Below are 57,671 nucleotides of genomic sequence, written 5' to 3' on the forward strand. Positions count from 1 at the left end.
GCGATCATCAGAGACAAGCCAATCGGCCCCCACATGGAATAGCGCCCGCCAACCCAGTCCTCAAAGCCAAAGACACGCTCGGCGGCGATGCCCCATTCGGCCGTTTTCTCCAAATTCGAGGACAGCGCGGCAAAATGCAGACCCACCGCATCCGCAGTCACGTCACGCAGTAACCAATCGCGGGCCGTGGCGGCATTGGTCATGGTTTCAATGGTCGTGAAGGTTTTTGAGGCCACCATGATCAGCGTTTCCGCCGGGTTTAGCCCACGCAAAACATCCGCAATCTGCGCCCCGTCCACGTTCGAGACGAAATGCACCCGCGGCCCATCGTGATAGGGCGACAGCGCCTGCGTGGCCATCGCGGGTCCAAGATCCGAGCCGCCAATGCCGATATTCACCACATCCCGAAAGCGCCCGCCCCCGGGCGCGCGGATCTGACCCGCGCGCAGGCGCGTCGCGAAATCCCGCATCCGGGCAAGCGTGTCGCGGACGCCGTGCATGACATCTTCCCCGTCCACGTACACCTCGGCCTCGGGTCCCGCGCGCAGGGCCGTGTGCAGCACCGCACGGCCTTCGGTCACATTGATCTTGTCGCCACCGAGCATCTGATCGCGTCGCTCCGCCACCTCTGCGTCATCCGCAAAGGACAACAAAAGCTCTACCGCCCGATCATCCAGCCCCGTTTTCGACCAGTCGAAATACAGGCCTGCACCATCAGAACTATATCTCGTCGCCCGGTCGGGGTCCGCGTTGAACAGGTCGGTCAGACATGTTTCGGTTAATGTTTCGTTATGCGCAATCAGCTTATCAATGGTCATACTATTCCCCGGGGGCAGGCTTTCGCCCGCGTTTATTCCGCCCAGTGTACCGTCATGTCTGACATCACGGCTTTCACCGGCGCGAGTCGAGCGTGCTTTTCGGCCATCGCCTTGTTCAGCGCATCGCGTTTCACGGCACCCAAGATCAAAAGGTGTTTAGACATTGCGCCGTTCAAAATCGGCGCGGTCAGCGTCACGCGCGGTTCGTCCGCGCCGGGTGCCCGCATGGGCAGCAAAGGCGGCGCGTGACGGGACAACGCCTCGTCCAGATGATCAGCGCCCGGAAACAGGCTGGCGGTGTGCATGTCCTCGCCCATGCCCAACAACACGACCGAGATCGGCGTGAGCGCCTCGATCCCTTGCGATAGCGCAGGCAAGGCGTCTTCCGGCCGCGGATTATCTGCGTAAAGCGGCACCAGATTGGCTTTGGCGGCGTGGCCAACCAGCAGGCGTGATCGCAGAAGCGCCGTGTTCGACCGCGGGCTGCTTTCCGGCACCCAGCGTTCGTCGGTCAAGAGCACATCAACCCGCGCCCAATCCAGATCTACCGCGCTGAGCGCGTCAAAGACAGGCCCCGGCGTCGTCCCGCCAGGCACCGCCAGCGAGGCGCGCTCTTCATGATCCAACATTTGCGTCAGCTCGGACGCCAGCACATCGGCCAAGTCCAGCATCATCATGTCGCGATCTGCATACTCAATCAGGTTCATTCGCGAATCTCCCTCCAGCGACGGCCATCTTTATGCAGCAGCATAAGTGCCTCTTCCGGCCCGGTCGAGAACGGGTCATAGCTGATGGGCTTGTCGCGGCGATACTCCCAACCTTCGATGATCGGATCAGTCCAGGCCCAAGCGGCCTCGACCTCGTCCCCACGCATGAACAGCGTCTGGTTGCCGCGGATCACATCCATGATCAACCGCTCGTAAGCATCTGGCGAATCGGCGATTTCTTCCCCCAGAGCCTCGGCGAATGTCATATCCAAAGGCACGTCGATCAGGCGCATTCCACCCGGCCCCGGTTCCTTAATCGTGACCTTCAGGTCCATACCTTCGTTGGGCTGCAGTCGGATCGAGAGCTCGTTCGCGGACTGGCCGGTGTCTGCTTCGAAAATCGAGTGTGGCGGTTCCTTGAAACGCACGACAATCTCGGACATCCGCGCCTTCAGGCGTTTACCTGTGCGAAGATAAAACGGTGTCCCGTTCCAGCGCCAATTCGAGATATGCAGCTTCATCGCCACGAAGCTTTCTGTCGCACTGCTGTCGGTTTCCGCATCGGTCAGATAGGACGCAACCTCGTCATCGCCCGCATACTGCCCGCGCACCAGATCTTCCGGTGCGACTGGATCCAAGGCGCGAATGATTTTCAACTTCTCATCCCGCACCGCATCCGAATCGAACTTCGACGGTGGCTCCATCGCGGTCAGACACAGAAGCTGCATCAGGTGGTTCTGCACCATGTCGCGCATCGCACCCGATTTGTCATAATACCCGCCCCGCCCTTCGACGCCGACGGTCTCAGCCACGGTGATTTGGATGTGGTCGACGTATTGGGCGTTCCAGAGCGGCTCGAACAGCATGTTGCCAAAGCGCAGCGCCATCAGATTCTGCACCGTCTCTTTTCCAAGATAGTGGTCGATGCGATAGATTTGGCTTTCGTCGAAATGCTCGGCTAGCGTGGCGTTCAGCGCGCGCGCTGTTTCGATGTCGTGACCAAAGGGTTTTTCCACCACGATCCGGGCTTCCGGCCCAGCGATCCCCTTCGTGTGAAGGCGTTCGGCAATCGGCCCAAATAGGCTCGGCCCGACCGAGAAATAGAACGCCTGTACCCGATCCAGATGGCTTTTGGCCTTCAGCTCGGCCCAGCCGTCATCGCCCATCGCGTCCACTTGCACATAGAACAGCGTCTCGCGAAACGCGGCCAGCGTGTCAGGATCACATTTGCGCTTGGACACGAAGCTGCGCACGGCCTCTTCCACGAAGTCTCGAAAGCCCTCGTCATCCATTTCACTGCGCGCCGCGCCAATGATGCGTGCCCCTTCGGGCATCTGCCCATCGCGGAAGCGCCGATAGAGGCCGGGCAGGATTTTGCGGCGTGACAGGTCGCCCGTCCCGCCAAAAATGACCAGATCAAAAGGATCGACCGGAATAACACGCGAGACCATCAGGAACTCCAGTTATGTTAGCGCTAACTATTTCACTCACCGGCCTTCTAACCGCTTCGTTCGCATAAGTCTAGCATCCTTGTGACGGGTCACAAGCAAAGTCGGTTGGGAAGCGGCGCTATCCCGCCATCACGCACAGCAGTTCGAACATGATCGAAGCGCCCAGATAGGCTGTCGCACCGCTGGGATCAAAGGGGGGCGAAACTTCGACCAGATCGGCGCCAACAATGTTTAGCCCTTGAAGGGCGCGCACAACCTGAAGCGCTTGATAGGAATTCGGGCCGCCTACCTCGGGCGTACCGGTGCCCGGCGCGAAGGCAGGATCAACAAAATCAATGTCATAGCTAACATAAGTCGCACCCTGCCCAGCGATCTCGCGCGCCTCGGCCATTACATCATCCACCCCGCGGGCGTGGAATTCTTCGACGGGAATCACCCGGATGCCCACACTGTCGGCGAAGTCGCGATCTTCGTTGTCATAAGCGGTGCCGCGAATGCCGATCATCACCACGCGTTTGGGGTCCAAAAGGCCTTCTTCCACCGCGCGGCGGAAGGGTGTTCCATGAGTGTACATGGTGCCATCGAAATACGAATGAAACAGGTCTGTATGGCTGTCAAAATGCACCATCCCGACCGGCCCATCCTTGGCCAGCGCACGCAGAATCGGCAGGGCGCACAGATGGTCGCCCCCTCCGGTCAACGGACGGATGCCTGCAGCATGGACCCGGGCATAGAATGCCTCCATCCGTTTCAGGCTGTCCATGACATCTGCAGGATTCGGGGCCACATCGCCAAGGTCTGCGCAATTCATCACCTCAAACGGGCGCACACCTGTCGCGCCGTTTTGGGCCCGTATCATGGTGGACATATCGCGCAGCTGGCGCGGGCCGTGACGTGGACCCGGGCGGTTGGTGGTGCCTCCGTCCCAGGGCGCTCCGATCAGACCGACCTGCACGTCAGAGAATCGCGGGTGGTCGAAATCCACATATGGCAGCCGCATGAAGGTCGGCACGCCCGCAAAACGCGGCAGATCAAAGCCTGAAACGGGGGTGAAAAACGGATCTGACATGGCGGCCTCCCTGCTGTTTGAGAGGACGCTAGCGAGTTAGATCCGCGCCGTCATGCGAAATCCGACAGATCAGGCGTCGAGTTCCGTATCCCAATACAGAAAGTCCATCCAACTGTCGTGCAAATGTCCCGGCGGGAACTTGCGCCCAACATTGCGCAGCTCTTCTGCCGTTGGCTGGCGCGCGGGCTTGCGCAAGGTCAGCCCCGAATGCCGCAAGGGCTTCGAGCCCTTCTTCAAGTTGCACCGCTGACAGGCGGCCACGACGTTTTCCCAACTGGTCACGCCCCCTGCGGCCCGTGGCACCACGTGATCAAAGGTCAAATCGCCCTTCGCGCCGCAGTACTGACAGCAAAATTCATCCCTTAAAAACAAATTAAAGCGCGTGAAGGCCACGCGCTTTTGAGGTTTCACATAGTCTTTCAGAACCACAACCGAGGGGATCTTCAGCTCGATCGACGGGCTTCTGACCACCTCGTCATACTCAGCCAAAATATTGACCCGGTCCAGAACCGCCGCTTTCACGGCCTCCTGCCAAGGCCACAGAGACAGCGGATAATAGGACAAGGGCCTGAAATCCGCGTTTAGCACCAAGGCCGCGTGCCGTTTGACACCCCCGCCTTCCCGTACAAAGTCAGTTCTGAAGTCTCCATCCATGACGCATCCAATCCTCGCCCGTCTACATCCTCAATCGGTTGTCGGGGCGGGGACACCCGCCCCATGCTTATAGGTTGACTATATATTGATAAGACAACCTTACAACCCCAACATATGGGGTCACCAGCGGGATAACATCGGATTATCTCAGGGATGTGACAGGCGGCGGGCCAGATGTGATCAGTTGGCGGCTTGGGCCGGGGTCATCCCCAGATTGTCCAGCATGAAGCTGAGCGCGACCGACAGACCGTCCATCGCGATCCCGTGGCCGGTGCCCTTCATGATGAAGCCATAAGTTTCAAACCCCGCAGCCTGCAGCACTTCGCCGCTTTCGCTGAAATGCCCCGGAGGCACCATGTCATCCTGATCGCCATGCACCAGCAGGATCGGCAGTTTCGACACCACGTTTTCGGCGAATTGATCAGGCTCCAACATCCGGCCCGAGAACGCGACCAACCCGGCAATCGGCTCTTCCCGGCGAGGCAGCACACGCAAAGACATCATCGTGCCTTGCGAGAAGCCGAAAACGATCAGCTGTGAAGGCTCAATGCCTTCATCTTCCAGTACCTGATCTAGGAACGCGTTGATGTCGGCCGTTGCCATCTCAACGCCGCGCATGCTGTCTTCTTCCGACGAGCCGTCCAGCCACGGGATTGGGAACCACTGGTATCCCATCGGGTTGCCCAAGCATTTCTCGGGCGCGTCAGGGGCGATGAAGGTGGTGTCGGGCATGTGCTCAGACAAAGGATCAGCCAGCCCCAGCAGGTCAGCGCCATCTGCGCCATAGCCGTGCAAAAACACCACCACCGATTTCGTGGTGCCCGAGGCCGCTTCGCGCCGTTTGCTTTCCAAGATGCGGGTCATTCGCCTATCCCTTCGCGTTCTGTTTCCATGCGGTAATAGGCCCAGAGCAACCGCGCCGCAACGCCCCTGTTGGGGGACCAGTCCTGCGCCATGGCACGCATCGCCTTTTCCTTGGGCCGCTCGGGCAGATCAAACAGCCGTTTGGCGGCTTCTTGCAGGGCCAAATCGCCTGCCGGGAAGACATCCGCGCGGGCCAATGCGAACAGCGCATAGATCTCGGCCGTCCACATCCCGATCCCCGGCACGGCGGTCAGGGTCTTGATCACTTGATCCGAGGGCAGATCATGCAGCGCCGGATAGTCGATCCCGGCACGGGCCAAGGCCTTGGTATAGCGAATTTTCGGGCGCGACAGGCCCACATCTGCCAGATCCTGATCACTGGCGCGGGCGACGTTGTCGGTGTCGTCAAAACCAGCCTCCTGCACCCGCCCCCAGATCGCCGCTGCTGATGCGGTCGAGACCTGCTGCCCCACGATGGCAAACATCAGGGCGGAAAACCCGTCCGGGCGCAGCCGCAGAGGGATCTCGTCCAGATGATCGAAAATGGGCTGAAAGCGCGGTTCAAGCACGCAAAGCTCTCGTGCCTCACGTTGCAAACAGTCCTGCCCGTGGATCATCGTTTCAACTGTGACAGCCATTCCAGCGCCTCTTCAGGGGTTTCCACGCGATCACACTCGGGCAATGCGGGGCGATTCAGCATCACGACAGGTAAGCCCAACTGGCGCGCGGCCAACAGCTTAGCGCTGGTCGGACCACCCGCGTTTTTGCTGACCAGATGAGTGATGCGATAACTGCGCAGTGTTTCCAACTCTTCCTCCAGCGAGAATGGAGGACGCCCTACGATCCAGTCCCCCTCATAGGGAAAAGGATCATCCGTCGCATCCACGCGGCGGCAAAATAGCGTCCGCCCTTCGGCCAAATCCGCCCAATCCGAGACCGATGCCGCCCCGGTCGCCAGCAGCACGCACGCTCCGGACGGGATATGTTCTGAGGCTTCGCCGGGATGGTCGATCAAATGCCAGTCATCGCCGGTTTCCGCATGCCACTCACACCTCAACAACCTCACGTAAGGCACTGATAATTCGCTTGATATCTGAATACTTCGAGAGGAAATCCGCGCTGCGAAGGGATGCGTCGCGTCGACCACTGCATCAAATTCATTTGTGATCACAAGGTCTCGCTGCGCGGTTTCTCCCCCAAAGCCACCGACACGTGTCGGCACGGGATACGATGCAGGCGCGCGCGTCGCGCCCGCGAGCGACGCCAGCACATCCTGCCCATGATCGGCCAGCAGTTTTGCCAAGGCGCGTGCCTCGCCCGTTCCAGCCAACAGAAGAATCTTCACTGCGCCTGTGCGATGATCTCGCCCTTTCGGTCGATCACGACAATGTCCACAGAAATCGGCGCGCCACGCAGGATTTGGACTGCTTGCTCCCGCGCCTTTTCGGCGATCATGGATGACATCACTTCTCCATGCTTTTCAAAAGCTTGCAGGGCTGTATTCATGCCTGAAACCTCGGGGTCATTCAGCCAATCTGCCAGCACATCAAAATCCACCTGACTACGCCCCGAATGCAAATCCCGCGCGCCCTGCGCCAGCTTTGTCAGCTTGCCAATGCCGCCACCGATGGTCACCCGGTCAATCGGATTGCGCGCCAGATATTTCAGCATCCCACCCGCGAAATCGCCCATGTCGATCATGGCCCCGTCAGACAGGCTAAACAGCTCCTGCACCACCTTTTCCGAGGTCGCCCCGGTGCAGCCCGCAACTTGGGTCAGCCCCTCGGCCCGCGCCACGTCAATGCCCCGGTGGATCGACGCGATCCACGCTGAACAAGAGAACGGGCGAACAATGCCCGTGGTGCCCAAAATGGACAGCCCGCCTTTGATCCCAAGCCGCGGGTTCCATGTCTTTTCCGCCAGTGCGGCGCCATCCTCGACCGAGATGGTAACAATCACATCGGCGGCTTGCTCATATGTCACAGCGGCTTCGTGCACGACGCCCTTGATCATCTGGCGCGGCACCGGGTTGATCGCAGGCTGGCCTACAGGAATCGGCAGGCCGGGTTTTGTCACCGTGCCCACGCCCTCTCCGGCCACGAAGAACACGCCCTGTCCCGGCTTGGCAGGCGCCACACGCGCCCGGATTACCGCACCATGCGTCACATCTGGGTCGTCGCCTGCATCTTTCACAATGGCCGCCTCTGCCCATGTGTCGCCCGCAATCAGGTCGTAAACCAGAAAATCCGGCGTTTCCCCACGCGGCAAAGTAATTGTCACACGCGCCGGGGATCCCTGCCCCCAAAACGCATCCAATGCGGCCTTCACCGCGGCCGTGGCACAGGCGCCCGTGGTCCAGCCACGGCGCAGTTTCTGAGGGTCGGTCTTTTCCATCCCAACGACTATAAGCGCGCAAATCCGCGCCGCCAATCCGTTCTGTGAGGTCGCAGTTACGCTTTTCGACCGCGACCAACAGGTGCATAAGGGGCGCATGACTGACTCGCATGCACAAACCGTCCCTGTTTTGCCCGGCCATGACTGGCCCACGCTGGAACCCGGCTGGGTTTGGCTGTGTGGCGCTGGCCCCGGAGATCCCGGCCTTCTGACCATTCACGCGGTGAATGCGCTGATGCAGGCGGATGTGATCGTGCATGACGCTCTGGTCTCGCCGGAAATCCTCAGTTGGGCGCGCCCCGAGGCCGAGGTCATCTATGCTGGTAAGCGCGGCGGAAAGCCCTCGGCCAAGCAACGCGACATCTCGCTAAGACTGGTGGATCTGGCCCGCGAGGGCAAACGGGTGTTGCGCCTGAAGGGCGGCGATCCGTTTGTCTTCGGACGTGGCGGTGAAGAGGGGCAGACGCTTGTGCAACATGGCGTACCAATCCGCATCATTCCGGGCATCTCAGCCGGGATCGGCGGGCTGGCCTATGCCGGAATTCCCGTTACCCACCGCGATGTGAACCAATCCGTGACCTTCGTCACCGGCCATGACCAGTCGGGCAATGCCACTGGATCCTTGGACTGGCCGTCAATCGCGCGCGGCTCACAAGTCATCGTTATTTATATGGGCATGAAGCATCTGGAGCGTATCCGGTCCGAGCTGATTGCTGCCGGTCGCGGTGAGGATGAGCCCGTCGCCATCACCATGAACGCCACGACACCTGATCAGCGTGTGCTAGAAACCACCCTTGCCACCTGCGTTGAAGACGCGGATCGCGAAGGTATTGGTGCCCCTGCGATCATCTGTGTGGGACGCGCGGTATTGATGCGGCAAGCACTGGACTGGCAAGCGCTGGCCGCAGGGCTGGAACCGCGCAACACCGATCCACTGGGCCGTGGTCGCCCGGCCGAGGATCGCTGATGTCCGCGCCAACCGGCTTGATCCTGTCCGCGCCCTCGTCTGGCAGTGGCAAAACCACCCTGACCCTTGGCCTTTTGCGCGCCCTATCGCGCCGTGGCGTCGATGTCAGCGGTGCGAAATCTGGCCCGGACTATATCGACCCCCGTTTTCACGCCGCAGCCTGTGGGCGCGAATGCCCCAACCTGGACGCTTGGGCTATGGGACCGGCGCGGTTGCACGATCTGGCGCGCTCTGGCTCCGAACTTCTGCTGATCGAAGGGGCGATGGGGCTGTTTGACGGTGCGCCCCCGGAAGGGCGTGGCGCGACGGCGGATCTGGCGCGCGTGTTCGGACTTCCAGTTGTTCTGGTGGTCGATTGCGCCCGTCTTGCACATTCGGTCGCTCCGCTGGTGAACGGTTTTGCCCAACACGACCCAGACGTGCGCGTTGCGGGCGTCATCCTGAACCATGTGGGCAGCCCACGCCACGAGGCGATGCTGCGCGCCAGCCTTCAGGACAGCCTGATCCCGGTTCTGGGTGCCGTGTATCGTCAGTCGGGGCTTGAGCACCCCTCGCGCCACTTGGGTCTGGTCCAAGCCGAAGAGCATCCCGATCTGCAAGCCTATCTGGACCGCGTCGCGGATGTGGTCGAGGCCGCAATTGATCTGGACGCACTGGTTGCATTGGCCGGATATACGACCGAGGCTCCCGGCGCCGCAAACCGCCTGACACCTCCGGGCCAGCGGATCGCAGTCGCTTCGGACAAAGCGTTCGCCTTTGCCTATCCACACATCTTATCCGATTGGCGCGCTGCTGGGGCCGAGGTGCTGCCCTTCTCGCCGCTGGCTGACCACGCCCCTGCCCCGGACGCCGATTTCATCTTCCTACCCGGCGGTTACCCTGAACTACACGCGGGCAAGCTGGCCGCGGCGCAGACGTTCAAACAAGGGATGCACTCCGCAACCTGCCCGATCTATGGCGAGTGCGGCGGCTATATGGCTCTTGGCCGCGCGATCACAGACAAGACCGGTGAACGTCACGAGATGCTAGGACTCCTGGGGCTGGAGACCAGCTTTGCACAGCGCAAGCTGCATCTCGGATATCGGGCATTGCACGCCGCCGAAGGCCCGTTCGCCGGGAATTGGAACGCGCACGAGTTCCACTATGCCACCACGCTTCTGGCTGAAGGCGCACCTCTGTTCGACGCCACAGATGCCGAGGGGCGTGCTCTTGCGCCGATGGGATTGATTGAGGGCCACGTCTCGGGCAGCTTTGCCCACCTGATCGACCGGGTTTAGAGCGTTTCCACAACCGGCTGGATTTCACGTCGCGCGGAAACGATTTAACTGCGACATCAGCCCACATTCAGGGGTACAATTTCGCTCTGGTCAAAGCAGGCATGCATGGATACGCATATGCGCATGACCGATGCGATCCTGACACCTACCGACGACGCGCGCGCCAAGCGCAATGTGACTATCCTTGTGCTTGCGCAGGCCATTCTGGGCGCGCAGATGCCAATGATCTTCACCATGGCTGGCCTGGCCGGGCAATCGCTTGCGTCAAACCCCTGCTGGGCGACCTTGCCGATTTCTCTGATGGTGGGCGGATCGATGATCTTTGCCAACCCGGTGGCATGGGTCATGCAAACCTTCGGACGACGCATTGGGTTCTGGCTGGGCACACTGGGCGGCTCGGTCGGGGCCGCGATCAGCGCTTATGGCCTGATGCAGTCGGATTTCACGATCTTCCTGATCGGCTCGTTCTTCATGGGCCTGTATCAATCAGCTCAAGGGTTCTATCGTTTTGCGGCGACCGACACGGCCTCGGCCGAATTCCGGCCCAAAGCAATTTCCTATGTCATGGCGGGCGGTCTAGCCTCGGCCATTATCGGGCCGCAACTGTTCAACCTGACCAACGACGCAATGGTCGTGCCCTTCCTTGGTGCCTATCTGACAATCATTGTAATCAACCTTCTAGGATCGCTTCTGTTTCTGGGTCTGGACATTCCCAAGCCCGAAAAACCAAGCGAAGACGCCCCCAAGGGCCGCACCCGGATGGAGCTTCTGCGGGATCCGGTGATTGCCGTCGCGATCATCTGTGGGATGGTGTCCTACGCGCTGATGAACCTTGTCATGACTTCGACCCCGCTGGCGGTTGTCGGTTGTGGGTTTGAAACCGACATGGCAGGTAATGTCGTCACCGCGCACGTGCTGGCGATGTTCGTCCCCAGCTTCTTCACCGGCCACCTGATTGCCCGCTTCGGCACTCGTTTGGTCATCGCCGCTGGCTTGGCCATTCTGGGCCTCGCCGGGATCGTCGCCCTGCAAGGGGTCGAGCTTGAGAACTTCTTTATCGCGCTGGTCTTGCTGGGCGTTGGCTGGAACTTCGGCTTCATTGGTGCCACGTCAATGCTGGCAGGCGCACACGCGCCCGAGGAACGCGGACGCGTTCAGGGCATGAACGACATGATCGTCTTTGGCTGCGTGACCGTGGCTTCGCTGGCATCCGGTGGGCTGATGAACTGCTCGGGTGGTTCAGCAGTGGAAGGCTGGAGCGCCGTGAACATCGCCATGGTGCCCTTCCTTGCGCTGGCCGGTGCCTCGCTGATCTGGCTCATGATGCGTCCAGCCGACGAGGCCTGACCCCTCCAGCCCCTTTTTCGGCTGTCGCTCCTGCTCGGAATCGCTAAACAGCGGAAAATTCTGAATAAGGGACATGGAAATGAGTCGCGACATCACTCAGACCGACTATAAATTCGGGCCCGGGCAGGCGCTTGTGGGTGCACAAATGCTGTTCGTAGCCTTCGGGGCGCTTGTGCTGGTACCCCTCTTGACCGGACTTGACCCAAGCGTGGCTCTGTTCACGGCTGGCATCGGCACGTTGATCTTCCAGATCATCACACGCGGCAAGGTTCCCGTCTTTCTGGCCTCTAGCTTCGCTTTCATCGCGCCGATCATTTACGGCGTGCAAACCTGGGGCCTTCCTTCCACCTTGGGCGGTCTGGCCGCAGCAGGTCTGTTCTATGTGGTGATCAGCTTTGCCATCCGCATCTGGGGCTCGGACTGGCTGCACCGCTATCTGCCGCCTGTTGTGGTCGGTCCGGTGATCATGGTCATTGGTCTTGCGCTGGCCCCAGTGGCTATCAACATGGCAACCGGCGTTGCAGGTGACACGCAGATCATGCCGAAACCCTATGCGCTGATCTTGGCCGCTGTTTCGCTGGGCACTACCATGCTGATCGCGATCCGTGGACGTGGCATGGTCAAAGTTGTTCCGATCATCTTCGGCGTCATCGCAGGCTACGTTGCGGCTTTGATCCTTGGCGCCATCACCGGTGAAAGCCTTGTGAGCTTCCAAAGCTTCTCGGATGCGGCGTGGTTCGCCGTTCCCGGTTTCGTCGCGCCCGAGTTCAACATGGCTGCAATCCTGTTCATCCTGCCCGTCGCCATCGCGCCTGCGATTGAACATTTCGGAGACGTCATGGCCATCAGCTCGGTCACTAAGAAGGACTATCTGAAAGAGCCGGGCATCCAGAACACCATGCTGGGCGATGGTCTGGCCACCGTGTTCGCCGGTCTGGTCGGCGGCCCGCCCAACACCACCTATTCCGAGGTCACCGGCGCTGTCACCCTCACCCGCGTCTTCAACCCCGCCGTGATGACCTGGGCCGCGATCTTCGCGATTGCGCTGGCTTTTGTGGGCAAGGTCTCGGGCGCGCTGGGGACCATTCCGATGCCCGTCATGGGTGGCATCATGATCCTGATGTTTGGCATGGTAACTGTGGTTGGCTTGACTGTGCTGGCGCGGATTGGTGCGGATGCGCTGACCAACAGCCGCAACATGGTGATCGTGTCGACCGTTCTGGTGGTCGGAATCGGCGGGTTGTCGATCCCGTTCGGCGGCGGCTTTACCCTGGCGGGCATTGGTCTGGCGGGTGTCGCTGGCGTGATCCTGAACTTGATCCTGCCCAAGGAAGCCGAGCATATCGAGGCCTAAACCAGCCCTATGTCAGTAAAAACGCGCCCAGAAACGGGCGCGTTTTTTGCTTTTGGGCCGAGCACTCTGCCCTGACCAGCGCACTGCCCTAGAAGACTACGTTCAGCATGATCAGCGAGACGAGCAGGAACAGGATCGTCATGATCCCCCCGCTTTTCACGAAATCCATCACCTTATAGCCCGCCGGCCCCATGATCAGCGCATTCACCTGATGGGTCGGGATGATGAACGAATTCGAGGTCGAGATCGCCACCGTCAGCGCGAAAATCGCCGGATTGGCCCCCGCGGCCACCGCAATGGACACCGATAAGGGGACCAAAAGAACCGTTGCCCCAACATTGGACATGACCAATGAAAACACCGTCGCCAGAATAGCGACACCTGCCTGAAGCGACCAGATCGGCCAGCCATCCAGCACCGTCAAAATCTGTTGCGCAATCCATGCGGCCGTCCCCGTGTTTTGCACCGCCTGCCCCAGTGGGATCAGGCTGGCCAATAAAAACACCGTGTTCCAGCCAACCGCGTGATAGGCCTCGTCAATACTCAGAACCCGTGTCAAAACCATTCCCACAGCGCCGGTCAGCAGACACAGCGACAGGCGCACATCGGTGAACAGGATCAGTGACAGCGAAATCAGGAAGAAGAACAAGGCCCAGTTGACCTTGTGTGGCCGAAGCTCCTCTTGCGGGAAGTCGGCGGTCACCACGATAAAATCCTGATCGCGCTTCAGCCGCGTCAGGTTATCCCAACGCGTATGCGCCACCAGCATATCGCCCGCCTGAAAGGGGACCAAACCGATCTGTGTCGCCTCGTGATCTTCCGTTTTCACATGGCTTAGGGTTTCCTCGCCACGATGGATCGCCATAAGCCCCAGCCCATAGGTTTTCCGCAGCAAAATGTCCCGAGGGCTTTTGCCAATCAGCTTGGAATCCGGCGGGATGACCAGCTCGGCTACACCGGCATTCGTCTGTGCAAACTCTTCGATAAACACATCCAGATCCGGGCGAACCGTCAGACCATACCGCTCGGCAAAGTCGTGCACCGCGTGATCGCTGCCAATAATTGCCAAGCGGCACGGCGCGGCGATCTCGGCGGTTAGGATCTGGATCATCGACGCTTTGCCGCGATAGAAGGTCGAGATGATGTAGATATTGTTCTCGTTGTTGATGTCGGCAAGGATCTGCCCGACCAGAGGGCTGTCGGCAGGCACATCCACTTCGAACACCTGCGCGTGAAGCCCATAGACACGCTCAAGATACTCGGTCGTTCCCTGCCCCGAGCTTGGCTCGATCGGATCGGACGACCCCGGCAGCACCCAGCGGCCCAGAACAAGAAAATAAATAATCCCTGTCGCGATCAGCGCAGCGCCAATTGGGGCGACAGAAAATAGCCCGAAGGGTTCCATTTTCAGCTCGTCCGGCAGGCCTTCATTCGCGGTCAGGATCAGGTCGTTCAGCAGGATCAAAGGCGACGAGCCAACCATGGTCATCGTACCCCCAAGGATCGCACAGAATCCCATCGGCATCAGCAACCGACTAAGCGGAATGCCCGAGCGCACAGAAATCCGGCTGACCACCGGCAGGAACAGCGCCGCAGCACCGACGTTTTGCAGAAAGCTTGATATGAAGCCGACGGTCCCCGACACGATAGGAAGCACGCGAGCCTCGGACGTGCCGCCATGTTTCAATATGGCGGCCGCGACCTTGTTCATGATCCCGGTGCGATCCAGCCCCGCCCCCACAATCATCACCGCGATGATCGAAATCACGGCGTTGGATGCGAACCCGTCAAACAGGTGATTAACGTCGGCCAAGCTTTCGAGCCCCGGCAGATAACTCAGGATGCCAACAGTCACCAGAACAAGCAAAGCTGCCAAATCTATTCGAATAATCTCGGATACAAATAGAAAAACGGTAAATCCCAGAAGGCCCAGAACGACCCCCATCTCTGTCGTAAATACTATGGCGTCCATCCAACTCCCACTCTCGAAACCTCAGGGGCGCCCGAAACTGGCGGGTCCGAGGCGCCCTATAATACGTGATAGGATCCAGTCTGGACCGGACCCAAGAGCGCTGTCATGTATTTTTTTGGAATTTCGGGGCATTAGGGCAGAAATTTTGGATTAGCGCGTTGGCCCCAGTCGCCATCGAAAGCAGCGCACCAGAAATCGAGGTTAGGACAACAACTGGGTAAACACCCCGTTCACTTTGGCTCGTGGGATTGATCGTGCTCCTTGAATGCACGCTCTGCCATCGCGCTTGGACAATACTTACCGCACCCCTCATGGCAGCCACTGCGATAGCAGGGTATCGTGTTCTTTTCTAAACCGCTCCCCTCCATAGTCGATTGACTTCTCTCAACAACGTCAGCGACCGTAGCCTGTGGAATGCGTTTCTTAAATTGGATCCCGGCGAAATACTCATTCTTCCATCTGATCTTTCCGCGACAAGCATGGCCGCAGAAATAGAGGTCTACACAAGCATCCTGCGTGTGGATTGGTGCGGCCTCGATCTTCATGCCGTTCCGGTTGATGTCGACGATCCGTGTTATCGTACAACCACTCTTAATACTTACCAACACCGGCGTGTTGCATACTTCCCGTTTGGCACGACCGCGCAGGCCAATCCGGGCCAAGAGTGCGGCCAGGAGTGTCAGAAACCCCAGTACGCCACCGCTCAGCACAATCGGGTCTCCCGCACCACCTCGCTCGCCCGCCTGCCCTTCGCTTGGCAGATGGCGAAGGACGAGCGGTTTGCGCTGACTACCAGCTACCTCGGTTGAGGGAACAAACTCGCATCCGAAAACAACGGTAAGAAGCTCGAGCTCTTCTCGCAGAGACGATAGGTGCGACGCAAGCTGAGCATCGTTGCCAGACTGCGCCACTGCCCGATCCAATGCAGCGGCAATCGCACCCAGCGCATCCGAAGGGCTGACCACTCCGACGGGCATATTGAAGTCGCGCACGCGTTTGATGTGTTGGGATAAAGACGAGATCAACCGCTTTGTCGCGACTGCGTCCACGAAGTGTGGTGCACCTTGAGTTTGAGAATAAGCCACCTGAAGTTTGACCACATCGCGACAGATCTGCACGTCGTTCGCCAGCGCTTTTGATATCCAAAGACCGCAAAACAAAGAGACGAGAAAGGCAAATCTGCGTTGCATAGTGCAACCAGCATCTCAGAAGAGAATTACCAAACTGATAATTCTGCCAAGAGCGGTGGAATTATCCCACGCGTCCCGAACGACCACCGCGACGCTTGGGGGGCGCTGCGTCTTCCAATGCGGCGCGCAGAACTTCGGTCATCGGGTGATCCGGTGCCTTGGGTCCATAGTGCGCAAGCAACGTCTTGATCCGCTCAGGCTGAGGCATCTCGTGATCTTCAAACAGCGCCCAGTCCAGAAAGATCGACCGACATTCACCGGGGGTGATCCCCTCGATGACATAGCTGTCACGGATCAAGCCGCGCTGGTCGATGGCGTCGATAAGGTTCGTCATTTGGTCCTCCGGCGGGCCTTACCCGGGCGGGTTGGCCAGCACCTCATCAATGGCAAGGGCCGCAGCCCGCGCCTTTTCCTCCAGATCCTCGATCAGGGCAGCCTCACTCTCGGCCCCGGTCTCGCGTAGTAGCAGATCCTGACCGCCCTGCCCCAAAGCTTCAAGGTCCAAAGGACCGTCCGACAAAAGTTTGGACGCGGCCTGCAATCGCCACATTAGGTCATGGGATTGGGCCAGAGATCGCGCCTGACCGTCAGAAAACCAATCAATGGCGACACCCTGAGCGATTTGCTTGCCCGGTTCACGCGGTGTGTTCTTAGACAAGAGCGCGGCGGCCTGTGCCACAAGTTCAACATCCTGCAGGTGGCCCTCGCCCAGCTTGGCGTCCAGCGCGCCCCCGGCTTGTTTCGCGTCCGCGATGCGATTGCGCATCTCGATCACATCCGCAATCACTTTGACCGGGTCGCGCTCGCCAGCCAAAACTTCGGCCCGCGCGATCTCGTAATCCTTGGTCAGCCCTTCCGGCCCCGCCACAACTCGTGCGCGCGTCAGAGCTAGATGCTCCCACGTCCAGGCCTCGTCCCGTTGATAGGCTTTGAAGCTTTCGATCGAGGTCGCTACCGCCCCTTGCCGCCCCGAAGGGCGCAGGCGCATGTCGACCTCGTAAAGCCGCCCTTCGGCCATTGGCGCAGACAGCGCGGTCAGGAAAGCCTGTGTAAGCCGCGCATAGTAAGGCCGGGTTGCCAAGGGGCGACGCCCGTCCGACATATCCTCGCCTTGCGGGTCATAGATGATGATCAGGTCGAGATCCGAGGTCGCCGTCAGCGACCGTGCTCCCAGCGACCCCATGCCAATGATCACAGCCCCTGCCCCCGGTGGCGTGCCGTGTTTCAGGGCGAAATTATCGACGACAACGGGCCAGAGCCCGCGAATGATCGCATCCGCCAAGTCGGTATACTGCGTGCCAGCCTCGCACGCAGGGATCAGTCCGCGCAGGAAATGCACGCCGATACGGAAGTGCCATTCCTTCATCCAGCGTCGCGCGCCATCCAGCTTGGCTTCGTAATCTGGCGCTTTGTCCAGACGTGCGGCCAGTTCGGCCTCAAGCGCGTCGCCACCGGGCCATGGTTCGAAGAACCCGCCACCGATCACGGCGTCCAGAACCTGCGCGTTGTGGCCCAGATAGGCAGCGAGCGCGGGGGCTGTCGCGGCGATGTCGACGATCAAATCGACCAGCGTCGGGTTGGCTTCGAATAGCGAGAAAAGCTGCACGCCTGCGGGCAGACGCTTTAAGAAGCCATCAAACTGGATCAGCGCATCATGCGGGCGTGGTGCATCGGCCAGACGGGCCAGCAGATCGGGCTTCAGGCGATTGAAAATCTCGACCGCACGGGCCGAGCGCAGACAGGGATAGGTTTCCCAGCGCGCCACGATCTCGGCCTCGCTTTCAGACAGTTCGCGGCTGTCTGCCGTGGAACCGTCAGGTGCAAAGAAGCCCTCGGTGACCTCGTGTACTTCTGCCAGAGCATCATGGATGCGGGTTTTCAGCGCTTCCGTGTCGCCCTCGCCCATCATCCGGGCCAGACGATCGAATTCGTCGTCAGTTTTGGGCAGGTTATGGGTCTGCGCGTCACGGAACATTTGGACGCGGTGTTCGACCTCGCGGTGGAAGCGATAGTGGCCGGTCAGGATCTCAGCCACGTCGGTCGGAATCCAGTCCTTTGCGGCCAAGGCCGCCAAACCGGGCACGGTTTCGCGCATGCGAAGCCCTTCGTCGCGCCCTCCTGCGATGATCTGGCGGGTCTGGGTGAAGAACTCGATCTCGCGGATGCCACCACGGCCCAGCTTCATATCATGGCCGGGCAGCGTGATGTCACCATGCAGCCCCTTATGCTCACGAATGCGCAGGCGCATGTCATGGGCGTCTTGAATGGCGGCGAAATCCAGATGTTTACGCCAGATGAACGGGCGCAGACGGGTCAGATAGGCCTCGCCTGCTGCGATGTCGCCGCCACAAGGGCGCGCCTTGATGTGGGCGGCGCGTTCCCACGTACGCCCAAGGCTTTCGTAATAGCGCTCTGCCGCCTCCATCGAGACGCAGACCGGCGTCACAGACGGGTCCGGGCGCAGCCGCAGGTCGGTTCGGAAGACATAGCCGTCTTCGGTCAACTCCGAGAGCATCGTGCTCATCTTGCGGGTGGCGCGGACGTGGCTGGCGCGGGCCTCGTGAAAATCCGCGCCCTCGAACCGGCTGTCATCAAACAGCATGATCAGATCAATGTCCGAGCTATAGTTCAGCTCGTGTGCGCCCATCTTGCCCATGGCAAGTGCAACCATGCCGCCAGCGGTTTCGACGTCATTCTCGGTCATCCCGGGTAGCTTACCGCGCCGGATTTCGTTGCCAACTTGGAAGGTCATGGCCGTATGGGTGGCGAAATCCGCGAGATCGGTCAGCGCACCGGTAACTTGCTCCAGCTGATACACGCCTGCCAGATCGGCAAGCCCTGTCAGAAGCGCGATGCGCTGTTTGGCAACGCGCAGCGACGTGCGCAGCGCACTGTCGCTGTCGCGGTTCATGTCCTGCATGGCGGCGGAAATGGCGTCTTCCGGCGCGATGCTCAGCGCCTCGCGCAGCCAATCCGCCTGCTTCTCCATCAACCCTTTCAGATAGGGCGAACAGCCTGCAGCCCCAGACAACACCCCGCGCAGATCCGGCGTCAGATCCGCAAACAGCGCGTCGATATCCGCGGCGGGTTCAGCCTCGTAGGCGATCGGAGTGCGGGTGATGCGGGCGGCGAAAGAAGTCTGGCTCATATGCGCAAATTGCGCCGAGCAGCGGGGCGGGTCAACATGGGAAAGCAGCTTGCGACCATTAGACTTGAATGGATAGTGTCAGGCGAAACGTCGACGACAGGAGCCTCCATGTCCAAAAGCCTGAAACGGGTTAAAGCCGCCTTAGAAGACGCTGGCATCGCCGCGGGCGTGATCGAAATGTCCGAGGGCACCCGCACCGCCGCAGATGCCGCCCGCGCTTGCGGCTGCGAGATTGACCAGATCGCCAAGTCGATCATCTTTCGCGGCGAGACCTCGGGCCATGTGGTGTTGTTTCTAACCGCTGGCGGCAATCAGGTGGATGCCGAGAAGGCCTCGGCGTTGGCCGGCGAGCCTCTGGGCAAGGCGGACGCCAAATTGATCCGCGCCGAGACCGGGTTTGCCATTGGCGGCGTGTCCCCGGTCGGGATGACCAGTCCGGTCCGCGCCTTCTATGACGCGCGCCTTCTGGAATTTGATGAGGTCTGGGCCGCTGCGGGCACCCCACGGCATGTATTCCCTGCCGCACCAAGCGATCTGATCCGCATTTGCGGCGCGCAACCGGGGGACTTTACCTGAGCGTTAGCCGCAGCCCGACCCGGCTGCCTGCGTCAGAAGCGTCAGCAGACGCAGGAACTCGCTTTGATCCTCAGACGAGAGCTGCTCCAGCATCTCTTTATTCTGCTCACCGATGATGCCGAAGATGCTGGGCATCAGCGCCCGGCCCTCTTCGGTCAGAAACACGCGATGGGTGCGCCGCGACTGTTTGTCCTGCTTGCGTTCGACCAGCCCCTGCTTCTCAAGCGCATCCAGCGCACGCGAAACCGTATACCCCGCCAGCCTCAACCCGTCCCCAATTTCGGTCTGGCTGGCGCCCTCTTTCTCGGTCAGGGCCATCAAAACAATGAAGTGATCCATCTTTAGCCCGTGGGCCTTCAAGCGCGCCTGCATCTGGGTTTCGGTCATACAAGCTAACCGTTGCAGCATCCAGCCAGCACTGGTGGTGCGTGTAAGATGCGCCTGATCGCGCAATGTCGGGTGCATTGTGTCGGGTTGTTTCATGGTCACACCTCGGCGGGTTTGTCGCGGCAACTGGCCACAATATATGCGGCATCATTTGCAATTGCAACTTTCTGCTTGCTATATTTGCAATTGCAAGTATCGTGACAGCAGTAACCAGCGAATGAGAAAAGCCATGAAACGCTATCACCCCCTCCTTGTCGCCCTGCACTGGCTTGTTGCCCTGATGATCATCGTCGCCTTGGTCATGGGCTCGAATGTTCTTGCAGCCCTGCCGAATGATCACCCGGATAAAATGTTCAGCCTTCGTGGTCATATGTCGATTGGAATTACCGTTGGCATTCTGATGGTCGTACGCCTCGTCACACGCTTGCGCAGCACGCACCCACCAAAAGCGGATACCGGAAACGGCTTTCTGAACTTCGCCGGCACCGCGGCCCATTGGGTGCTGTATATCCTCATCTTCCTGATGGTCGCCAGCGGCCTCGGCATTTCAATCGGCGCCGGGCTGCCCGACATCGTGTTCTTTGGATCTGATGCCCCTCTGCCCGAGAGCTTCGACCACCTCGCCCCACGCGCAGCACATGGTGTCATATCAAAACTTCTAGCCCTGACCATTCTGGCCCATATCGCGGGCTGGGCGTATCACCAATTCAAGCTGAAAGATGGGCTTATCAGCCGGATGTGGTTCGGTCCGCGCAGCTAACCGCGCCAAAACCTCGACAGAAAGCCGCCGCGATTGGCGGCTTTTTTCGTTTATATTCTGCCCCTTAATCAAATAATGTAAAATACTTTCACATTTCTCCTTGAACCCAACCATTAAGTCCCCATCTCTCACTCATGTGAAAGGCATTCACATTCAAACGCAACACAGACAGAACGATGGAGACCGCAATGAACACCGCCACCCACACCACCCATTACGACACCGCCCCCCGTGGTTGGTTCTCGCGCGCCGAGGCGTGGCTGGACGCACGTGGCAAAGGCGCTTGGATCGCCACCATGGTCGTCAGCTTCATCCTCTTCTGGCCCATTGGCCTTGCCCTTCTGGCCTATATGATCTGGAGCAAACGCATGTTTTCGAAATCCTGTTCTCACCGCCGCACACATGACAGTCAGGCTTGGCAGGACCGCCACATGTCGCACCGTCACGGATTTGCAACCTCGGGCAACTCGGCCTTTGACGCCTACAAGGCAGAAACCTTGCGCCGCCTGATGACTGAACAGGAAGCCTTCGAAGCCTTCCTCGAGCGTCTGCGCGCCGCGAAGGACAAGTCCGAGTTCGACCAATTCATGGAAGAACGCGCCGAAGCCGCCCGCAACTCAACCATTGACGAGCAGGAACTCGACGAAGACGTGACCGAGGATGTCGAAATCTTGGATGAACCCAAGCACAAAAAGAAGTAATACAGGCAAGAGTTCGCCTTCCCCCCGGCCCTTCCCAAGGGCCGGGCTCTGTTTGCCCCAATAAAGATGCACACGACCCAATGACCCAATCCTATGACCATCGCAGCAATTCCAACGGCGCAGGCCATTGGGGCTTGCCGGACCCGGACACGCAGGCCGAGTTCTATCAAGATGTAACGCTGAAGCGTCTGCTGGCGTGGTTCATCGATGTGGTGCTGATTTTTGGGATGTTCTTTTGCATCGGGATTTTGACCTTTGGAATTGGATTTTTCCTGTCGGGACTTGTCTATCTGGCGGTTGGCTTTGTCTATCGGATGACCACACTGACCAATAAGTCCGCAACCCTCGGGATGCGCCTGACCGCGATCGAGCTGCGCCGCCATGATGGCCAACGCTTTGACCGCCAGACTGCCGCCCTGCACACGCTGGCCTATTACCTGTCGATGTCGACTTTCATTTTGCAGCTGATCTCAATCGTGATGATGTTCACCACTGCACGTGGTCAGGGTCTGAGTGACATGGTGCTGGGCACCGCGGCCATCAACCGCGCCTCTGAACGCCGCTAAAGCCAAATCAAGCAAACAAAGCCTCCGTTTACCCTGACAAACAACGGGGGCTTGCCCGAAACCGCATGGTCGGGCTAGGCTCGTTCTGATTTGACATGACTACGAGAGACCATGCGCCATACACTTCCGCTTGCCCCTCAGTTCTATGTAACTGCTCCGCAGGAATGCCCCTATTTGGATGGGCGCATGGAGCGCAAGCTATTCACAGCCCTTCAGGGTGAGCATGCGGAAACACTGAACGATACCCTGTCCAAGCAGGGATTCCGCCGGTCGCAAAACGTCCTCTATCGCCCGTCCTGCGCTGAATGCTCGGCCTGTTTGTCTGCCCGCATCAGGGTGGCTGATTTCCAACCCAGCAAAAGCCAGCGTCGCACGGCCAAGCGCAATGCGATGCTTGAACGTCGCGCCCGCGCCCCGTGGGCCAGCGAAGATCAGTACGAGCTGTTCCGTCGCTATCTGGACACACGTCATGCCGAGGGTGGTATGGCTGATATGGATGTGTTCGAATTTGCCGCGATGATCGAAGAAACCCCGATCAAAAGCCGCGTGATCGAATATGCCGAACGTGGCCCGGATCAGCTTCCCGGCGATGACGCCACAGGTCCCTTGCGCGCAGTCTGCCTGACCGATGTGCTCGAAGACGGGTTGTCGATGGTCTATTCCTTCTACGATCCCGACTGGCATCGCAAATCCCTTGGTACCTATATGATCCTCGATCATATCGACATCGCACGCGAGGCGGGCCTGCCTTACGTCTATCTGGGCTATTGGGTGCCGGGCAGTCCGAAGATGGACTATAAGGCCACGTTTTCGTCCATCGAGATCTATCGCGACAACCACTGGACGCCGCTGGTCACGGACGAGGATTACTCGGCCGAACTGCACCCCCTGTCCACAGATCCAATCGCGGAGCAAGTGGCCAGCATCACGCTGCCGGACACGGCCAGCAAGGTGCATCGCGAGGCCTGATCAACTCGGAAAGCGTAGAGATTTGCTGCGACTGCACAAATCTTTGCCGCGAAATTCGGCAAATACCGAGTTTGCACGGGCCATATTTCCATAAATTGCGCCCAGACCTCCAATTTCAGACCGAAAATTACAAAATTTTCGCTTCCGCGACATTTTCTACGCGCTTTCGCTGTTGACGCCCCCGCTCACCGCTCATAATGTCCCGCGCATATGTTGAAGAAGCCTTCAAGGATCCCCTTGGGCAAGAACATGGAAAAACTGCAATGGGCAGCGTCCTAGTACTTGTTGGATATTGGCGCATGGGCCGGTAACGGAACCATAATGGAACCCCATGCGCCCCCGAGATGATCGGGGGCTTTTTTGTGAGAAGCGCACGTGGAACGGAGAAGAAGATGACACGTCAGATGACCGGAGCGAAAATGGTAGTTCAAGCCCTGAAGGATCAGGGTGTGGACACAGTCTTTGGCTATCCCGGGGGCGCTGTCCTACCGATTTATGACGAAATTTTTCAGCAGAACGACATTCGTCACATCCTTGTCCGTCACGAGCAAGGCGCGGTTCACGCTGCCGAAGGATATGCCCGTGCAACCGGCAAGCCTGGCGTAGTTCTGGTAACCTCGGGCCCTGGCGCGACGAACGCCGTAACCGGCCTGACCGACGCGCTTTTGGACTCGATCCCGCTGGTTGTTCTGACCGGTCAGGTTCCGACTTTCATGATCGGCACCGATGGTTTTCAGGAAGCGGACACCGTAGGCATCACCCGCCCCTGCACCAAGCATAACTGGCTGGTGAAAGAGACCGACAAGCTGTCGGAGACAATCCATCAGGCGTTCCACGTGGCCACCTCGGGCCGTCCGGGCCCGACGCTGATCGATATTCCCAAGGACGTTCAGTTCGCCACCGGCAGCTATACGCCGCCCGCCAAGACCGAAACCGGCCACTATCAGCCGCAGATACGCGGCGACATCGATGCGATCACCGAACTGGCCGAGCTGATGGAAACCGCGGAACGCCCGATCTTCTATACGGGTGGCGGCGTGATCAACTCGGGCCCCGCAGCCAGCCAGCTGCTGCGCGAACTGGTGGACGCGACAGGCTTCCCGATCACCTCGACCCTGATGGGTCTGGGCGCCTACCCGGCCTCGGGCGAGCAATGGTTGGGCATGCTGGGCATGCACGGTCTGTACGAGGCCAACATGGCGATGCATGACTGTGACCTGATGATCTGTGTTGGCGCACGTTTCGACGACCGGATCACTGGCCGCCTTGACGCGTTCAGCCCGAGCTCGAAAAAAGCGCATATCGACATTGATCCCAGCTCGATCAACAAGGTGGTGCATGTAGACCTTCCGATCGTTGGTGATGTTGGCCACGTGCTGGAAGACCTGCTGAAGGTCTGGAAAGCGCGCGGACGCAAGACCAACAAAAACGGTCTGGGCAAATGGTCCGAGCAAATCGCCGAATGGAAAGAGCGTCGCTGCCTGTCCTATCAGAGAACAGATAACGTCATTCAGCCGCAACACGCGCTGGAACGCCTCGAGGCGCTGACCAAAGACAAAGATCGCTATGTGGCCACCGAAGTGGGTCAGCACCAGATGTGGGCTGCCCAATTCCTGGGCTTCGAGGATCCGAACCGCTGGCTGACCTCGGGTGGTCTGGGCACGATGGGCTATGGCCTGCCGGCTTCGCTGGGCGCGCAGATCGCGCATCCCGACGCGTGTGTGATCAACGTGGCGGGCGATGCCTCGTGGCTGATGAACATGCAGGAAATGGGCACCGCGGTTCAGTTCCGCGCGCCGATCAAGCAGTTCATCCTGAACAACGAACGTCTGGGCATGGTGCGCCAGTGGCAAGAGCTGCTGCACGGCGAACGCTACAGCCACAGCTGGTCGGAAAGCCTGCCTGATTTCGTCAAGCTGGCCGAGGCGTTTGGCTGCCAAGGCCGTCAGGTGTCTGACCCGGCCGAGCTGGACGACGCCATTCAGGAAATGCTGGACTATGACGGCCCGTTCATCCTGGACGTTCTGGTCGAAAAACACGCCAATTGCTTCCCGATGATCCCATCGGGCGCGCCGCATAATGACATGCTGATGGGCGAAGCCGAGACGCAGGGCGTTATCGGTGCCGCTGGCGCAACACTGGTTTAAGGAGGGCTTTTAAATGTCTGCACTAAAAATCAAAAAAGGTTCCTCCCGCAAGTCGGCTTATGACCTACGTGACCCGAACTCGGACATCGTCGAAAGCCACACTCTGGCCTGCGTGGTGGACAACGAAGCCGGTGTTCTGGCGCGCGTCATCGGTCTGTTTGCTGGCCGTGGATACAACATCGAAAGCCTGACCGTGGCCGAGGTTGATCACGAAGGGCACCTGTCACGTATCACCATCGTCACCACCGGCACACCTGCCGTGATCGAACAGATCAAGGCGCAGCTGGGCCGCATCGTTCCCGTACATGAAGTGCATGACCTGACCGTCGAAGGCCCGGCAGTCGAGCGTGAACTGGCGCTTCTGAAAGTCGAAGGTGCCGGTGACAAACGCGTCGAAGCGCTGCGTCTGGCCGACATCTTCCGTGCCAACGTTGTCGACAGCACGCTGGACAGCTTTGTGTTCGAGATCACCGGCACGACCGAGAAGATCGACGCCTTTGCCGAGCTGATGCGCCCTCTTGGCCTCAGCGAAGTGGCCCGCACCGGTGTGGCCGCCCTGCCCCGCGGCGTATAAGTACACCAGCAGAAAAAACAGACGCCCGGTTGCATCAGCGGCCGGGCGTTTTTTATTGGCGGTGCACCCACCTACGAAAATCATGCACCCGGAAAGAAAAACGGGGTGCCCATCGGGCACCCCAGTTTCACTGATAGGGCTCTTCATTGGTACCGCTCAGTGTTATTGCCTGCGGCCCTACCTGTGTCGGGGGCAAGCGCACCTGCCCCATGTTAGGATGGCGGGCATCCCCCGTACCCACCCTAACCTTGCCCGGGCCACCACTTGGGACAGGCGGCCCAGACGAAACCGTTAACTACAGCCCGTGGTCGAGCCGCAGGTGTTGCACTTCATGCACGTGCCGTTGCGCACCAGCGTATAGTTTCCGCACTCGCCGCAGGGATCCCCTTCGTACCCCTGCATCTTGGCCTTCGTGCGTGCGTCAATGGTGTTCACAGTGCCGGTTGAAACCGAGGTCTCGGTCACCGACATCTCGACCACGGCGGTGTCACCACCCGCCGTTTCCGGAACCAGAGTGTTCAACGTCGCCACGGGATCGGTTCCCGTCAGGGCCGTTCCACCCGCTTCGGCACCGCCCTGCAGCACCACCAGCTCTTGCGGCAGACGCTTACGCAGATAGCCAGTCGAGCTAATTTGTTTCAGCACTTCCAAGGACTTAGTAGCTGCTGTCTCGGACGGTTCTTGAACGTTCGACACGCCCTCTTCCTCGCCACGGCCCAGATCATCGAAGGTCGCGCCTTGCGGTTTCACATGCGCCAGATCGGTGCGGTCCAGATAGGACACGGCCAGCTCGCGGAAGATGTAGTCCAGGATCGACGTCGCGTTTTTGATCGAGTCGTTGCCCTGCACCATCCCAGCCGGTTCGAACTTGGTGAAGGTGAAGGCGTCCACGAATTCCTCAAGCGGCACGCCGTATTGCAGGCCCACTGACACGGCGATGGCAAAGTTGTTCATCATCGCACGGAAGCCAGCGCCTTCCTTGTGCATGTCGATGAAGATCTCGCCCAGATTGCCGTCTTCGTATTCGCCAGTCCGCAGATAGACCTTGTGACCACCGACGATGGCTTTCTGGGTATAGCCCTTGCGGCGCTCGGGCAGCTTCTCGCGTCCGCGTGCGACCTCTTTGATCACCACTTTTTCGATGATCTTCTCGGCCAGCGTCACGGCCTTCTCGTGGGTCGAGCCCGAGGCCAGAATTTCTTCTGCTTCCTCATCATCCTCGACCAGAGCCGCGGCCAAAGGCTGGCTCAGCTTCGAGCCATCGCGATAGAGCGCATTGGCCTTCACACCCAGCGACCAGCTGAGTTCATAAGCCTTCTGGCAGTCCTCGATCGTCGCATCATTCGGCATATTGATCGTTTTCGAGATCGCTCCCGAGATGAAGGACTGCGCCGCGGCCATCATGTGGATATGGCTGTCAACACTCAGGAAACGCTTGCCTTTTTTGCCGCACGCATTGGCGCAGTCAAAGACGTTATAGTGCTCTTCCTTCAGGAACGGCGCGCCTTCCAGCGTCATCGTGCCCAGAACGTGGTCGTTCGCGGCTTCGATGTCCTTACGGGTGAAGCCGAGGTGACGCAGCAGGTTGAACTCGGGATCGTTCAGCTTTTCTGCCGGAATGCCCAGAACGTTGGTGCAGAACTCCTCGCCCAGCGTCCACTGGTTGAAGACAAAGCGGATGTCGAAGGCGGAGGGCAAGGCTGCCTCGATCTTCTCGATCTCGTTCTGACCAAAGCCGTGACCGATCAGCGTGGTGTGGTTGATCGCAGGTGCGTTACCCATGGTGCCGTGGCCGACCGCATAGGCGATGATCTCTTCGATTTGCGCGCTGTCATAGCCCAGCTTTTCAAGCGCGGCAGGCACCGAGCGGTTGATGATCTTGAAGTAGCCACCACCGGCCAGCTTTTTGAACTTCACCAGTGCAAAGTCGGGCTCGATCCCGGTCGTGTCGCAGTCCATCACCAGACCGATGGTGCCGGTGGGTGCAATCACAGACACCTGCGCATTGCGGTAGCCGTGCTTTTCACCCAGCGCATAGGCTTCGTCCCACGCACCCATGGCCAGATCGACCAACTTGGCATCGGGGCAGTTTTTCATGTCCAGCGGAACCGGCTTCACGGCCAGATCCTGATAGCCTTCGCTGGCACCGTAAGCGGCGTTACGATGGTTCTGGATGACGCGCAGCATGTGTTCTTTGTTGCGCTCGTAGCCTTCAAAGGCACCCAGCTCGCCCGCAATCTCGGCCGACGTCGCATAGGCTACACCGGTCATAATCGCGGTCAGCGCGCCACAGAGCGCCCGGCCTTCGTCGCTGTCATAGCCATAGCCCATGTTCATCAGAAGGCCGCCAATATTGGCATAGCCCAGACCCAAGGTTCGGAAAACATAGGATAATTCCGCGATCTCTTTCGACGGGAACTGCGCCATCATGACCGAGATTTCCAGCGTGATGGTCCACAGGCGCGTGGCGTGCATGTAGTCTTCGGCCTGGAATTGACCATCCTTCAAGAAGGTCAGCAGGTTCATCGAGGCAAGGTTACACGCCGTGTCGTCTAGGAACATGTATTCCGAACACGGGTTCGAGCCGCGGATCTGGCCGTCTTCCGGGCAGGTGTGCCACGCATTAACCGTGTCGTGGTACTGGATGCCGGGATCAGCACAGGACCATGCGGCGTGGCCAATCTGCTCCCACAAATCACGTGCCTTGATGGTCTTGGCGACAGTGCCGTCGGTGCGGCGGATCAGCTCCCAGTCTGCATCGGCTTCAACGGCTTTCAGGAAGCTGTCGGTGACGCGGACCGAGTTGTTCGAGTTCTGGCCGGAGACGGTGGCATAGGCCTCGCTGTCCCAGTCGGTGTCATAGGTCGGGAACTCGATCGAGCCAAAGCCCTGCTTGGCATAATCCAGCACGCGCTTGACGTAAGCTTCTGGAATGGCGACCTTTTTCGCGGCGCGCACCGCGTCTTTCAGCGTCTCGTTTGTTTTGGGGTCATAGGCATCTTCTTCTTTGCCGTCCCATGCGCGGATAGCAGCGAAGATATGGTTCAGATGCTGTTCATGCATCTTCGAGCCAGCGACAAGCGAGGCCACCTTCTGCTCTTCTTTGACCTTCCAGTTGATGTATTCCTCGATATCCGGGTGGTCGGCATCGACGATCACCATCTTGGCTGCTCGACGGGTGGTGCCACCCGACTTGATCGCGCCAGCAGCGCGGTCACCGATTTTCAAGAAGCCCATCAGGCCCGAGGACTTGCCGCCGCCCGACAGCGGTTCATCCGCCGCACGGAGGGACGAGAAGTTAGTACCAGTGCCGGAACCGTATTTGAACAGGCGCGCCTCGCGGACCCAAAGGTCCATGATGCCGCCGTCACCCACCAGATCGTCGCCGATTGACTGGATGAAGCAGGCATGCGGCTGCGGATGCTCATAGGAAGACTTGGAACGGGTCAGCTTGCGGGTTTTGTGATCGACATAATAGTGGCCCTGCGCAGGCCCATCGATGCCGTAAGCCCAGTGCAGACCGGTGTTGAACCATTGCGGGCTGTTCGGGGCGGCGCGCTGGCTTGCCAGCATGTGGCGCATTTCGTCGAAATAGGCACGGGCGTCTTCTTCGGTGGTGAAGTATCCACCCTTCCAGCCCCAATAGGCCCACGCACCAGCCAGACGGTTGAATACTTGCTTGGCCGACGTCTCGCCTCCGAAACGCTCACCTTCGGGCAGGTCTGCCATCGCCTTCTCATCCGGAACCGAACGCCACAGGAATTCAGGAACGCCCTTTTCCTTGACCTTCTTCAAAACGGCGGGGACACCAGCTTTACGGAAGTATTTCTGCGCAATCACATCGGACGCCACCTGGCTCCAGCTTGTCGGCACTTCGCAGTCGTCCAGTTTGAAAACGATGGTGCCATCTGGGTTGCGAATTTCGGACGCCGTCGTGGTGAAATCCAGCTCTGAATACGCGCCCTGCCCCGATTTTGTGAATTTGCGTTCAATCTTCATTGTGCCCTGTCCAGTCCCTTTAGTCGTCCCTTGCGGCCCGTCAGCGCAAAGGATCTGCCCTTTTCGATCAAATTTCGTGCTAGTCGAAGAGGCTGAGGATAAGGCACAGGATTATCGCCGAGCGCTGCACACCTTCAAAGTGACGCACCCTAGAAACTTCAAAATCGAAGCATAGCCCCTGTTTCACCCTACCAACCGCGGCCCACTATATGTTGTGGCCCTTTCGACTAGCCCCCACAATCTGGCGTAGTCGCCCCTATACCGTCAACGATAAATTAAGAGATATCCCCAACTCTTTTCTGTTGACGCATTTGCTTGCACAATGCTCGGAAGTCGCTCGGTTGATTCTCACTTTACTCTACCCTGGCGAGAAACCTTCTTTTGCTAGCGAATTGGCTGACTTACGCTTCAAACACTACATATTGCTTGAAGCGATGGCATTCCCCACTAGCGATAGCGTCTTGTCGGGGCCCGTGCCGTTTTCGTGACACACCGACACGCATCTTGCTTACACATGCAGCGAATCTAACAGGCTTCACAGGTCAAACGCTTCAGAAACCGACTCACATGTTGGCGCAAATACCGAGGTGCAGAATTAGGGAAACGAAGGATCCTGTCGCATAGAGACCCCCACATATAGTGGCATGGGTCGCCACCGGAAGTTCTCTAACGACGAACTCTTTTGTAGAAGAGTGGTCGGGACGGCAAGATTCGAACTTGCGACCCCCTGTACCCAAAACAGGTGCGCTACCAGACTGCGCTACGCCCCGAACGCCTCTTCCTTACCGATGTGTTTCGGCAATGAAAAGAGAGAATTCCCCACAAAATGAAATGTTGGGCGATTATTCTGAAACCGCTGCATCACACGGCCAAGCGGCCATTGCCTGATCAAAGGCGGGATGCCTCAACTCGCTGCCTTCGGCGATCCCAAGTCGCACAGTCAGCCCCCCGTTCAGTTCAAGCACAGCACTGACGCCCTGCCCTCCGTCGATCGGCGTTGTGTCGTGCGGGATCGCATTCTCGTGTATCCGCGACACGGTCCCATCAGGCTGAATAAATATCATATCGAGCGCGATCAGAGTGTTCTTCATCCAGAAGCTGACCTGTTGAGGTTTCTCGAACAGGAAAAGCATTCCATGGGTGGCGGGCATCGCTTCGCGGAACATCAAACCTTGAGCCCGCTCATTTGGGTCATCCGCCACCTCGACTGTAAAGGTTGCTTGCCCCCAGTTGCCCCGAACAGAGATGCGATCAAACTGGCACTCTGCAGCTTCTGCCCACCCTACGCTCAGAACTGCGGAAAAAATTGCGCAACAGATGATCCCCCCCGTGCGCAAAGATGGGATCAAGATGTGGTCTCGTCGTCGACAGCCGCATCCCAAGCGTGAACGGAAACCGCCATCTTGCCACGCTTCCCGTCAGCTGCGCGAATGCTGATCGCTTCCCCGGGCTGAAGATCGGCAAGACCCGACCGGCGCAGAACCTCGATATGGACGAAAATATCTTCGGAACTGCCGAACGCATTGGCGAACCCAAATCCCTTGGCCTTGTCGAACCATTTTACGCGGGCGGGCTCCATGTCTCCGATGCTGTCGGGATCGACCAGCCCCTCGACAATCTCTTCTAGCTGATGGACGTCATCCCCTTCCGGGGGCGCAATCGACAAAACGCTGATCGCCTGATAGCCACGATCCGTGGCCTGAACGGTGATTTCGATGCTGGATCCGTCGGCGACAGAGCTTTGGCCAAAATTGCGCAAAACATTGGCGTGCAACAGAATATCTGCCCCACCTTCATTCGCAACTACAAACCCGAACCCCTTGTTCGGATCGAACCATTTGACCTGCCCTTGCACCACTTCCGGCGCGCGGGCATCACCCATCTGCGACATATCAACCTCTAGCACATTTCGTCCCCACATTTACTATTGGGGCGTTTGCAGGGGCGACGCAAGCCCCGCAACCCTGTATTTTTGGATAGGTAAAGACCAAAAGCGGTAAGATTATCAGGGATTCAGCCGCTCAATCGTCCAGTTCTGATCCTGCCCAGAGCGCGTCCAGCGGAAACGGTCATGCAACCTGAATGCACCATCTGCCCAGAACTCGATTTCGACAGGTTGGATACGATATCCACCCCAAAAATCAGGGCGTTGAGGGGTTGGGCCGTGCTGTGCTGTCACCTTCGCAACCTTGGCCATCAAACTCGCGCGCGACGACAGGGGTTGGCTCTGCCGAGACGCCCAGGCACCAAGTTTGCTTTTCAGAGATCGTGACGCAAAGTAATTGTCGGCCTGCACGCCTTCTTCGCGGGTTACGGTTCCACGCACGCGAATTTGGCGCCTGAGACTTTTCCAGTGCATAACGAATGCAGCCTTCCCAGCCTGTTCGATTTCCTGCGCTTTGACCGAGCCATAATTCGTGTAGAAAACGAACGCGTCGTCTTCGATGTCTTTCAGAAGCACCATCCGCGCATTGGGCAGACCATCTGCATCGACGGTCGAAAGCGCAATCGCATTCGGATCGTTCAATTCATTTTTTTCGGCTTCGGCCAACCAGTGTCGCGCAATGACAAACGGGTCGTCGCCTGCAAAAATTCCGTCACGTTCAGACATTTGCTTTCCCTCTCACTCGGTTCATCTTTGCATGAACCCACCCGATAACTTGGCCAAATCCCGCCATTTCACAAGCACATAGCGCCATGCCGGACTTGAAGACGTACCGTCAATCGCATAAACGGTCTTAACGCAGTATCGCGGGACGAGGAATATTTATGTCGACCGAATTGATGAAGGGAAAGCGTGGCCTGATCATGGGGCTCGCAAATGATAAATCCATTGCATGGGGAATTGCGAAGGCCTGTGCCGACGCCGGCGCCGAGCTTGCCTTTTCCTATCAAGGTGAGGCTCTGAAAAAGCGGGTTGGACCGCTGGCAGACCAGCTTGGTTCGGACATTGTTCTGGAATGCGATGTGGCAGATCAGGCGTCGATTGACGCGCTGTTTGCCGAGTTGGAGAAGAAATGGGGCAAGCTGGACTTCATCGTCCATGCCATTGGTTTCTCAGACAAAAACGAGCTTCGCGGCCGTTACGTCGACACCAGCCCCGAGAACTTCCGCATGACGATGGACATCTCGGTCTACAGCTTCACAGCTGTTGCGCGCCGCGCGGCTGATCTGATGACCGATGGTGGCTCAATGCTAACGCTGACCTATTACGGTGCCGAGCAGGTGATGCCGCACTACAACGTCATGGGCGTGGCCAAAGCCGCGCTGGAAGCGTCTGTGCGCTATCTGGCCGAGGATCTGGGCAAGGACGGCATCCGCGTGAACTCGATTTCAGCGGGTCCGATCAAAACACTGGCTGCCTCGGGCATCGGTGATTTCCGCTATATCCTGAAATGGAACGAGCTGAATTCGCCCCTTCGTCGCAATGTGTCCATCAACGATGTGGGCAATTCGGCGCTGTATCTGTTGTCCGATCTGGGGTCTGGAGTGACCGGTGAGACCCATCACGTAGACGCAGGGTACCACGTGGTCGGCATGAAAGCCGTCGATGCGCCTGACATCGACGTGACCACCGGCCGCAAGTAAGGAGCGCACGTCATGAGCGATCATCGTCTTCCGCATGAAAAAGGGTTCCACATCAGCTGGGATCAGATCCACCGCGACAGCCGCGCGCTGGCGTGGCGATTGGATGGTCAGGGTCCAGATGATGGTGCGTGGCGTGCCGTTGTTGCGATCACCCGTGGCGGCATGGCCCCTGCCATGATCGTCAGCCGCGAATTGGACATCCGCACTGTGGATACGATCAGCGTCAAATCCTATCACGCAGGTGGCGGCAAAGCTGACCAACAGAGTGAGGCTCAGGTGCTGAAATCTCCGGATGCCGCGCTGATGGGCGACGGCGAAGGCATTCTGATCATTGATGATCTGGTAGACAGTGGCAAAACGCTGGAACTGGTCCGCGAGATGTTCCCCAAAGCGCATTTTGCAACGGTTTACGCCAAACCGAAAGGTCGCCCGCAGGTGGACACCTTCATCACCGAAGTCAGTCAAGACACTTGGATTTTCTTCCCCTGGGACATGGCCCTGCAATATGTAGAGCCCTATCGCGGAACAGACTAAGCAGCTCTGATAGAAACAAAAAACCCCGGCCTAGCCGGGGTTTTTTTCTTGCCAATTCGATGGCGAATTACTCGGCAGCTTCGCCGGACGGATCGGTCGCCTTGGGCGCCGGGTCTTGTGCGGACTCAGACGACTTAGCCTCGTCTTTGCGGGCCGGTTTGCGTGGCTTGCGGGCGCGTGTCGGCTGGCGACGCGGCTTGCTTTCAGGCGTTTCAACCAGACCATTATCACCGTCATCCGCGATATCGGGCTGTGGCGATTGTGACAGATCGGGCTGATCACCTTCCCCCGGTACTGGTTGGTCTGGTGCTGTATTGGCCTGAGCTTCAGCACGCTCGGCACGTGCATCCTTGTCACGCTGCTGACGTTCACGATTCTGCTGATCGGCCTGCTGACGGCGGGTCTCGATCTCGCGTTGCGCTTCGCCCAACAGACGCGTGTAATGCTCGGCATGTTGCTGGAAGTTTTCACCAGCCACACGGTCGTTCGACAGGAACGCATCGCGCGTCAGCTGATTGTATTTGTCGATAATCTGCTGCGGCGTTCCGCGCACCTTCCCCTCGGGACCCGAGCTATCAAACACACGGTTGATGATGTTACCCGGGTTGTTCCGGTTGCGGTTCGACTTATTGCGCGAACGTGATTTCGACGATCTCATATAAAGTATCCGGTCTCAGCACAGTCTTGCGGCATTTGCCGCGCTGTTGTCTCGGTCACTGACCGCAAAGCAGCCGGATGATCCGATTTTAGGGCTTGTTCCCAGCGGCGGTCCAAGTGGACTGCGGCGCTGATACCCTTGCTAATCATGTGGCCCGAGAAAACACAAGCCTTATATGGAATATTTGCCAGATTTGGCGGTATTTCGCGCCAATCATCACGGTTTAGGACACAGGTTGAAGGCTAGGCCCCCTTATACCCCGAGGCCGCCACAACACGATCCTTCCCCCCCAGATCCTGATGCACGACGACCGTCGTAAACCCGGCGGCACGGCAGAGCTCTGACACAGCGTGACCTTGTAGATGCCCAATTTCGAGCAGCAATCGCCCCTCCTCGGCCAGATGGTTCGGCGCTGCTTGGATAATAATCCGATAGGCGTCCAGCCCGTCACCGCCAGGGGTCAGCGCCATATGTGGCTCCCAATCGCGCACCTCGGGGGACAGTTGGGTCATTTCGTCTTGGGTGATGTAAGGCGGATTCGAGACAATCAGATCAAACCGCGCATCCACCACAGGTTCGAACCAGCTTCCAGAATGGAACACAACACGATCAGATACGCCAAGTAGGTCTGCGTTACGTCCGGCCACGGCCAGAGCAAGCTCAGAAAGATCCACCCCCTGCCCTGTCGCATTGGGACGTTCCGCCAGCAAGGACAACAGGATACAGCCTGATCCTGTCCCAAGATCCGACACCGTTTCAAAAGGTGCCGACAGGGCCAGATCGACCAAAAGCTCGGTATCCGGACGCGGGTCCAGCACGTCGGGGGTCACAATGAAATCCCGCCCGTAAAACGCGCGCCGTCCGACGATTTGGGCGACGGGCTGGCGGGCGACGCGGGCCTCGATGGCCCGCTCGAACGCAGCTGCCTGATCCGACGTCACATCGTCATACAGCACCAAGGTCAGGCGACTCCGCTCCACCCCCAGCGCATAGGCCAGCAAAATACGCGCGTCACGCGCCGGATCGTTGATCCCGGCTTCGCGCAACCTCGCGACAGCCCCGGCCAGCAACACCGCCCCGGTCGTCACGCGTCCAGATCCGCCAGCTGAGCGGCTTGGGCTTCAGCGGTCAGAGCATCCACAATCTCGTCAAGATCGCCACCCATGATCTGATCCAGCTTGTATAGCGTCAGGTTGATCCGGTGATCGGTCATACGGCCCTGCGGGAAGTTATAGGTTCGAATCCGTTCCGACCGATCCCCCGATCCGACTTGCGATTTCCGATCCGCCGCGCGTTCGCTATCAACGCGCTGACGCTCCAGATCATAGAGCCGTGTTTTCAGAACCTGCATCGCGATCTCGCGGTTACGGTGCTGCGATTTCTCGGAACTGACCACCATGATCCCCGTGGGCAGGTGGGTAATGCGCACGGCCGAATCCGTCGTGTTCACGTGCTGACCACCCGAGCCAGACGCGCGCATCGTGTCGATCCGCAAATCACCGGGTTCGATCTGGATGTCCACATCTTCGGCTTCGGGCAGCACGGCGACCGTCGCGGCCGAGGTATGGATCCGCCCGCCACTTTCAGTTTCCGGCACGCGCTGCACGCGATGGACACCACTTTCATATTTCAGCCGCGCAAAGACGCCCTCGCCTTTTACATGGACGGTAACCTCTTTTATGCCGCCAAGCTCGGACAGACTTTGTTCGACGATGTCAAAACTCCAACCGCGCGATTCCGCATAGCGCTGATACATGCGCAGAAGGTCTCCGGCGAACAAAGCTGCCTCGTCCCCGCCCGTACCGGGGCGGATTTCGATCATCGCGGGGCGCGCATCTGCCGCGTCCTTAGGCAACAGCGCCAGACGCATGGATTGCTCCATCTCGGGCAGGCGCTCGCGCAGGACGGGCAGCTCCTCCTCGGCCAGTTCCCGCATATCGGGATCGTCCATCATCAGCTCGGCCTCGGCAATGTCATCCAGAAGTCGCTGATAGCTGGCGATTTCATCCACCACCGGCTTCAGTTCGGCATATTCGCGCCCAAGCGCTGCAATTTCATCCCCCGACAGGCCTTCGGCCATGCGGGCTTCGAGATATTGAAAGCGCTCGGTGATCGCGTTGAGTTTTTCCATAGGAACCATGGGGATGGTGTCTATGATTACGGGGGTTTGGTCAAGGGGCGCGGGCGTGCTAGACTGCGCTCATGACCTATCGTTTCGCGCTTCTCCTTGCGGTTCTGGCCACCCCGATCCATGCAGATGTGACCGGCCCCGGCGGCAAGGTGATTGATTGCTATTGCACCGACAGCACAGGTGGCCGGGTCGAACTGGGCCAGTCGATCTGCCTGTATGTCGATGGGCGTGCTTTCATGGCCCGCTGCGAGATGAGTTTGAACGTCCCAATGTGGCGCGAAACCGGCGAGGGCTGTGTCTCAGCGCAAGGAACCCCGCAGCGCTTCATTCCACTGCCGAACTCGGTCTCCATTCACCCCAAGATCTGATTTTCCGATCACCAGATGCGCGTGGATGTGTAGGTTGTCTTCATCCTGCCAAATTCGCGTAACATCCGGAAAGCCAAAGCCACGCGAGCGGGTCACGAAGCTGTTGCCATTGTCCGTAGCGATTTCGATGGTACGCGGAGTTTGGCGCACTATGCCCAGTAAATTGACCAGCGCATCCTTGGGAAGATCTGACAGAGGCAGCACGTATTTCGCCCCGCCGGGCATCCTGTGAACACCAGCTGCATCGGGTCCGGGTTTGGAGGTAAACCGGTCCGCCTCGATCGGCACGAGCCGTGCATAGAGCGCAAGCGCCCCGGCAAGCACCACAGGCACAGCAATTAGGATCAAGATCAGCTTCATGAGGGCTCCTTGGGCAGTGTCGGCCAGATATAAGTTTGATACGTGCCGAAACAGCCCCCGGATCAGTATGACATCGCGTCAACTGCGACACGCCCGAACCGGGGGAACCGATCCGGGCGCTGCCTATTTTTCCTATGAATGAATACTTATTTACGCTTGTTAAACGCCCAGAGGTTCAAGATCTCCATCGCGATATGCGCCCCGGCGATCGCGGTCGCACCGGTCGTGTCGAACGGAGGTGACACCTCGACCACGTCGCCACCAACGACGTTGATCCCGGCCAGATCGCGCAGGATGATTGACGCTTGGCCCGAGGTCAGACCACCCCAAACCGGCGTCCCAGTTCCGGGGGCGAAGGCCGGGTCCAGACCGTCGATATCGAAGGTCAGGTAAGTCTTGTTGTCACCCAGAATGGATTTGATCTTTTTGACCACGGCGGCGGGACCCGTTTCATGCACCTCGCGCGCGTCAATGATGTTCACGCCCAGCGTATCTTCATTGGTGGTGCGGATCCCCACCTGAACCGAGCGGCTGGGGTCGATCAGCCCCTCTTTCACCGCCTTGTAGAACATGGTGCCGTGATCCACGCGGCTCATATCATCATCCGGCCACGTGTCCGTGTGCGCGTCGAACTGCAGAAGGCTGAGCGGGCCGTGTTTCTTCACATGCGCCCGCAGAATCGGGAAAGTGATGTAGTGATCGCCCCCCAGCGTCAGGCACGCCGCATCCTGATCAAGGATCGAGGTGATGTGCGCCTCAAGCACTGCCGGAAATTGATCGATACGGGCATAATCAAAGGCCAGATCACCGTAATCCGCGACCGCAAACTCCGACAGAACATCGAAGCCCCAGCCATAAGCGGGATCCGGGGATTGCAGGCTCGACGCATCGCGAATGGCGCGTGGGCCAAGGCGTGTTCCCGGGCGGTTTGTCACCGCTTGATCAAATGGAATCCCCGTGACGGCGATGTCTACATCGGACAAATCCTTGGTGTAGGTCCGACGCAAAAAGGACCGCACACCTCCAAAGGTGTTTTCAAAGGAAAGCCCTTTAAATCCTTCGCGTGTAATCGCGGTGTCCACCTGATCGGCGGCGTCTTCCAATGCCATTTTGACCTCCTTGTTTGGAGGATGCCTAGCACAGCTCACGGCACGACGCCAGCAATTTGATCATATTTAAGCGAGGGGATTCAACCGCTCGACCAGACGGGCAAAAAAGCTGGATCCATAGGCCGCAACCTCGTCGTTGAAGTCGAATTTCGGATGATGCACGCCCGGCCCGTCCCCTTGCCCCAAGAACAGATAGGCGCCGGGGCGTTCCTCCAGCATATAGGCGAAATCCTCGGCTCCCATCTCGCGGCCCGAGGCATCGTCAACACGGTCTGCCCCCGATATCTCGCGCGCAGCCTCTGCGGCCTTCGCCACTTCGGGCGCGGTGTTGATCATCGGCGGATAGCCCAGCTCATAATCGATATCGACTTTCACACCGAAACTGGCCGCGTGCCCCTCCAAAATCTCGCGAATCCGCATCTCGACCATCTTGCGAACCTCGGGCGTGAAGGATCGGATCGTTGCCCCGAACCAGCCACTTTCCGGAATGACATTATCTGCCGTGCCCGCATGGATTTCCGTGACCGAGACCACAAGCTCATCGAGCGGACACAGGTTCCGGCTGACGATGGTTTGCAGCGCCTGCACCATTGCGACCATCGCGGGGATCGGGTCCACGCATTCATGCGGATAGGCACCGTGCCCGCCAACACCCGTCACCGTCGCGCGCAGCGTGTCCACCGCCGCCATCATCGGTCCGGGCGTGGTGACAAAGTGGCCCAGCTCGATCCCCGACATGGTGTGCAGGGCGTAGACCTCGGAAATGTCAAATCGCGCCATCATACCCTCGTCGCACATGTACTTTGCGCCGCCAAAGTTCTCCTCGGCTGGCTGGAAAATCAGCGCGACCCGCCCTCGGAAATTACGAGTCTCGGCCAAATACCGTGCAGCACCCAGCAACATGGTGGTGTGCCCATCATGGCCGCAGGCATGCATCAACCCTTTGTTCTGCGACGCATAGTCCAGCCCGGTCAGTTCCTCCATAGGAAGCGCATCCATGTCGGCGCGCAGCCCGATGGTCGCCCCCTCTCCCTGCCCGTTAATGATCGCCACTACGCCCGAAACACCGATCTGCTCGTGAATTTCATCAACGCCAAATTCACGCAAGCGGTCACAAACAAACGCCGCGGTCTGATGACACTCCAACCCAAACTCTGGGTTCTGATGCAAGTGACGGCGCCAGCCCTTCATATCTTCGTCAAAATCAGCGATACGGTTGATAACAGCCATGGAGCCCTCCTGAATTGGGCTGAAGGTTTCCTGATTGAGGGGCAAATGCAATGACCAAATCGTCCGACCAGCTTGTTCACGACCCAAATGGCGGCATGGATCGCCTGCGCGAGATCATGCGCCGTCTACGCGATCCAGAAACGGGCTGCCCCTGGGATATCGAGCAGGAATTCCGCACCATCGCGCCTTACACAATCGAGGAAGCCTATGAGGTCGCCGATGCCATCGAGCGCGAGGCGTGGGACGAGTTGAAGGGCGAGCTGGGCGACCTGCTGTTCCAATCCGTCTTCCACGCCCAGATGGCCGAAGAAAAGGGGCTGTTCAGCTTTGACGATGTGGCCGACACGATGTCGGACAAAATGGTCGCGCGGCATCCGCATGTGTTCGGGGACGAAAACCGCGACAAGTCCGCTGAACAGCAGACCCGCGATTGGGAAACCATCAAGGCCGCCGAACGCGCCGCGAAGGCCCAGCAAGGCGTCTTGGATGGCGTGGCCATCGGCCTGCCCGCCCTGCTGCGCGCTGTGAAACTGCAAAAACGTGCCGCACGTGTCGGATTCGATTGGCCCGAGATCGGCATGGTCTTGGACAAAATTACCGAAGAAGCCCGCGAAGTGGCTGAAGCCCGAGATACATTGGGGCAAGATGAATTGCGCGAAGAAATCGGGGATCTTCTGTTCGTCGTTGCCAACCTCGCCCGGCATCTTGATGTCGAGCCCGAGGAAGCCCTGCGTCACGCCAACGCCAAGTTCGAACGTCGCTTCAAAGGCATCGAGCGCAGATTGGCCACTATGGGCAAAACCCCCGAAGAGTCCGATCTGGAAGAAATGGATGCATTTTGGGAAGCCGAGAAAGCCGCAGAACGGGCTGCGCAGTAACCTGCGACATTTTCCCCGATAATTTTAATCAGGTATTGACCCGAGCGAAAGACTCGGGTTTAAGCGCCCCATCGAAACCGAAGGAGATCCGCGCGATGAAATCTGTTCGCACGCTTGCCATGGCCCTTGTTGGCGCCACAGCCCTTACCCCCGCCGCCGCAAGCGCTGACGAGGTGAATGTCTATTCTTTCCGTCAGCCCGAGCTGATCCAACCCCTGATGGACGCATTTCAAGAAGACACCGGCATCACCGTCAACGTGGCGTTCCTGAAACAAGGCGTTGTGGAACGCCTTCAGGCCGAGGGCAAACGCAGCCCCGCCGACCTGATCATGACGGTCGACATCTCGCGTCTGGCCGGCGTGGTCGAAGCGGACCTAACCCAACCGGTCAAGTCGGACGTCCTGGAAGGCAACATCCCCGCTGCTTACCGTGATCCGGGTGACCAGTGGTTCGGCCTGACCTCGCGTGCGCGCATCATCTATGCCTCGAAAGACCGCGTGGCCGAGGGTGAAATCACCACTTATGAAGACCTTGCTGACCCGAAATGGAAGGGCCGCATCTGCACCCGTTCGGGCACCCACAGTTACACGCTTGGCCTTGTCTCGGCCCACCTGACCCACCACGACACCGCCGCAACCACCGCTTGGCTGGAAGGCGTGAAAGCCAACCTAGCCCGCAAGCCGCAGGGCAACGACCGCGCGCAGGTCAAGGCGATCTGGGCCGGCGAATGTGACATCTCGATCGGCAATACCTATTACATGGGCAAGATGCTGGCAGATGAAGAGCAGAAAGCCTGGGCTGACAGCGTAAACGTCATCTTCCCGGTCTTCGAAGGCTCGGGCACCCACGTGAACCTGTCGGGCATGGCGCTGGCCAAGCATGCGCCGAACAAGGACAACGCCATCAAACTGATGGAATTCCTGTCCTCGCCGAAAGCGCAGGAAATCTATGCTTCACAGAACTATGAATACCCGATCGCACCGGGCACGCAGGCAGATGCCGTTGTCACCAGCTGGGGTGATTTCACCGCAGATGGCGTGAACCTGATGGAAGTGGCTGGCAACCGTGCCGAGGCGCTGAAACTGGTGCAACAAGTCGACTTCGACGGCTAAGCACCGTTCAAGATCACGAAGAAGGCCAAGACAGGACTGTCTTGGCCTTTTTTGTTCCAGAGCGCTTCATTCTTCGACAAGCGTGACGTCAGAGCGGCGGCGCAACAGCTCGAGATCGGACAAATACCGCGCCCTCAAGTTTTCCGCGTGATCGGGGTACAGCTGCACGAACGGACGCTCCGCCACTTTGTCCGCAAACGCGTCATAGATTGCGCGTTTCTCATCCCAGAAAAGCTTTTTCCCTGCACGCCGCTGACGTTGAATTTCGAACAAGGCTGCATCCGGGAAACTCATATTCGTGTACCCTTCGCTTGGCGTCAGACCAGCCAGACCCAGATGGGGGCAGAGCAGTTCGAGCAACGCAAGGTCGTCACGTTCGCGTCGATATGGAACCACCAACAGCTTCTGGGGCTTCAGTTCCGCCAAGATGGCCTCGACCACAGTCGGCCAGCCGCCTTCAAACTCTGCCTGACGATGACGCACGGCTTCATAACTGGGCATGACATGGGTTTCGGCCCGCTTCCGAAATGCGGATTCGAACAGAGAGTCATATGAGCGGATCATCAACATGACGTTGCCAATTTCCGCCGGATGAAGAACCATCCTTAGCAGGATCATCCGCTCGCGCACATTGGGATAAAACCGTCCCTGTTCGAAGGAGATCATGCCACCAATAAAATTCTCTTCAGACAGGAGTGCCTGATGATATTCATCCGTATTGAGCACCGGCGCGAGATCAGCGCGGTTCTTGGCAATCTGCTTTTTCAGCTGCTTTGGATCCCCCAACGCAGCGTGATCCAGATGTGTGCGCAACTGCCCATTCGGGACCCGACTACGTTCCGGAAAACCAAGGCGCAAACCCTGCGCATGAAGTGCAGTCGCATTGGCACTTAGCACCATCTGAAAGGCTGTCGAACCGGTCCGGTGTGCGCCTAGGTGCAGATGCACTTCTCGAAGTTGTTTCATCGGGAAACCCTCACCTCTGGCACCTGATCCGCACGGTCCCCAGGCCTATCGCAGCATATCTTTCAAATAATGCCCCGTGTGGCTTTCGGCCACTTTCGCCACCTGCTCGGGCGTTCCTTTGGCCACGACCGTGCCTCCGCCATCGCCGCCTTCCGGGCCGATATCGATGATGTGGTCCGCGGTTTTCACCACGTCGAGATTGTGCTCGATCACCACCACAGAGTTGCCCTGATCCACCAACTCGTGCAGCACCTCGAGCAGTTTGCGCACGTCCTCGAAATGCAGACCCGTGGTGGGTTCATCAAGGATATAGAGTGTGCGCCCGGTCGAGCGTTTGGACAGCTCTTTTGACAGTTTCACGCGCTGTGCCTCACCGCCGGACAGGGTCGTCGCCTGCTGCCCTACCTTGATGTAGCCAAGTCCGACGCGCATCAGCGCATCCATCTTATCCCGGATGGACGGCACCGCCTGAAAGAACTCTTGCGCATCTTCGACGGTCATATCCAGCACGTCGGCGATGGACTTGCCCTTAAACTGCACCTCTAGCGTTTCGCGGTTATAGCGCGCGCCCTTACAGGTTTCACATTGCACGTAGACGTCGGGCAGGAAGTGCATCTCGATCTTGATGACCCCGTCGCCCTGACACGCTTCGCACCGGCCACCCTTCACGTTGAAGCTGAAGCGTCCGGGCTTGTAGCCACGGGTCTTGGCTTCGGGCAGGCCCGCGAACCACTCGCGAATGGGTGTGAAAGCGCCTGTGTATGTCGCAGGGTTGGAACGTGGTGTGCGGCCGATGGGGCGCTGGTCAATGTCGATCACCTTGTCCAGATGCTCTAGCCCCTTGATGGTTTCACAGGGCGCAGGTGTCTGGCGCGCGCCGTTCAGACGCATCGAGGCGGTCTTGAACAGCGTCTCGATGGTCAGCGTGGATTTCCCGCCGCCCGACACACCGGTCACACAGACGAATTTGCCAAGCGGAAAGTCCACCGTCACATTCTTTAGGTTGTTCCCCGTGGCTTTCTTCACGGTGATCTTCTTACCATTCCCCTTGCGACGCTTCGCTGGGACCGCGATCTCGCGAACGCCGGTAAGATACTGACCTGTTACTGAATTTTCATTGTCTGCAATGTCCTTGGGCGTCCCTTGCGCGATGATTTCGCCGCCGTGCACCCCGGCGCCGGGGCCGATATCCAAGACGAAATCGGCCTCGCGAATGGCTTCCTCGTCATGCTCCACAACGATCACCGTGTTGCCCTGATCGCGCAGGTTTTTCAGCGTGGTCAGCAGCCGGTCATTGTCGCGCTGGTGCAGCCCAATGGACGGCTCATCGAGTACATAAAGCACCCCTGTCAAGCCCGAGCCGATCTGGCTGGCCAAGCGGATGCGCTGACTTTCGCCGCCCGACAACGTGCCGGAATTTCGGCTGAGCGTCAGGTATTCCAACCCCACATTGTTCAGGAACCCCAGACGTTCGCGGATTTCCTTCAGGATCGCGCGCGCGATCTCGTTCTTTTGGGCGCTCAGATGATTGGGGGCGTCTTCGACCCAGGCCAAGGCCTCGCGGATCGACATTTCGACCACCTGCCCCACATGCAAAAGCTTCTCGCCCGACCCGATTTTCACGGCCAATGCTTCGTCCCGCAGACGATAGCCGCCACAGGCGCCACAGGGGCGGTTGTTCTGATAGCGCTCGAATTCCTCGCGGATCCAGTTCGAATCCGTCTCGCGATAGCGGCGCTCCATGTTGGGGATGACGCCTTCGAAGCTGCGCGTGACCTCGTAAACGCGCCCACCCTCATCAAAGCGGAATTTGATCTCTTCCTCGCCCGAACCATAGAGGAACACCTGCTGCACATGGGCAGGCAGGTCTTTCCATGGCGTGTTCTTGTCGAACTCATAATGTTTCGCAATCGATTCAATCGTTTGCAGGAAGTACGGCGACTTGCCCTTCCGCCAAGGCGCCAACGCCCCATCATAAACTTTCAGCGTCGCATCTGGCACCACAAGGCGTTCATCAAAGAACAGCTCTTTCCCCAGCCCGTCACATTCCGGGCAGGCCCCGAAGGGGGCATTGAAGGAAAACAGGCGCGGCTCGATCTCGGGAATTGTGAATCCGCTTTCCGGGCAGGCAAAGTTTTCCGAGAAAGTGATGACCTCAGGGTCGCCCTCGCGCGGGGCGGTTTCGAAATGGGCAATTCCGTCGGCCAGATCCAGCGCGGTGCGGAAACTGTCGGCCAGACGTTGCTCCATCCCTTCGCGCACAACCACACGGTCCACCACAACGTCGATATTGTGGCGGTATTTCTTGTCCAGCGTGGGCGGAGCGTCCAGCTCATACATCTCGCCATTCACCTTGACGCGCTGGAATCCCTTCTTCTGAAGCTCTTGAAATTCCTTGCGGTATTCGCCCTTCCGGTCGCGCACGATGGGAGCCAGAAGATAGGCGCGCGTGCCGTCTTCCATCTGCATCACGCGGTCCACCATATCCTGCACCTGCTGCGCTTCGATGGGCAGGCCTGTGGCGGGCGAATACGGCGTCCCTGCGCGGGCAAAAAGCAGGCGCAGATAGTCGTAGATCTCGGTCACTGTACCGACGGTCGAACGTGGGTTCTTGGACGTGGTCTTCTGCTCGATAGAGATCGCGGGTGACAGCCCCGCGATGTGATCCACATCGGGTTTCTCCATCATATCAAGGAATTGGCGTGCATAGGCTGACAGGCTTTCCACATAGCGCCGCTGCCCTTCCGCATAGATCGTATCGAACGCCAAGGACGACTTGCCCGAGCCCGACAGGCCCGTGATCACCACCAGCCTGTCACGCGGGATGTCCACGTCGATGGATTTCAGGTTATGCTCGCGCGCTCCGCGGACCTGGATTTCTTTCAACTCGGCCATTCTGACCCCCAATTCACACTTGCATAACGGTTAGGGCAAAGCCCGCGGCGAGACAATCGAAAAGTTAGAACATTACGAGAACAAGCTAGCAGCCACTGGCGGGATTGACTTTATATTCGCTTTTTTGAATATTTAATCCGTCAAAGAGTTGATCTGCGCGCCCGGTCCTCTATATCCCTTCTCAAGACGCGAAAGCGAAATAGGAGCAAGACATGTTTGGTTTCATGATGGGCGGGGCGAAAATGGACCCGCGCGAGGCAGTCGCGAAAGTCCTAGCAGGCGAGATCAACCTGATCGACGTTCGCGACCACGGCGAAGTGCAGATGACCGGCAAAGCCAAGGGGGCCGTGGTGGTGCCGCTTTCGGTGATGCCGTTTCAGTGTGACCCGAAAGGCCCGGACTTCAACACGGACATCGACACATCAAAACCCGTGGCGCTTTATTGCGCGTCCGGCGCGCGTTCGGCGCAAGGCGCGCAGGTGTTGAAACGGTTGGGCTTTGACGAGGTCTATAACATCGGCGGGCTGGGTCACTGGCATCAGGCGGGCGGAGAGATCGCCCGCTAAGCCCCCCTACCCCTGACGATATTGAGAACCGCGCGGGCTTTGCCAAGCGCGGTTTTTCTTTGCCCCGCCGCTCATTCACCCTAAAGGTTGACTGATCAGCCTCGCCATGTTATTCATCCATATGGTTGAACGACAAGATACGGACCTTCTGTCCCCAGTTTTGAAAGCTGCGTCTGATCCGACACGCCGGTCCATCCTGACACTGCTCGCGCAGGAAGGACCGCTTCGGATCACCGATATCGCCGCGCGTTTTGACATCAGTCTGAACTCGGTCTCGAAGCACATCAAAGTGCTGGAAGCCGCTGGGCTGGTGACCCGGCGCACCGAATGGCGCGAACATCTAATAGAAGTTCAAATGGAGCCGCTTTCGCTTGTTGATCAATGGTTTAACGAACTCCGGTCAATCTGGGCATTGCGCCTGGATGCCCTCGAAGCTGCCTTGAAGGAGGACAACGATGCCTGAACTTTCCCTTGAGATCACCCGCCACATCCCGCACCCGCCCGAACGCGTGTTCGACGCTTGGCTGGACCCCAAGATGTTGGCGAAGTTCATGGTACCCGGCCCCGGCGTCACCGTTCCCGAAGCCAACGTAGATGCCAAAGTCGGCGGCCAATTTCTGATTATGATGCGCGTGCCGCAAGCAGGTGACCTGCCGCATACGGGTGAATACCGCGTGATCGACCGCGCCAATCAGCTGGCCTTCACCTGGGTCTCGCACAACAGCGCCGAGAATTCGGTCGTGACGCTGGACTTCGCCCCGAAAGACGGCGGCACTGACCTGACCCTGCGCCACGTGCGCTTTCCATCTGAGCAAAGCCGCGACGACCACAACGGCGGCTGGACACGTATTCTGGACGCTCTTGCCGGGCTCGAAGTCACGGCTTGAACCCTCAAACACGCAAAAAGGCCGGGCGATTGACCCGGCCTTTTTCTTGAATTCACAACAGCTTACATGTGGATGACGCGATCGTAAGCGTCCAGCACGGCTTCGTGCATGCTTTCCGAGATCGTTGGGTGTGGGAAGACTGTGTGCATCAACTCTTCCTCGGTGGTTTCCAGCGTTTTGCCGACCACATAGCCCTGGATCATCTCGGTCACTTCCGGACCAACCATATGCGCACCCAGCAACTCGCCGGTTTTGGCGTCGAAGATGGTTTTGATCATACCCTCGGGGTCGCCCATGGCAATCGCTTTACCGTTGCCGATGAAGGGGAAGCGGCCGACTTTGATGTCATACCCTTGCTCTTTCGCCTTGGCTTCTGACAGACCGACCGAGGCCACCTGCGGGTGACAATAGGTACAGCCCGGGATGCTTTCCGGCTTCACCGGATGCGCGTGAAGACCCGCGATCAGCTCGGCCACCATGACACCTTCATGGCTGGCCTTGTGCGCGAGCCACGGTGCACCGGCGATATCGCCAATGGCATAGAGGCCGTCGACGCCCGTGCGGCAATGGGCGTCTGTTACAACATGGGTGCGGTCGATCTTCACGCCGAGCGCTTCCAGACCCAAGCCTTCCACATTGCCGACGATGCCGACTGCAGAGATTACGGTATCAAACTCTTGCTTCTCAACTTTGCCGCCGACCTCGATATGGGCGGTGACTTTGCCTTTGGCGCGATCCAGCTGCTTGACCATGGCTTTCTCCATGATCTTCATACCTTGCTTGACGAAGGACTTCTTCGCGAAGGCCGAGATCTCGGCGTCTTCAACCGGCAGAACGCGGTCCATCACCTCGACCACGGTGGTGTCAGCGCCCAACGTATTGAAGAAGCTAGCAAATTCAATTCCAATCGCGCCCGAGCCGATGACCAGAAGTTTCTTCGGCATGCGCGGCGGGTTCAGCGCGTGTTTGTAGGTCCACACCAGATCGCCATCAGCCTCAAGTCCCGGCAGTTCGCGGGCACGGGCGCCGGTGGCAAGCACGATGTTCTTCGCGGTCAGCTCTTCGGTGCCTTTTTCAGTTTTGACCGAGACCTTGCCCTTGGCGGGGATCGTTGCCTCGCCCATCACCACGGTGACCTTGTTTTTCTTCATCAGGTGACCGATGCCGCCCGACAGCTGGGCCGCGACGCCGCGCGAGCGCTTTACGATGGCAGGCAGATCATAGTCAATCTTGCCGGCAGACAGACCAAATTCCTTGGCGCGGTGCATCAGATGGAACACCTCAGCCGAGCGCAAAAGCGCCTTGGTCGGGATACAGCCCCAGTTCAGGCAGATACCGCCCAGATGCTCGCGTTCGACGATGGCCACTTTCTGGCCCAGCTGAGCGGCCCGAATGGCTGCAACATAACCGCCCGGCCCTGCGCCGATCACGATCGTATCATAACTCTGTCCTGCCATCGGTGGCTCCTCCTCATCCAAGATAGTTTGGCATTAAACTATTTCGTTCAACGGATCAATTACCTCAGCGAAACCCCGCTATTCGCTCAGCGAAAACCGGGAATATCGCCGTTATTCCTGCTCATCCTGCAGCTCATGAAGGATCTGACCATAGCCGCCATCGCGAATGAACGCATCTTCTTCAGCGCGACTATCGCGTCCAAGCGCCTGATTTCGATAAGGAAACCGCCCGAAACGACGAATGATCTCGCGGTGAATGCGGGCATGAAGCGTATCCCCTTCCCCACGCGGATCAGACATGCGGTCCTGCATCAACTCGATGCAACGGTCCTGCATTGCCATCTCTTCACTATGCATGAAGGGCATATAAAAGAATTGCCGGGTTGGCAGATCGATCTGCAAATCCAGCCCATTGTCGATCGCGCGCTCGGCACAAGCCAGTGCTGCGGCGTCCGTCGCAAAGGACCGCGCATCACCGCGAAACATGTTGCGTGGGAACTGGTCTGTCAGGATCAAAAACCCCAACGCACCCTCAGCCGTGTCCTGCCAGTGGTCTAACGCACCGGCGCGGGCGGCCTCCCAACTTGGCAGGAACTTGTCCCGGATCGTGGAGTCGAGTTCGTCGGTACCGTTATACCAGCCCTCAGGCCCAGTATCGTCGACCCAGAAGCGGATGATATTCTGTGCAGTCGCCATGTCGTCCTCCCTACCCATTCACCCTAGCGGGGAGGGAGAACTCTGCAAGCCCCGTAAATGACTTCAGGCGATCAGCTCTCTTCCTCTTCGTTGGCTTCTGCCTCGTCCGCCCAGAACTCTTGCGCCATGTCGACAGCCACAGGGGATGCGGCAGGCGCCATAGTTACAAACGCACCGGTATCTTGGGGCGCAGGCGCCGAACGCTGGGTCGACCGCCACAGACCGTAAGCAAGCAAAGCAAGAAGCAGGACAGCCATATAGGACCAGAAGCCACTGGGACCGACCACGCCCATCACCCAGCCCGAGATGATCGGTCCGGCAATCGCGCCAATCCCGTTAATGAAGATCAGCCCTGCTGACGCGGCTGGCATATCGTCCGGATCCAGGAAGTCGTTCACATAGGCCAGAAGCAGCGCGTAAAGCGGGTTGGTCATGCCGCCCATCAAAAAGGCTGCCGCCAGCAACACATTATAGTCTGAAGACAGAAGCACCGGCAGGAACCCAGCCATAGCGGCCACAGCCGTAACGATCAGGATCAGGATGCGCCGGTCCATGCGGTCAGAGATCCAACCGATGGGATACTGAAGCACCAGCCCGCCAATATAGAAGGTCGACACAAAGCCCGAAATCTGCGCGACGGTTAGCCCCGCCTGCTGTCCAAAGACCGAGGCCATGCCGAACTGTGCAGCAAACACGCCACCCAGAATGAAGAAGCCGACACAGCCCAGCGGCGAGATCGTGTAAAGCTCGCGCAGGCTCAGACCTTTGGTGGTTTCAAAGGCAGGGGTTGGGTTCACCGACAAGAGGATCGGCGCAAAGGCAATCGACACCAGCACCGAGGGAATGATGAACAAGATGAAGTCCTGCGGATCCCCCAGCACCAGCAGACCCTGTGCCGCAATAATTCCGACCATCTGCACAAACATATAAAGCGACAACGCCTTGCCCCGGTTCGCGTTGTCGGCGGCGTTGTTCAGCCAGCTTTCCGCCGTGACATACACACCCGAGAAGCAGAACCCGACAACAACGCGCAGAAGCGTCCAGGCAATCGGATCGTTCATCGCCGGGTACAGGATCAACACGGCTGAAATGAACGACCCCAGCGCCGCAAAGACCCGCACATGGCCGACACGGCGGATCATGGTCGGCGCCATGCGCGACCCGAACAGGAAGCCTGCGAAATAGCCAGACATGACAAGCGACAGCTCGAAGGTCGAGAACCCCTCAAGCCCACCACGAATACCCAACAGTGTGCCCTGCACACCGTTGCCAACCATTAAAAGCATGACGCCTAACAAAAGCGCCCAAGAGCTTGCCAGAACCTGAAGCATGGAACCCTCCGCCAATCCGAGAAGTTCAGTGTAGCCGAAGGCGCTGTCCGGAAAACGCTTTTTCGCGACCTAGTGGAGTCGCGTTCCGGCCTCTAAGCCCCCTTGGGCAGCAGAAGCGAGCTGTCGCCGTACGAAAAGAAGCGATATTTTTCTGCAATGGCATGGGTATAGACATCCCGCATCCGCTCGGTCCCCATCAAGGCAGAGACCAGCATCATCAGCGTGGATTTGGGTAGGTGGAAGTTGGTCATCAAGCCATCGGTGATTGAAAATTCAAAACCCGGAGTGATGAAAATGTCGGTCTCGCCGGTCCACGGCGCGATCTGCCCCTTCGCCACTGCGGCGCTTTCGATTAGGCGCAATGCGGTGGTGCCCACCGGAATCACGCGCCCACCGGCGGCGAGGGTCGCGTTGATCTCGTCCGCCGCAGTTTGGCTGACCTCGCCCCATTCGGCATGCATCTTGTGTTTTGAAACATCGTCGACCTTCACCGGCAAGAAGGTCCCCGCCCCCACATGCAACGTGACGTGGGTCAGATCCACGCCCATCGCTTCGATCTTGGACAGCAAATCTGCATCGAAATGCAGTGACGCGGTTGGCGCGGCAACAGCACCTGTATTGCGGGCAAAAACGGTCTGGTAATCTTCGTTGTCTTGGTCGTCCGCCGCACGCTTGGCAGCAATATAAGGCGGTAGTGGCATCTTGCCGGCCTCAGCAATCGCAACATCAAATGCGTCACCCACAAGATTGAACCGCAGCACCGCCTGATCATCGTCCCGCCCAAGGAATTCAGCGCTTAGCGCATCCGAGAACGCAATCACGTCGCCCTCTTTCAGCTTGCGCAGCGGCTTCGCCATAGCGTGCCATTGCCCTTGACCATCGGGCGATAGAAGCGTGACCTCGATATTCGCCACCCCTTCACCGGGCGCCTGCCCCGGACGGGTGCGTGTGCCGAACAATCGCCCTGGAATGACTTTGGTGTCGTTCAGGATCAGCCGATCCCCCGGACGCAGCCAGCTGGTCAGGTCTCCGACATGAGCGTCGGTCAGAGTGTCTGGCGTCGCAACCAACAGGCGGCTGGCCGTGCGCGGACGCGCCGGGCGCGTCGCAATCAGATCTTCGGGCAGATCAAAGTCAAAATCACTGAGTTTCATGGCCGCGCACATAGGTCCGATCTGGGAAAAGGTCAATCATTCTGGTCGTGGGGGTGGGTCACGCCGGAAAATGTCGCGGAAGAACCCCGGTGTCAGAATTGATAGCGGATTAACTGAAACCTCAGGAGATGTCGCCGTTCCACCCAGCCGGTAATTGAACCCGACAAGCCCTTCGCCCTTACGTGCAAAGATGCGGCCAGCAGAATTCACGACATAAAAGGGCGAGATCACCCCCTGCATCCGCAATTGCTCGGTCCCAAGATAGTAGTAACCATCCATTGAAATGCCCATCGAATGCCCTGAGGCCGAGCTTTCATATATTGTGACCTTCTCGGGATCCAGTCGGAACCGCGCGTTCACATCACCAAACGGAATACCCTGCCCGCCCAATTGCTGTAAAAGTCCGATCACCGAAATCGCGGACAGAAGCTCGGCCATGGCCGGTGCGTCGTGAACACTGATATTGTCGGCAATGGAGAGGTTGCCTTCGTAAACACCTTTCCCACCTGCTGGCGTCAGGATTAGCTCCATCGTGCCGCCCCTTGCGGATTTGAACAGACCCGCTTCACGCATGACCGCACCCGCGTCGCGCGCGTTGATCCGGAACGCGGTGCCATTCGGCTGAGGGGCCGCAACACCCTGAATGACCGGCTTGCCCGAGACCCGCCCTTCGAACTGCCCCGACAAGCCGGTGGGGCCGCTGGTCAGCGCAGCCTCGAACGGCGTCAGCACAATGCCTTCGGAAATGATCAGCCGGTCCAGCCTGAGATCAATCGGAGTTTGACCCTGCGCTGCGCTTTGACCTCGGTTCACCCCAACCGTTGCGCCACGCAGGTCAATCGTGCCCCCGTTGACGCTTACAGCCACGGGCACGCCCACGCCACGACCTGTCAGCGTCACCTGAGCATCTAACCACCCCCCCAACTTGACGCGATCAAACACGGCCGTGTCAAATCCGCCTTCAGGGTGCAGATTGACCCGCCCTGCTGCGGAAAGTCCGGGCGCTGTCACGGCAAGCTGATCGATTTTTGGCACCTGCCCAAGGTCCGCCGTCAGCGTGATCTGCCCTTCAGCATTTTTGCGCTTGGACCAGCCCAAGGCGGCGATGGACAGACCAACGCCCTTCAGATCCCCTTCGAGCGTCAGCCGTGGCGGCGCGTCCTTGACCAGCACAATTTTAAAGTCACCTCGCCCTTCGCCTTGAACCGTCCCTTTCGGAAGACCAACCTTGAAGACCTCCAGCGCCTTGAGGTTCAACGGGAAGCGTCCCGACACAGTTGATATCTCGACCGCTTTACCATCCTCGAACGGCAGCTCCCAACGCCCTGAGACCGGAAGACCAGACAAGCTTCCCCTGCCCTCAAGGCTCAACTTAGCACCATCAAAGTGCATCGTCGCTTCGGGCAATTTCAACTGGTGACCTGGTACGATCTTGTCGCTTGCAACATTCCGCAAATCTGCGATCAGATCATACTGCATGGAACCACGTGGCGGCTTGGGTTGCATCTGAACATCGACGCGTCCACGCACCGTTGCGCGTCCCGTGGCCATATCCGGACCCATCTTGCCGTCGCTCTTGCGAAACACTTGGAACGGCTTCGCGTCCAGCAATTGAAGTGCGGTCGTCACCGGGCCCGAGACGGACAGGTCGACCTCGGCCGGAACGGGTCGAATTGGCAGGCTGGGATCAGCATCTGCCGGGCGCGGTTTGCCCATCTTCGGAATGACAAATCTTGTCCCACTGATATCCAGCGTGCCCGCAATCTGCCCGTCGATATCGCGCGGGCGCACGATGCCTTGATCTGCCACAACAGACAGCCGGCGACCTTCAATTACAAGCCTCCCATCTGCGCGCTCGATGGGCTGCATATCCTTCACCGCGCGGATCGTCATATCCTGATACGAGGCCGACACGTTCAAATGCGCCGGTGCACCCCCTTGTTTACGCCAGGCAATTGCGACATCCGTGAAGTGCCCCTCCGACACATTCTCGCGGATCCATTTTCTGACACGCGCACTTCGTGCCTCGGGCCACAGCGCAACAACCTGTTCGGGGGTGACTTTCTCGGCCCGGCTGTCAAAGCCCAAGGACCAGCCATCACGATCCGCCGAGATTCGCCCCGATCCCGCAATATGGCGATCTTCATGGGTGACATAGGCCTGCCCGATATCCACTTCAAAAGGATCAAGACGCAAACGGAAGTCAGCCCCACCTTGTCCCAGTAGAACCGTGTCTTCGAACAGTTCGGATGGATTGACCTCGGCCTCAGACAATTGCACCTGACCAATCAACTCGGTCGGCCAGCCGCCTGTCCAGCCGCGAAGATAGGCGTGTCCCTCGGCATTGGCCTGAACCCAGTCGGACGACAGCGACATTTCCGAGAAATCCATACGTTCCCGTTCGGGGTCATAGTCGATATCGACCCGACCGCCGTTGAAGCGCGCTGGTTTGGCACCGCCAGCGGGCGAAATCGCCCCCGCGCCAAATTCCAGAAACCCCGCCAGATCGGAGATCGCACCGTCATCATCCACAACCGTCAACAACTCGCCCGAGATCGGCGCGTCCACAATCCCAAGGAAGGTCAAAAGCGGCGTCTGCGCGGCGATGTCGGCGGAAAGAGCGTTCTTGAACCGCGCCGTGAACTCGGCCGCGGACGAGCTTTTGGCGCTTCGAAATTCCAGCACCGTCTCGGCCAGCGTCTCGGTTTGATTGAAGACGTCAAAGGACACAGACATGCTGACATGTTGGGCATCCTGCGTGATAACCAGCGCCCCGTCCGTCACCTGCCAAATCCGACCGGTGCGTGCATCCTCAAGCGTGATGGTCAGGGCATCTGCGCGGATGATGTCTGTATGAGATAAAGCACCGTCCGCGAAAACCTGATCAATGCCATCAAGGACACTTGCGAAATCGCCGCTTGTTCCGACGCCTTGCCCGAAACTCAGTGCGAAAGCACCGTTCGCTTGTCGGCGCACGGTGATCTGCGCGCCAGACAACTCAAGCGTAGCGGGCTCGAACCGGCCTGACAGAACGGGCAAAACAAACACCGAGCCCTCGACCGCATTCAAGCGCCCGATTTCCAGCCCGGTCTCATCGCGCACGCCCAGATCGACCAGACGCAGCCGGGGCCGACCGTTTCCAGCAACCCCAAGTTCGATCCGCGACAGAGACAAGCCAACCGCATCGGATTGGGCGTTCAGTCGCTCTTCAACACTGCGCGCCACCCAATCGGGCATCGCGACAACCCGACCCGTCACCGACATGGACACCAGCACCAAGAACAGAGCCAAAGCCCCGAACATCAAAACCGACCACACGCCCGTACGGCGTTTCAGTTTGCGGGGCGTTTTTCCTTTTGGTGCGGTAATGGGGGGAACTGCGGCGTCGGCGCTTGCCTTCGGCGTCTCACGAGACGGGGCAACATTAAGGCGCGCGGATTTGGGATCGGCGATATGAGGATTGTGTAGACTTGGGGCTTTCGACTTTGCCACCGTCAGCTCGTTGGCCTTGGGCTTAGCAAGATTTTCAGACCGGCGCAGCTTTCTGAAACGCAGCAGAGCTTGCTCCAACAACCCACGCAACGGCATGCGGCGCGCACTGGCGGCCAGCACGGCGGCCTCGGCGCGTTCAATCGACACATCGTCAGGCGCATCATGACCCTGTGACGCCGCCTTCTGCGCACCCCCTTTCGGGGGCGCGCCAGTCAGGTCATCTTCTGGCGTGTTGTCACTGGTCATTTTTGCCTGTTGGACCGGCTCTTGCAGCCCCCTGTATTTTCCATCATTCTGCCCAAAACATCGTGGCGGCGAAAGGCCTGAATATGGGTAAGTGCCCGGTTTCTCTCGCTTCGACCGGTATAAAACCGCAAAACACCTCGTGCTGGTTCAGATCCAGTTAAGGCTCTAACGGCTCTACGGAAGGAACTCCAGAAACATGACCCAGAACATGCCCGCAATTGGCGACATCGCGCCGGATTTCACACTTCCGCAAGACCAAGGCGCCCCGATTACCCTGTCGGATCTCGCGGGTGCGCCCGTTGTTCTGTTCTTCTATCCCAAAGACAACACCCCCGGATGCACCACCGAAGCGCTGGATTTCACGGCCTTGCTTGATGAATTTCAGGCACTTGGCGTGCATGTCTTGGGTGTGTCGAAAGACAGCCTGAAAAAGCACGAGAACTTCCGCGCCAAACACGCGCTTGGCATTCCACTTCTGTCCGATGCCGAGGGCGACGTCTGCGAACGCTATGGCACGTGGGGCGAGAAGAAGAACTATGGCCGCACCTATATGGGCATCACGCGCACCACATTCCTGATCGGCGCCGACGGTCGCATCGCACAGGTGTGGGAGAAGGTGAAAGTGAAAGACCACGCCCAAGCCGTGCTGGACGCCGCGCGTGATCTGGCGGGCGACGCATGATCGGCCTGTCCAAACCCTTGGCGCAAATGGCGGACGAGGTGCTGCGGACGGCCGATGGCCGTGAAAAGACCGCTTTGGCGCGTCGATATGCGGCGGAATGGTTTGCCGCGCGGGATGCCGGGCAGATCACCTCGCCCCTTCAGGATCGCGATGCGGTCATCGGACAGGCGACGCCGCCGAATTTTCCGGCGCGTCCTGAGAAACCCGAACTGAAAAATCCTCGAGACGTCCCACGTCGTCGCCCCGGTTCGCCCGCAGGGCAGATCGCACTTTTGCATGCTGTGGCTCATATCGAATTGAATGCCGTCGATCTGCATTGGGACATCATCGCGCGGTTTACCGACACGCCAATGCCCTTAGGGTTTTACGACGACTGGGTGAAAGCTGCTGACGAAGAAGCAAAACATTTCAACCTTGTAAGTGACTGCCTTGAGACGCTTGGCAGCCAGTATGGAGCCTTGGCGGCCCATGCTGGCATGTGGCGCGCGGCCGAGGATACGGCGACGGACATACTGGGCCGCTTGGCCGTGGTCCCGATGGTGCTAGAGGCACGCGGGTTGGACGTGACGCCCGGCATGATCGACATCTTCAAGAAGGCGGGACTGGACGACACGGTCGCCGCACTGGAAGTGATCTATGCCGAAGAGGTCGGGCATGTCGCCTATGGGTCAAAGTGGTTCCATTTCCTGTGCGGACGCCACGAGCTGGACCCGAAAGAAACGTTTCACGAGCTTGTGCGCACCTATTTCCACGGAGCACTCAAACCGCCTTTCAATGAAGAAAAACGGGCCGAAGCTGGCCTGCCGCCCGACTTCTATTGGCCACTGGCCGAGGAAACGCCAGACCGCCAGCGTGGAACACCGCGTTAAGCTCCTTAAATTCCCGCGATGGTGGAGCATTCACCCGTTTCTTGGTGCCAATTTGATCTGGGCAGGATTTCCTGACCACGCAAAGCCTGCCCAGTTTGCATCAAATCGGCAGAAAATTGCCCGTTTCGACACGGCAAGCTGATGAATTTCCCAAATTTTCTTGCGTGAACGAAAGCTCCACGCTAAGCACCTCGGGTCTGACGGTGCGCCGGTAAGAGCACTCATTCGCCGCAGACAAGGGACGTAGGGAAGACACTGGGGTTTGCGCATTGCATAACCATTTGATCGCCAAGACCAATCATCTGCTCGAGCGGGTTTTTCCCGAGCAGCGCCTGTTCCTGAGATCAGAGGAAGGCACGCGATTCATTCGACTGTCTCCATTGACGCAAGCCTTGGGCTGGACCGGATCGGCCGCGTTCTTCGCCTGGTCGATTATCGCCACTGCCGTTTTGCTGATGGACTCGATCGGTTCGGGCAACCTGCGCGATCAGGCACAGCGCGACAAACAGCTTTACGAACAGCGCGTGCAAACCTTGTCCGAAGAACGTGACACTCGCACCTCTGAAGCGAT

At 58.8% G+C, this 57,671-nt stretch carries 53 protein-coding genes and 1 tRNA gene (2 of these 54 cut by a window edge); 22 read left to right on the forward strand and 32 right to left on the reverse strand.

The genetic code is table 11. From position 1 onward, the window contains the following. From pgi to G0Q00_RS02860, 9 genes are all read right to left on the reverse strand, one after another. Positions 1-818 carry the 5' portion of a glucose-6-phosphate isomerase gene (pgi, locus tag G0Q00_RS02820; RefSeq protein ID WP_163036194.1) on the reverse strand. The gene continues 793 nt to the left of window position 1, outside the view, so the window shows 818 of its 1,611 coding nt (coding positions 1-818); it begins with the start codon at positions 816-818; its stop codon lies off the left edge, out of view. A 32-nt stretch (positions 819-850) separates the two neighbouring features. After that, positions 851-1,525, reverse strand: a complete 675-nt coding sequence (gene pgl, locus G0Q00_RS02825; RefSeq protein ID WP_163036196.1) for a 6-phosphogluconolactonase — start codon at positions 1,523-1,525, stop codon at positions 851-853. Further along, positions 1,522-2,976 (reverse strand): glucose-6-phosphate dehydrogenase, encoded by a 1,455-nt coding sequence (gene zwf, locus G0Q00_RS02830; RefSeq protein ID WP_163036198.1) that lies wholly within the window; start codon positions 2,974-2,976, stop codon positions 1,522-1,524. The genes pgl and zwf overlap by 4 nt, the downstream gene beginning before the upstream one ends. A gap of 118 nt (positions 2,977-3,094) precedes the next feature. Continuing rightward, on the reverse strand, positions 3,095-4,045 hold the full coding sequence (locus G0Q00_RS02835; protein WP_163036200.1) for an agmatinase: 951 nt from the start codon (positions 4,043-4,045) through the stop codon (positions 3,095-3,097). A 69-nt stretch (positions 4,046-4,114) separates the two neighbouring features. After that, positions 4,115-4,699 carry an HNH endonuclease gene (locus G0Q00_RS02840; protein WP_163036202.1) on the reverse strand — a complete coding sequence of 195 codons (585 nt, stop codon included), beginning with the start codon at positions 4,697-4,699 and terminating at the stop codon, positions 4,115-4,117. 180 nt (positions 4,700-4,879) lie between these two features. Continuing rightward, positions 4,880-5,563, reverse strand: a complete 684-nt coding sequence (locus G0Q00_RS02845) for an alpha/beta hydrolase (RefSeq protein ID WP_163036204.1) — start codon at positions 5,561-5,563, stop codon at positions 4,880-4,882. Beyond that, on the reverse strand, positions 5,560-6,201 hold the full coding sequence (locus G0Q00_RS02850) for a DNA-3-methyladenine glycosylase (RefSeq protein ID WP_163036206.1): 642 nt from the start codon (positions 6,199-6,201) through the stop codon (positions 5,560-5,562). The genes G0Q00_RS02845 and G0Q00_RS02850 overlap by 4 nt, the downstream gene beginning before the upstream one ends. Next, positions 6,177-6,908, reverse strand: coding sequence for a precorrin-6A/cobalt-precorrin-6A reductase (locus G0Q00_RS02855; RefSeq protein WP_163036208.1), 732 nt, complete (start codon positions 6,906-6,908; stop codon positions 6,177-6,179). Before G0Q00_RS02855 ends, G0Q00_RS02850 begins: the two co-directional genes overlap by 25 nt. Continuing rightward, entirely contained in the window at positions 6,905-7,957 is a 1,053-nt protein-coding gene (locus G0Q00_RS02860; RefSeq protein ID WP_163036210.1) for a cobalt-precorrin-5B (C(1))-methyltransferase, read from the reverse strand. Before G0Q00_RS02860 ends, G0Q00_RS02855 begins: the two co-directional genes overlap by 4 nt. A gap of 97 nt (positions 7,958-8,054) precedes the next feature. Between G0Q00_RS02860 and cobA the strand changes: the two genes are divergently transcribed. The 4 genes from cobA (at position 8,055) to G0Q00_RS02880 (ending at position 12,902) form a co-directional block, all read left to right on the forward strand. Beyond that, positions 8,055-8,924, forward strand: a complete 870-nt coding sequence (gene cobA, locus G0Q00_RS02865; protein ID WP_163036212.1) for a uroporphyrinogen-III C-methyltransferase — start codon at positions 8,055-8,057, stop codon at positions 8,922-8,924. Then, a complete protein-coding gene (locus G0Q00_RS02870; RefSeq protein ID WP_163036214.1) occupies positions 8,924-10,201 on the forward strand; it encodes a cobyrinate a,c-diamide synthase in 1,278 nt (425 codons plus the stop codon). The genes cobA and G0Q00_RS02870 overlap by 1 nt, the downstream gene beginning before the upstream one ends. Positions 10,202-10,324: 123 nt before the next feature. Then, entirely contained in the window at positions 10,325-11,548 is a 1,224-nt protein-coding gene (locus tag G0Q00_RS02875) for an MFS transporter (protein WP_163038256.1), read from the forward strand. A 79-nt stretch (positions 11,549-11,627) separates the two neighbouring features. Beyond that, positions 11,628-12,902 (forward strand): uracil-xanthine permease family protein, encoded by a 1,275-nt coding sequence (locus tag G0Q00_RS02880; protein ID WP_239058307.1) that lies wholly within the window; start codon positions 11,628-11,630, stop codon positions 12,900-12,902. A gap of 88 nt (positions 12,903-12,990) precedes the next feature. Here the strand turns inward: G0Q00_RS02880 and G0Q00_RS02885 are convergent, their stop codons facing one another. From G0Q00_RS02885 to G0Q00_RS02900, 4 genes are all read right to left on the reverse strand, one after another. Further along, positions 12,991-14,874, reverse strand: coding sequence for an SLC13 family permease (locus G0Q00_RS02885; protein ID WP_163036218.1), 1,884 nt, complete (start codon positions 14,872-14,874; stop codon positions 12,991-12,993). Between the two features lie 230 nt (positions 14,875-15,104). After that, a complete protein-coding gene (locus G0Q00_RS02890; RefSeq protein ID WP_163036220.1) occupies positions 15,105-16,064 on the reverse strand; it encodes a hypothetical protein in 960 nt (319 codons plus the stop codon). A 61-nt stretch (positions 16,065-16,125) separates the two neighbouring features. Continuing rightward, entirely contained in the window at positions 16,126-16,398 is a 273-nt protein-coding gene (locus G0Q00_RS02895; RefSeq protein ID WP_163036221.1) for a hypothetical protein, read from the reverse strand. A gap of 18 nt (positions 16,399-16,416) precedes the next feature. After that, positions 16,417-19,212 (reverse strand): glutamine-synthetase adenylyltransferase, encoded by a 2,796-nt coding sequence (locus tag G0Q00_RS02900; protein WP_163036223.1) that lies wholly within the window; start codon positions 19,210-19,212, stop codon positions 16,417-16,419. Between the two features lie 108 nt (positions 19,213-19,320). On the opposite strand from G0Q00_RS02900, the gene G0Q00_RS02905 reads away from it, so the two are divergent. Continuing rightward, a complete protein-coding gene (locus tag G0Q00_RS02905) occupies positions 19,321-19,788 on the forward strand; it encodes a YbaK/EbsC family protein (RefSeq protein ID WP_163036225.1) in 468 nt (155 codons plus the stop codon). 3 nt (positions 19,789-19,791) lie between these two features. On the opposite strand, the gene G0Q00_RS02910 is transcribed toward G0Q00_RS02905, so the two are convergent. After that, a complete protein-coding gene (locus tag G0Q00_RS02910) occupies positions 19,792-20,271 on the reverse strand; it encodes a MarR family winged helix-turn-helix transcriptional regulator (RefSeq protein WP_163036227.1) in 480 nt (159 codons plus the stop codon). 133 nt (positions 20,272-20,404) lie between these two features. Here G0Q00_RS02910 and G0Q00_RS02915 point away from each other — a divergent pair, with 133 nt between their 5' ends. The 6 genes from G0Q00_RS02915 to ilvN all read left to right on the forward strand — a co-directional run bounded on the left by G0Q00_RS02915 (position 20,405) and on the right by ilvN (position 25,892). Beyond that, positions 20,405-20,935, forward strand: a complete 531-nt coding sequence (locus tag G0Q00_RS02915; RefSeq protein ID WP_163036229.1) for a cytochrome b — start codon at positions 20,405-20,407, stop codon at positions 20,933-20,935. A 188-nt stretch (positions 20,936-21,123) separates the two neighbouring features. Then, positions 21,124-21,636, forward strand: a complete 513-nt coding sequence (locus G0Q00_RS02920; protein WP_163036231.1) for a DUF2852 domain-containing protein — start codon at positions 21,124-21,126, stop codon at positions 21,634-21,636. 80 nt (positions 21,637-21,716) lie between these two features. After that, positions 21,717-22,202, forward strand: coding sequence for an RDD family protein (locus G0Q00_RS02925; protein ID WP_163036233.1), 486 nt, complete (start codon positions 21,717-21,719; stop codon positions 22,200-22,202). Positions 22,203-22,313: 111 nt separating this feature from the next. Further along, a complete protein-coding gene (locus G0Q00_RS02930) occupies positions 22,314-23,171 on the forward strand; it encodes an arginyltransferase (RefSeq protein ID WP_163036235.1) in 858 nt (285 codons plus the stop codon). A gap of 392 nt (positions 23,172-23,563) precedes the next feature. Further along, a complete protein-coding gene (locus tag G0Q00_RS02935; RefSeq protein WP_163036237.1) occupies positions 23,564-25,318 on the forward strand; it encodes an acetolactate synthase 3 large subunit in 1,755 nt (584 codons plus the stop codon). A gap of 13 nt (positions 25,319-25,331) precedes the next feature. Then, positions 25,332-25,892, forward strand: a complete 561-nt coding sequence (gene ilvN / locus G0Q00_RS02940) for an acetolactate synthase small subunit (protein ID WP_163036246.1) — start codon at positions 25,332-25,334, stop codon at positions 25,890-25,892. A gap of 291 nt (positions 25,893-26,183) precedes the next feature. On the opposite strand, the gene G0Q00_RS02945 is transcribed toward ilvN, so the two are convergent. The 5 genes from G0Q00_RS02945 to pdxH all read right to left on the reverse strand — a co-directional run bounded on the left by G0Q00_RS02945 (position 26,184) and on the right by pdxH (position 32,502). Next, entirely contained in the window at positions 26,184-29,891 is a 3,708-nt protein-coding gene (locus tag G0Q00_RS02945) for a vitamin B12-dependent ribonucleotide reductase (RefSeq protein ID WP_163036248.1), read from the reverse strand. Between the two features lie 693 nt (positions 29,892-30,584). Further along, positions 30,585-30,661: transfer RNA gene (locus G0Q00_RS02950), tRNA-Pro, on the reverse strand. A 72-nt stretch (positions 30,662-30,733) separates the two neighbouring features. Then, entirely contained in the window at positions 30,734-31,093 is a 360-nt protein-coding gene (locus G0Q00_RS02955; RefSeq protein ID WP_370458523.1) for a DUF192 domain-containing protein, read from the reverse strand. A gap of 143 nt (positions 31,094-31,236) precedes the next feature. Next, positions 31,237-31,773, reverse strand: a complete 537-nt coding sequence (locus tag G0Q00_RS02960; RefSeq protein ID WP_163038260.1) for a cold-shock protein — start codon at positions 31,771-31,773, stop codon at positions 31,237-31,239. Between the two features lie 123 nt (positions 31,774-31,896). Then, a complete protein-coding gene (pdxH, locus tag G0Q00_RS02965) occupies positions 31,897-32,502 on the reverse strand; it encodes a pyridoxamine 5'-phosphate oxidase (protein ID WP_163036250.1) in 606 nt (201 codons plus the stop codon). Between the two features lie 158 nt (positions 32,503-32,660). Here pdxH and fabI point away from each other — a divergent pair, with 158 nt between their 5' ends. Beyond that, complete coding sequence (gene fabI, locus G0Q00_RS02970) at positions 32,661-33,479, forward strand: enoyl-ACP reductase FabI (RefSeq protein WP_163036252.1); 819 nt, start codon at positions 32,661-32,663, stop codon at positions 33,477-33,479. Positions 33,480-33,491: 12 nt separating this feature from the next. After that, a complete protein-coding gene (gpt, locus tag G0Q00_RS02975) occupies positions 33,492-34,013 on the forward strand; it encodes a xanthine phosphoribosyltransferase (protein ID WP_163036254.1) in 522 nt (173 codons plus the stop codon). Between the two features lie 67 nt (positions 34,014-34,080). On the opposite strand, the gene G0Q00_RS02980 is transcribed toward gpt, so the two are convergent. From G0Q00_RS02980 to prfA, 3 genes are all read right to left on the reverse strand, one after another. Beyond that, a complete protein-coding gene (locus G0Q00_RS02980; protein WP_163036256.1) occupies positions 34,081-34,671 on the reverse strand; it encodes a DUF4167 domain-containing protein in 591 nt (196 codons plus the stop codon). 242 nt (positions 34,672-34,913) lie between these two features. After that, on the reverse strand, positions 34,914-35,759 hold the full coding sequence (gene prmC, locus G0Q00_RS02985) for a peptide chain release factor N(5)-glutamine methyltransferase (RefSeq protein ID WP_163036258.1): 846 nt from the start codon (positions 35,757-35,759) through the stop codon (positions 34,914-34,916). Next, a complete protein-coding gene (gene prfA, locus G0Q00_RS02990) occupies positions 35,756-36,811 on the reverse strand; it encodes a peptide chain release factor 1 (protein WP_163036260.1) in 1,056 nt (351 codons plus the stop codon). Before prfA ends, prmC begins: the two co-directional genes overlap by 4 nt. Before the next feature lie 62 nt (positions 36,812-36,873). Between prfA and G0Q00_RS02995 the strand changes: the two genes are divergently transcribed. Next, positions 36,874-37,170, forward strand: a complete 297-nt coding sequence (locus G0Q00_RS02995; protein WP_163036262.1) for a hypothetical protein — start codon at positions 36,874-36,876, stop codon at positions 37,168-37,170. Here G0Q00_RS02995 and G0Q00_RS03000 read toward each other — a convergent pair. The 3 genes from G0Q00_RS03000 to G0Q00_RS03010 form a co-directional block, all read right to left on the reverse strand. Continuing rightward, a complete protein-coding gene (locus tag G0Q00_RS03000; RefSeq protein ID WP_163036264.1) occupies positions 37,102-37,530 on the reverse strand; it encodes a DUF1499 domain-containing protein in 429 nt (142 codons plus the stop codon). The genes G0Q00_RS02995 and G0Q00_RS03000 overlap by 69 nt on opposite strands. Before the next feature lie 146 nt (positions 37,531-37,676). After that, positions 37,677-38,639, reverse strand: coding sequence for an agmatinase (speB, locus tag G0Q00_RS03005; RefSeq protein ID WP_163036266.1), 963 nt, complete (start codon positions 38,637-38,639; stop codon positions 37,677-37,679). Positions 38,640-38,705: 66 nt separating this feature from the next. After that, positions 38,706-39,869 carry a M20 aminoacylase family protein gene (locus G0Q00_RS03010; protein ID WP_163036268.1) on the reverse strand — a complete coding sequence of 388 codons (1,164 nt, stop codon included), beginning with the start codon at positions 39,867-39,869 and terminating at the stop codon, positions 38,706-38,708. A 50-nt stretch (positions 39,870-39,919) separates the two neighbouring features. Between G0Q00_RS03010 and mazG the strand changes: the two genes are divergently transcribed. Together mazG and G0Q00_RS03020 are read left to right on the forward strand one after the other, a co-directional pair. Further along, positions 39,920-40,747, forward strand: a complete 828-nt coding sequence (gene mazG, locus G0Q00_RS03015; RefSeq protein WP_163036270.1) for a nucleoside triphosphate pyrophosphohydrolase — start codon at positions 39,920-39,922, stop codon at positions 40,745-40,747. Between the two features lie 95 nt (positions 40,748-40,842). Then, the gene (locus tag G0Q00_RS03020; RefSeq protein WP_163036272.1) at positions 40,843-41,859 is read left to right on the forward strand and encodes a Fe(3+) ABC transporter substrate-binding protein; all 1,017 of its coding nucleotides are present in this window, start codon (positions 40,843-40,845) and stop codon (positions 41,857-41,859) included. A 66-nt stretch (positions 41,860-41,925) separates the two neighbouring features. On the opposite strand, the gene G0Q00_RS03025 is transcribed toward G0Q00_RS03020, so the two are convergent. Next, positions 41,926-42,825, reverse strand: coding sequence for a hypothetical protein (locus G0Q00_RS03025; protein ID WP_163036274.1), 900 nt, complete (start codon positions 42,823-42,825; stop codon positions 41,926-41,928). A 45-nt stretch (positions 42,826-42,870) separates the two neighbouring features. Then, positions 42,871-45,720 carry an excinuclease ABC subunit UvrA gene (gene uvrA, locus G0Q00_RS03030; protein ID WP_163036276.1) on the reverse strand — a complete coding sequence of 950 codons (2,850 nt, stop codon included), beginning with the start codon at positions 45,718-45,720 and terminating at the stop codon, positions 42,871-42,873. Positions 45,721-45,932: 212 nt separating this feature from the next. Between uvrA and G0Q00_RS03035 the strand changes: the two genes are divergently transcribed. The 3 genes from G0Q00_RS03035 to G0Q00_RS03045 all read left to right on the forward strand — a co-directional run bounded on the left by G0Q00_RS03035 (position 45,933) and on the right by G0Q00_RS03045 (position 47,173). After that, positions 45,933-46,286, forward strand: a complete 354-nt coding sequence (locus tag G0Q00_RS03035; RefSeq protein WP_163036278.1) for a rhodanese-like domain-containing protein — start codon at positions 45,933-45,935, stop codon at positions 46,284-46,286. 106 nt (positions 46,287-46,392) lie between these two features. Beyond that, complete coding sequence (locus tag G0Q00_RS03040) at positions 46,393-46,749, forward strand: helix-turn-helix transcriptional regulator (RefSeq protein ID WP_239058308.1); 357 nt, start codon at positions 46,393-46,395, stop codon at positions 46,747-46,749. Further along, positions 46,742-47,173, forward strand: coding sequence for an SRPBCC domain-containing protein (locus G0Q00_RS03045; protein ID WP_163036280.1), 432 nt, complete (start codon positions 46,742-46,744; stop codon positions 47,171-47,173). Before G0Q00_RS03040 ends, G0Q00_RS03045 begins: the two co-directional genes overlap by 8 nt. Before the next feature lie 62 nt (positions 47,174-47,235). On the opposite strand, the gene lpdA is transcribed toward G0Q00_RS03045, so the two are convergent. The 5 genes from lpdA to G0Q00_RS03070 all read right to left on the reverse strand — a co-directional run bounded on the left by lpdA (position 47,236) and on the right by G0Q00_RS03070 (position 55,549). Beyond that, entirely contained in the window at positions 47,236-48,630 is a 1,395-nt protein-coding gene (gene lpdA / locus G0Q00_RS03050; RefSeq protein ID WP_163036282.1) for a dihydrolipoyl dehydrogenase, read from the reverse strand. Positions 48,631-48,741: 111 nt separating this feature from the next. Then, complete coding sequence (locus G0Q00_RS03055) at positions 48,742-49,326, reverse strand: DUF924 family protein (RefSeq protein ID WP_163036284.1); 585 nt, start codon at positions 49,324-49,326, stop codon at positions 48,742-48,744. 71 nt (positions 49,327-49,397) lie between these two features. After that, positions 49,398-50,657 (reverse strand): MFS transporter, encoded by a 1,260-nt coding sequence (locus G0Q00_RS03060; RefSeq protein WP_163036286.1) that lies wholly within the window; start codon positions 50,655-50,657, stop codon positions 49,398-49,400. A 92-nt stretch (positions 50,658-50,749) separates the two neighbouring features. Next, positions 50,750-51,811, reverse strand: coding sequence for a tRNA preQ1(34) S-adenosylmethionine ribosyltransferase-isomerase QueA (queA, locus tag G0Q00_RS03065; protein ID WP_163036287.1), 1,062 nt, complete (start codon positions 51,809-51,811; stop codon positions 50,750-50,752). A gap of 36 nt (positions 51,812-51,847) precedes the next feature. Next, complete coding sequence (locus G0Q00_RS03070; protein ID WP_163036289.1) at positions 51,848-55,549, reverse strand: AsmA-like C-terminal region-containing protein; 3,702 nt, start codon at positions 55,547-55,549, stop codon at positions 51,848-51,850. Positions 55,550-55,745: 196 nt separating this feature from the next. Between G0Q00_RS03070 and bcp the strand changes: the two genes are divergently transcribed. From bcp to G0Q00_RS03085, 3 genes are all read left to right on the forward strand, one after another. After that, complete coding sequence (bcp, locus tag G0Q00_RS03075; protein WP_239058309.1) at positions 55,746-56,231, forward strand: thioredoxin-dependent thiol peroxidase; 486 nt, start codon at positions 55,746-55,748, stop codon at positions 56,229-56,231. Continuing rightward, positions 56,228-57,100: a ferritin-like domain-containing protein gene (locus tag G0Q00_RS03080; protein WP_163036291.1), complete on the forward strand. Its 873-nt coding sequence runs from the start codon at positions 56,228-56,230 to the stop codon at positions 57,098-57,100. Before bcp ends, G0Q00_RS03080 begins: the two co-directional genes overlap by 4 nt. Positions 57,101-57,369: 269 nt before the next feature. Then, a protein-coding gene (locus G0Q00_RS03085; protein ID WP_163036293.1) for a M23 family metallopeptidase crosses the window boundary here: on the forward strand, positions 57,370-57,671 show its start. 1,018 nt of this gene lie beyond the right edge of the window; 302 of the gene's 1,320 nt are visible here — the first part of the coding sequence; the start codon lies at positions 57,370-57,372; its stop codon lies off the right edge, out of view.

It is taken from the genome of Aliiroseovarius sp. PrR006 (genome assembly GCF_010500215.1).
GTDB lineage: Bacteria > Pseudomonadota > Alphaproteobacteria > Rhodobacterales > Rhodobacteraceae > Aliiroseovarius.

Coding starts and splice junctions, on each gene's coding strand:
- pgl (WP_163036196.1), bottom strand. CDS start 1,525: ATGAACCTGATTGAGTATGCAGATCGCGACATGATGATGCTGGACTTG.
- zwf (WP_163036198.1), bottom strand. CDS start 2,976: ATGGTCTCGCGTGTTATTCCGGTCGATCCTTTTGATCTGGTCATTTTT.
- G0Q00_RS02835 (WP_163036200.1), bottom strand. CDS start 4,045: ATGTCAGATCCGTTTTTCACCCCCGTTTCAGGCTTTGATCTGCCGCGT.
- G0Q00_RS02840 (WP_163036202.1), bottom strand. CDS start 4,699: ATGGATGGAGACTTCAGAACTGACTTTGTACGGGAAGGCGGGGGTGTC.
- G0Q00_RS02845 (WP_163036204.1), bottom strand. CDS start 5,563: ATGACCCGCATCTTGGAAAGCAAACGGCGCGAAGCGGCCTCGGGCACC.
- G0Q00_RS02850 (WP_163036206.1), bottom strand. CDS start 6,201: ATGGCTGTCACAGTTGAAACGATGATCCACGGGCAGGACTGTTTGCAA.
- G0Q00_RS02860 (WP_163036210.1), bottom strand. CDS start 7,957: ATGGAAAAGACCGACCCTCAGAAACTGCGCCGTGGCTGGACCACGGGC.
- cobA (WP_163036212.1), top strand. CDS start 8,055: ATGACTGACTCGCATGCACAAACCGTCCCTGTTTTGCCCGGCCATGAC.
- G0Q00_RS02870 (WP_163036214.1), top strand. CDS start 8,924: ATGTCCGCGCCAACCGGCTTGATCCTGTCCGCGCCCTCGTCTGGCAGT.
- G0Q00_RS02875 (WP_163038256.1), top strand. CDS start 10,325: ATGACCGATGCGATCCTGACACCTACCGACGACGCGCGCGCCAAGCGC.
- G0Q00_RS02880 (WP_239058307.1), top strand. CDS start 11,628: ATGAGTCGCGACATCACTCAGACCGACTATAAATTCGGGCCCGGGCAG.
- G0Q00_RS02885 (WP_163036218.1), bottom strand. CDS start 14,874: ATGGACGCCATAGTATTTACGACAGAGATGGGGGTCGTTCTGGGCCTT.
- G0Q00_RS02890 (WP_163036220.1), bottom strand. CDS start 16,064: ATGCAACGCAGATTTGCCTTTCTCGTCTCTTTGTTTTGCGGTCTTTGG.
- G0Q00_RS02895 (WP_163036221.1), bottom strand. CDS start 16,398: ATGACGAACCTTATCGACGCCATCGACCAGCGCGGCTTGATCCGTGAC.
- G0Q00_RS02900 (WP_163036223.1), bottom strand. CDS start 19,212: ATGAGCCAGACTTCTTTCGCCGCCCGCATCACCCGCACTCCGATCGCC.
- G0Q00_RS02905 (WP_163036225.1), top strand. CDS start 19,321: ATGTCCAAAAGCCTGAAACGGGTTAAAGCCGCCTTAGAAGACGCTGGC.
- G0Q00_RS02910 (WP_163036227.1), bottom strand. CDS start 20,271: ATGAAACAACCCGACACAATGCACCCGACATTGCGCGATCAGGCGCAT.
- G0Q00_RS02915 (WP_163036229.1), top strand. CDS start 20,405: ATGAAACGCTATCACCCCCTCCTTGTCGCCCTGCACTGGCTTGTTGCC.
- G0Q00_RS02920 (WP_163036231.1), top strand. CDS start 21,124: ATGAACACCGCCACCCACACCACCCATTACGACACCGCCCCCCGTGGT.
- G0Q00_RS02925 (WP_163036233.1), top strand. CDS start 21,717: ATGACCCAATCCTATGACCATCGCAGCAATTCCAACGGCGCAGGCCAT.
- G0Q00_RS02930 (WP_163036235.1), top strand. CDS start 22,314: ATGCGCCATACACTTCCGCTTGCCCCTCAGTTCTATGTAACTGCTCCG.
- G0Q00_RS02935 (WP_163036237.1), top strand. CDS start 23,564: ATGACACGTCAGATGACCGGAGCGAAAATGGTAGTTCAAGCCCTGAAG.
- ilvN (WP_163036246.1), top strand. CDS start 25,332: ATGTCTGCACTAAAAATCAAAAAAGGTTCCTCCCGCAAGTCGGCTTAT.
- G0Q00_RS02945 (WP_163036248.1), bottom strand. CDS start 29,891: ATGAAGATTGAACGCAAATTCACAAAATCGGGGCAGGGCGCGTATTCA.
- G0Q00_RS02960 (WP_163038260.1), bottom strand. CDS start 31,773: ATGGGTGATGCCCGCGCGCCGGAAGTGGTGCAAGGGCAGGTCAAATGG.
- pdxH (WP_163036250.1), bottom strand. CDS start 32,502: ATGTCTGAACGTGACGGAATTTTTGCAGGCGACGACCCGTTTGTCATT.
- fabI (WP_163036252.1), top strand. CDS start 32,661: ATGTCGACCGAATTGATGAAGGGAAAGCGTGGCCTGATCATGGGGCTC.
- gpt (WP_163036254.1), top strand. CDS start 33,492: ATGAGCGATCATCGTCTTCCGCATGAAAAAGGGTTCCACATCAGCTGG.
- G0Q00_RS02980 (WP_163036256.1), bottom strand. CDS start 34,671: ATGAGATCGTCGAAATCACGTTCGCGCAATAAGTCGAACCGCAACCGG.
- prfA (WP_163036260.1), bottom strand. CDS start 36,811: ATGGTTCCTATGGAAAAACTCAACGCGATCACCGAGCGCTTTCAATAT.
- G0Q00_RS02995 (WP_163036262.1), top strand. CDS start 36,874: ATGACCTATCGTTTCGCGCTTCTCCTTGCGGTTCTGGCCACCCCGATC.
- G0Q00_RS03000 (WP_163036264.1), bottom strand. CDS start 37,530: ATGAAGCTGATCTTGATCCTAATTGCTGTGCCTGTGGTGCTTGCCGGG.
- speB (WP_163036266.1), bottom strand. CDS start 38,639: ATGGCATTGGAAGACGCCGCCGATCAGGTGGACACCGCGATTACACGC.
- G0Q00_RS03010 (WP_163036268.1), bottom strand. CDS start 39,869: ATGGCTGTTATCAACCGTATCGCTGATTTTGACGAAGATATGAAGGGC.
- mazG (WP_163036270.1), top strand. CDS start 39,920: ATGACCAAATCGTCCGACCAGCTTGTTCACGACCCAAATGGCGGCATG.
- G0Q00_RS03020 (WP_163036272.1), top strand. CDS start 40,843: ATGAAATCTGTTCGCACGCTTGCCATGGCCCTTGTTGGCGCCACAGCC.
- G0Q00_RS03025 (WP_163036274.1), bottom strand. CDS start 42,825: ATGAAACAACTTCGAGAAGTGCATCTGCACCTAGGCGCACACCGGACC.
- uvrA (WP_163036276.1), bottom strand. CDS start 45,720: ATGGCCGAGTTGAAAGAAATCCAGGTCCGCGGAGCGCGCGAGCATAAC.
- G0Q00_RS03035 (WP_163036278.1), top strand. CDS start 45,933: ATGTTTGGTTTCATGATGGGCGGGGCGAAAATGGACCCGCGCGAGGCA.
- G0Q00_RS03040 (WP_239058308.1), top strand. CDS start 46,393: ATGTTATTCATCCATATGGTTGAACGACAAGATACGGACCTTCTGTCC.
- G0Q00_RS03045 (WP_163036280.1), top strand. CDS start 46,742: ATGCCTGAACTTTCCCTTGAGATCACCCGCCACATCCCGCACCCGCCC.
- lpdA (WP_163036282.1), bottom strand. CDS start 48,630: ATGGCAGGACAGAGTTATGATACGATCGTGATCGGCGCAGGGCCGGGC.
- G0Q00_RS03055 (WP_163036284.1), bottom strand. CDS start 49,326: ATGGCGACTGCACAGAATATCATCCGCTTCTGGGTCGACGATACTGGG.
- G0Q00_RS03060 (WP_163036286.1), bottom strand. CDS start 50,657: ATGCTTCAGGTTCTGGCAAGCTCTTGGGCGCTTTTGTTAGGCGTCATG.
- queA (WP_163036287.1), bottom strand. CDS start 51,811: ATGAAACTCAGTGATTTTGACTTTGATCTGCCCGAAGATCTGATTGCG.
- G0Q00_RS03070 (WP_163036289.1), bottom strand. CDS start 55,549: ATGACCAGTGACAACACGCCAGAAGATGACCTGACTGGCGCGCCCCCG.
- bcp (WP_239058309.1), top strand. CDS start 55,746: ATGACCCAGAACATGCCCGCAATTGGCGACATCGCGCCGGATTTCACA.
- G0Q00_RS03080 (WP_163036291.1), top strand. CDS start 56,228: ATGATCGGCCTGTCCAAACCCTTGGCGCAAATGGCGGACGAGGTGCTG.